This window comes from Humibacter ginsengisoli, assembly GCF_054780095.1.
On record NZ_BAAGWZ010000002.1, the window covers coordinates 457,201 to 514,871 of the forward strand.

The 57,671-nt window shown below is 66.6% G+C and carries 52 protein-coding genes and 1 tRNA gene (2 of these 53 only partly in view); 18 read left to right on the forward strand and 35 right to left on the reverse strand.

Annotated features, from left to right (window positions below):
- The 3 genes from ACYVI5_RS04430 to ACYVI5_RS04440 form a co-directional block, all read left to right on the forward strand.
- Positions 1-1,549, forward strand: partial view of a transglycosylase domain-containing protein gene (locus ACYVI5_RS04430; RefSeq protein WP_460579156.1) — the 3' portion only. The gene continues 803 nt to the left of window position 1, outside the view; only the last 1,549 of its 2,352 coding nucleotides appear in the window; its start codon lies beyond the left edge, outside the window; its stop codon occupies positions 1,547-1,549.
- A gap of 70 nt (positions 1,550-1,619) precedes the next feature.
- Positions 1,620-3,932 carry a transglycosylase domain-containing protein gene (locus tag ACYVI5_RS04435; RefSeq protein WP_460579157.1) on the forward strand — a complete coding sequence of 771 codons (2,313 nt, stop codon included), beginning with the start codon at positions 1,620-1,622 and terminating at the stop codon, positions 3,930-3,932.
- 78 nt (positions 3,933-4,010) lie between these two features.
- A tRNA-Pro gene (locus tag ACYVI5_RS04440) sits at positions 4,011-4,087 on the forward strand.
- An 83-nt stretch (positions 4,088-4,170) separates the two neighbouring features.
- On the opposite strand, the gene ACYVI5_RS04445 is transcribed toward ACYVI5_RS04440, so the two are convergent.
- The gene (locus ACYVI5_RS04445; protein ID WP_460579221.1) at positions 4,171-4,626 is read right to left on the reverse strand and encodes a 3'-5' exonuclease; all 456 of its coding nucleotides are present in this window, start codon (positions 4,624-4,626) and stop codon (positions 4,171-4,173) included.
- On the reverse strand, positions 4,526-6,787 hold the full coding sequence (locus ACYVI5_RS04450) for a UvrD-helicase domain-containing protein (protein ID WP_460579158.1): 2,262 nt from the start codon (positions 6,785-6,787) through the stop codon (positions 4,526-4,528). Before ACYVI5_RS04450 ends, ACYVI5_RS04445 begins: the two co-directional genes overlap by 101 nt.
- Before the next feature lie 195 nt (positions 6,788-6,982).
- Here ACYVI5_RS04450 and ACYVI5_RS04455 point away from each other — a divergent pair, with 195 nt between their 5' ends.
- Positions 6,983-7,819 (forward strand): TylF/MycF/NovP-related O-methyltransferase, encoded by an 837-nt coding sequence (locus ACYVI5_RS04455; protein ID WP_460579159.1) that lies wholly within the window; start codon positions 6,983-6,985, stop codon positions 7,817-7,819.
- Between the two features lie 45 nt (positions 7,820-7,864).
- Here ACYVI5_RS04455 and ACYVI5_RS04460 read toward each other — a convergent pair whose 3' ends face one another.
- The 12 genes from ACYVI5_RS04460 to ACYVI5_RS04515 all read right to left on the reverse strand — a co-directional run bounded on the left by ACYVI5_RS04460 (position 7,865) and on the right by ACYVI5_RS04515 (position 21,740).
- Positions 7,865-8,878, reverse strand: coding sequence for an LLM class flavin-dependent oxidoreductase (locus ACYVI5_RS04460; RefSeq protein WP_460579160.1), 1,014 nt, complete (start codon positions 8,876-8,878; stop codon positions 7,865-7,867).
- A gap of 24 nt (positions 8,879-8,902) precedes the next feature.
- Complete coding sequence (locus ACYVI5_RS04465) at positions 8,903-9,307, reverse strand: RidA family protein (protein ID WP_460579161.1); 405 nt, start codon at positions 9,305-9,307, stop codon at positions 8,903-8,905.
- A 44-nt stretch (positions 9,308-9,351) separates the two neighbouring features.
- Positions 9,352-10,032, reverse strand: a complete 681-nt coding sequence (locus ACYVI5_RS04470; protein ID WP_460530629.1) for a thymidine kinase — start codon at positions 10,030-10,032, stop codon at positions 9,352-9,354.
- A 27-nt stretch (positions 10,033-10,059) separates the two neighbouring features.
- On the reverse strand, positions 10,060-10,713 hold the full coding sequence (locus ACYVI5_RS04475) for a response regulator (RefSeq protein WP_460530626.1): 654 nt from the start codon (positions 10,711-10,713) through the stop codon (positions 10,060-10,062).
- A complete protein-coding gene (locus ACYVI5_RS04480; protein ID WP_460579162.1) occupies positions 10,700-11,860 on the reverse strand; it encodes a hypothetical protein in 1,161 nt (386 codons plus the stop codon). The genes ACYVI5_RS04475 and ACYVI5_RS04480 overlap by 14 nt, the downstream gene beginning before the upstream one ends.
- A complete protein-coding gene (locus ACYVI5_RS04485; RefSeq protein ID WP_460579163.1) occupies positions 11,860-13,062 on the reverse strand; it encodes a sensor histidine kinase in 1,203 nt (400 codons plus the stop codon). The genes ACYVI5_RS04480 and ACYVI5_RS04485 overlap by 1 nt, the downstream gene beginning before the upstream one ends.
- Before the next feature lie 102 nt (positions 13,063-13,164).
- On the reverse strand, positions 13,165-14,814 hold the full coding sequence (locus ACYVI5_RS04490; protein WP_460579164.1) for an Rv2578c family radical SAM protein: 1,650 nt from the start codon (positions 14,812-14,814) through the stop codon (positions 13,165-13,167).
- Positions 14,815-15,024: 210 nt separating this feature from the next.
- Positions 15,025-16,881, reverse strand: a complete 1,857-nt coding sequence (locus ACYVI5_RS04495; RefSeq protein WP_460579165.1) for an ABC-F family ATP-binding cassette domain-containing protein — start codon at positions 16,879-16,881, stop codon at positions 15,025-15,027.
- Positions 16,882-17,220: 339 nt separating this feature from the next.
- Complete coding sequence (locus ACYVI5_RS04500) at positions 17,221-18,693, reverse strand: malate:quinone oxidoreductase (RefSeq protein WP_460579166.1); 1,473 nt, start codon at positions 18,691-18,693, stop codon at positions 17,221-17,223.
- 153 nt (positions 18,694-18,846) lie between these two features.
- Complete coding sequence (locus ACYVI5_RS04505; protein WP_460579167.1) at positions 18,847-19,692, reverse strand: hypothetical protein; 846 nt, start codon at positions 19,690-19,692, stop codon at positions 18,847-18,849.
- A gap of 47 nt (positions 19,693-19,739) precedes the next feature.
- The gene (locus ACYVI5_RS04510; RefSeq protein WP_460579168.1) at positions 19,740-20,366 is read right to left on the reverse strand and encodes a DUF1684 domain-containing protein; all 627 of its coding nucleotides are present in this window, start codon (positions 20,364-20,366) and stop codon (positions 19,740-19,742) included.
- A 9-nt stretch (positions 20,367-20,375) separates the two neighbouring features.
- A complete protein-coding gene (locus tag ACYVI5_RS04515) occupies positions 20,376-21,740 on the reverse strand; it encodes a hypothetical protein (RefSeq protein WP_460579169.1) in 1,365 nt (454 codons plus the stop codon).
- A gap of 276 nt (positions 21,741-22,016) precedes the next feature.
- On the opposite strand from ACYVI5_RS04515, the gene ACYVI5_RS04520 reads away from it, so the two are divergent.
- Positions 22,017-23,360, forward strand: coding sequence for an APC family permease (locus ACYVI5_RS04520; protein WP_460579170.1), 1,344 nt, complete (start codon positions 22,017-22,019; stop codon positions 23,358-23,360).
- A 7-nt stretch (positions 23,361-23,367) separates the two neighbouring features.
- Here ACYVI5_RS04520 and ACYVI5_RS04525 read toward each other — a convergent pair whose 3' ends face one another.
- On the reverse strand, positions 23,368-24,432 hold the full coding sequence (locus ACYVI5_RS04525) for an aspartate-semialdehyde dehydrogenase (RefSeq protein WP_460579171.1): 1,065 nt from the start codon (positions 24,430-24,432) through the stop codon (positions 23,368-23,370).
- A gap of 161 nt (positions 24,433-24,593) precedes the next feature.
- Here ACYVI5_RS04525 and ACYVI5_RS04530 point away from each other — a divergent pair, with 161 nt between their 5' ends.
- The 3 genes from ACYVI5_RS04530 (at position 24,594) to ACYVI5_RS04540 (ending at position 26,641) form a co-directional block, all read left to right on the forward strand.
- A complete protein-coding gene (locus tag ACYVI5_RS04530) occupies positions 24,594-25,277 on the forward strand; it encodes a FadR/GntR family transcriptional regulator (protein WP_460530599.1) in 684 nt (227 codons plus the stop codon).
- A 64-nt stretch (positions 25,278-25,341) separates the two neighbouring features.
- Positions 25,342-25,695: an L-rhamnose mutarotase gene (locus tag ACYVI5_RS04535; RefSeq protein WP_460579172.1), complete on the forward strand. Its 354-nt coding sequence runs from the start codon at positions 25,342-25,344 to the stop codon at positions 25,693-25,695.
- Position 25,696: 1 nt separating this feature from the next.
- Positions 25,697-26,641, forward strand: a complete 945-nt coding sequence (locus ACYVI5_RS04540; RefSeq protein WP_460579173.1) for an amidohydrolase family protein — start codon at positions 25,697-25,699, stop codon at positions 26,639-26,641.
- 125 nt (positions 26,642-26,766) lie between these two features.
- On the opposite strand, the gene ACYVI5_RS04545 is transcribed toward ACYVI5_RS04540, so the two are convergent.
- The 3 genes from ACYVI5_RS04545 to ACYVI5_RS04555 all read right to left on the reverse strand — a co-directional run bounded on the left by ACYVI5_RS04545 (position 26,767) and on the right by ACYVI5_RS04555 (position 30,130).
- The gene (locus ACYVI5_RS04545; protein WP_460579174.1) at positions 26,767-27,498 is read right to left on the reverse strand and encodes a DUF559 domain-containing protein; all 732 of its coding nucleotides are present in this window, start codon (positions 27,496-27,498) and stop codon (positions 26,767-26,769) included.
- 383 nt (positions 27,499-27,881) lie between these two features.
- Positions 27,882-28,832, reverse strand: a complete 951-nt coding sequence (locus ACYVI5_RS04550; RefSeq protein ID WP_460579175.1) for an aldo/keto reductase — start codon at positions 28,830-28,832, stop codon at positions 27,882-27,884.
- Positions 28,829-30,130 carry an L-fuconate dehydratase gene (locus tag ACYVI5_RS04555; protein ID WP_460579176.1) on the reverse strand — a complete coding sequence of 434 codons (1,302 nt, stop codon included), beginning with the start codon at positions 30,128-30,130 and terminating at the stop codon, positions 28,829-28,831. The genes ACYVI5_RS04550 and ACYVI5_RS04555 overlap by 4 nt, the downstream gene beginning before the upstream one ends.
- 185 nt (positions 30,131-30,315) lie before the next feature.
- Here ACYVI5_RS04555 and ACYVI5_RS04560 point away from each other — a divergent pair, with 185 nt between their 5' ends.
- The 3 genes from ACYVI5_RS04560 to ACYVI5_RS04570 all read left to right on the forward strand — a co-directional run bounded on the left by ACYVI5_RS04560 (position 30,316) and on the right by ACYVI5_RS04570 (position 33,932).
- Positions 30,316-31,065 carry an SDR family NAD(P)-dependent oxidoreductase gene (locus ACYVI5_RS04560; protein WP_460579177.1) on the forward strand — a complete coding sequence of 250 codons (750 nt, stop codon included), beginning with the start codon at positions 30,316-30,318 and terminating at the stop codon, positions 31,063-31,065.
- A gap of 224 nt (positions 31,066-31,289) precedes the next feature.
- Positions 31,290-32,798, forward strand: a complete 1,509-nt coding sequence (locus ACYVI5_RS04565) for a site-specific DNA-methyltransferase (protein WP_460579178.1) — start codon at positions 31,290-31,292, stop codon at positions 32,796-32,798.
- A 237-nt stretch (positions 32,799-33,035) separates the two neighbouring features.
- A complete protein-coding gene (locus tag ACYVI5_RS04570) occupies positions 33,036-33,932 on the forward strand; it encodes an SGNH/GDSL hydrolase family protein (RefSeq protein WP_460579179.1) in 897 nt (298 codons plus the stop codon).
- A gap of 155 nt (positions 33,933-34,087) precedes the next feature.
- Here the strand turns inward: ACYVI5_RS04570 and ACYVI5_RS04575 are convergent, their stop codons facing one another.
- The 4 genes from ACYVI5_RS04575 to ACYVI5_RS04590 all read right to left on the reverse strand — a co-directional run bounded on the left by ACYVI5_RS04575 (position 34,088) and on the right by ACYVI5_RS04590 (position 38,319).
- Positions 34,088-35,404, reverse strand: coding sequence for an aspartate kinase (locus ACYVI5_RS04575; protein ID WP_460579180.1), 1,317 nt, complete (start codon positions 35,402-35,404; stop codon positions 34,088-34,090).
- 83 nt (positions 35,405-35,487) lie between these two features.
- Complete coding sequence (locus ACYVI5_RS04580; RefSeq protein WP_460579181.1) at positions 35,488-36,813, reverse strand: MFS transporter; 1,326 nt, start codon at positions 36,811-36,813, stop codon at positions 35,488-35,490.
- A complete protein-coding gene (locus ACYVI5_RS04585) occupies positions 36,810-37,307 on the reverse strand; it encodes a MarR family winged helix-turn-helix transcriptional regulator (RefSeq protein ID WP_460579182.1) in 498 nt (165 codons plus the stop codon). Before ACYVI5_RS04585 ends, ACYVI5_RS04580 begins: the two co-directional genes overlap by 4 nt.
- A gap of 142 nt (positions 37,308-37,449) precedes the next feature.
- A complete protein-coding gene (locus ACYVI5_RS04590) occupies positions 37,450-38,319 on the reverse strand; it encodes a sigma-70 family RNA polymerase sigma factor family protein (protein ID WP_460579183.1) in 870 nt (289 codons plus the stop codon).
- A gap of 98 nt (positions 38,320-38,417) precedes the next feature.
- Between ACYVI5_RS04590 and ACYVI5_RS04595 the strand changes: the two genes are divergently transcribed.
- Complete coding sequence (locus ACYVI5_RS04595) at positions 38,418-38,936, forward strand: carboxymuconolactone decarboxylase family protein (RefSeq protein WP_460579184.1); 519 nt, start codon at positions 38,418-38,420, stop codon at positions 38,934-38,936.
- A 76-nt stretch (positions 38,937-39,012) separates the two neighbouring features.
- Here ACYVI5_RS04595 and ACYVI5_RS04600 read toward each other — a convergent pair whose 3' ends face one another.
- The 6 genes from ACYVI5_RS04600 to ACYVI5_RS04625 all read right to left on the reverse strand — a co-directional run bounded on the left by ACYVI5_RS04600 (position 39,013) and on the right by ACYVI5_RS04625 (position 46,218).
- Positions 39,013-40,035 (reverse strand): arabinan endo-1,5-alpha-L-arabinosidase, encoded by a 1,023-nt coding sequence (locus ACYVI5_RS04600; protein ID WP_460579185.1) that lies wholly within the window; start codon positions 40,033-40,035, stop codon positions 39,013-39,015.
- Between the two features lie 48 nt (positions 40,036-40,083).
- Entirely contained in the window at positions 40,084-41,583 is a 1,500-nt protein-coding gene (gene arfA / locus ACYVI5_RS04605; protein WP_460579186.1) for an alpha-N-arabinofuranosidase, read from the reverse strand.
- Between the two features lie 29 nt (positions 41,584-41,612).
- On the reverse strand, positions 41,613-42,557 hold the full coding sequence (locus ACYVI5_RS04610) for a carbohydrate ABC transporter permease (protein WP_460579187.1): 945 nt from the start codon (positions 42,555-42,557) through the stop codon (positions 41,613-41,615).
- Entirely contained in the window at positions 42,554-43,486 is a 933-nt protein-coding gene (locus ACYVI5_RS04615) for a carbohydrate ABC transporter permease (protein WP_460579188.1), read from the reverse strand. Before ACYVI5_RS04615 ends, ACYVI5_RS04610 begins: the two co-directional genes overlap by 4 nt.
- 75 nt (positions 43,487-43,561) lie before the next feature.
- Entirely contained in the window at positions 43,562-44,893 is a 1,332-nt protein-coding gene (locus ACYVI5_RS04620) for an ABC transporter substrate-binding protein (protein ID WP_460579189.1), read from the reverse strand.
- Between the two features lie 308 nt (positions 44,894-45,201).
- Positions 45,202-46,218, reverse strand: coding sequence for a LacI family DNA-binding transcriptional regulator (locus ACYVI5_RS04625; protein ID WP_460579190.1), 1,017 nt, complete (start codon positions 46,216-46,218; stop codon positions 45,202-45,204).
- A gap of 89 nt (positions 46,219-46,307) precedes the next feature.
- Here ACYVI5_RS04625 and ACYVI5_RS04630 point away from each other — a divergent pair, with 89 nt between their 5' ends.
- Positions 46,308-46,718, forward strand: coding sequence for a nitroreductase family deazaflavin-dependent oxidoreductase (locus tag ACYVI5_RS04630; protein WP_460579191.1), 411 nt, complete (start codon positions 46,308-46,310; stop codon positions 46,716-46,718).
- Positions 46,719-46,738: 20 nt separating this feature from the next.
- On the opposite strand, the gene ACYVI5_RS04635 is transcribed toward ACYVI5_RS04630, so the two are convergent.
- Both ACYVI5_RS04635 and ACYVI5_RS04640 read right to left on the reverse strand, forming a co-directional pair.
- A complete protein-coding gene (locus tag ACYVI5_RS04635) occupies positions 46,739-47,950 on the reverse strand; it encodes an enolase-like domain-containing protein (RefSeq protein ID WP_460579192.1) in 1,212 nt (403 codons plus the stop codon).
- 69 nt (positions 47,951-48,019) lie between these two features.
- A complete protein-coding gene (locus tag ACYVI5_RS04640) occupies positions 48,020-48,673 on the reverse strand; it encodes a nucleoside/nucleotide kinase family protein (protein ID WP_460579193.1) in 654 nt (217 codons plus the stop codon).
- Between the two features lie 155 nt (positions 48,674-48,828).
- Between ACYVI5_RS04640 and ACYVI5_RS04645 the strand changes: the two genes are divergently transcribed.
- A complete protein-coding gene (locus tag ACYVI5_RS04645) occupies positions 48,829-49,008 on the forward strand; it encodes a hypothetical protein (RefSeq protein ID WP_460579194.1) in 180 nt (59 codons plus the stop codon).
- A gap of 68 nt (positions 49,009-49,076) precedes the next feature.
- Here ACYVI5_RS04645 and ACYVI5_RS04650 read toward each other — a convergent pair whose 3' ends face one another.
- The 3 genes from ACYVI5_RS04650 to ACYVI5_RS04660 form a co-directional block, all read right to left on the reverse strand.
- Positions 49,077-49,484 carry a (deoxy)nucleoside triphosphate pyrophosphohydrolase gene (locus ACYVI5_RS04650; RefSeq protein WP_460579195.1) on the reverse strand — a complete coding sequence of 136 codons (408 nt, stop codon included), beginning with the start codon at positions 49,482-49,484 and terminating at the stop codon, positions 49,077-49,079.
- 41 nt (positions 49,485-49,525) lie between these two features.
- Complete coding sequence (locus ACYVI5_RS04655; RefSeq protein ID WP_460579196.1) at positions 49,526-50,395, reverse strand: HNH endonuclease; 870 nt, start codon at positions 50,393-50,395, stop codon at positions 49,526-49,528.
- Between the two features lie 243 nt (positions 50,396-50,638).
- On the reverse strand, positions 50,639-51,844 hold the full coding sequence (locus ACYVI5_RS04660; protein WP_460537890.1) for a Fic family protein: 1,206 nt from the start codon (positions 51,842-51,844) through the stop codon (positions 50,639-50,641).
- 470 nt (positions 51,845-52,314) lie between these two features.
- Between ACYVI5_RS04660 and ACYVI5_RS04665 the strand changes: the two genes are divergently transcribed.
- From ACYVI5_RS04665 to ACYVI5_RS04680, 4 genes are all read left to right on the forward strand, one after another.
- Positions 52,315-53,154 carry a DUF4352 domain-containing protein gene (locus ACYVI5_RS04665; protein ID WP_460579197.1) on the forward strand — a complete coding sequence of 280 codons (840 nt, stop codon included), beginning with the start codon at positions 52,315-52,317 and terminating at the stop codon, positions 53,152-53,154.
- A 175-nt stretch (positions 53,155-53,329) separates the two neighbouring features.
- Positions 53,330-53,698, forward strand: coding sequence for a GntR family transcriptional regulator (locus tag ACYVI5_RS04670; protein WP_460579198.1), 369 nt, complete (start codon positions 53,330-53,332; stop codon positions 53,696-53,698).
- 153 nt (positions 53,699-53,851) lie between these two features.
- Positions 53,852-55,924, forward strand: coding sequence for a hypothetical protein (locus ACYVI5_RS04675; RefSeq protein ID WP_460579199.1), 2,073 nt, complete (start codon positions 53,852-53,854; stop codon positions 55,922-55,924).
- A gap of 26 nt (positions 55,925-55,950) precedes the next feature.
- Complete coding sequence (locus tag ACYVI5_RS04680; RefSeq protein WP_460537886.1) at positions 55,951-56,160, forward strand: KTSC domain-containing protein; 210 nt, start codon at positions 55,951-55,953, stop codon at positions 56,158-56,160.
- A 56-nt stretch (positions 56,161-56,216) separates the two neighbouring features.
- Here the strand turns inward: ACYVI5_RS04680 and ACYVI5_RS04685 are convergent, their stop codons facing one another.
- Both ACYVI5_RS04685 and ACYVI5_RS04690 read right to left on the reverse strand, forming a co-directional pair.
- A complete protein-coding gene (locus tag ACYVI5_RS04685) occupies positions 56,217-57,278 on the reverse strand; it encodes an ABC transporter permease (RefSeq protein WP_460579200.1) in 1,062 nt (353 codons plus the stop codon).
- On the reverse strand, positions 57,275-57,671 hold the end of the coding sequence (locus ACYVI5_RS04690; protein ID WP_460579201.1) for a sugar ABC transporter ATP-binding protein. 1,184 nt of this gene lie beyond the right edge of the window; only the last 397 of its 1,581 coding nucleotides appear in the window; its start codon lies off the right edge, out of view; the stop codon is at positions 57,275-57,277. Before ACYVI5_RS04690 ends, ACYVI5_RS04685 begins: the two co-directional genes overlap by 4 nt.

Here is a 57,671-nt window from a genome sequence, read left to right on the forward strand (position 1 = left end):
GAACAACGCGACGAACAAGTTCAAGCTGACGCTCGCCAGGCGTAACTATGTGCTGCAGCGGATGCTCGTGCATCACTCGATCACGAAGGACCAGTACGACAAGGCGGTCGCCACGCCCATTACGCCGAAGATCACCCCGAAGCAATCCGGATGCCAGTCCGCGGTCGCGTACAACGCCGGCTTCTTCTGCGACTACGTCAAAGACGTCATGCTGCAGAACCCGGCCTTCGGCAAGACTGCGGACCAGCGCCAGCTGCGCTTCCAGCGCGGTGGCATGAAGGTGTACACGACGCTGAACCTCGACCTGCAAGCCACGGCGCAGAGCGCACTCAGCAAGTATGTGCCGTCGACGAATCCTGTGGTGGACATCGGTGGCGCGAACGTCTCCGTCGAGGTCGGCACGGGGCGCATCGTGACCATGGTCGAGAACAAGCAGTTCGACAACTCGGGCACTGCGGCGCCGGGGAGCACCGCCATCAACTACAACACCGACCACGCATACGGCGGATCGGATGGGTTCGCTACCGGATCGTCGTTCAAGGCGTTCGACCTCGCCGACTGGTTCGAGACGGGGCATACCGCCTATGAGAGCGTCAACGCGCACTACTCCGGCTACGCGTTCCCGTTCAGTTCCTTCTCGTGCAACGGCCAGCCGATGAGCGGTGGCTCGTATCCGGTCAGCAACGACTCCTCGTCGGAGGGCGGCACCATGAGTGTGCTGCAGGCGACCGAGGAGTCGGTCAACACCGCGTTCATGCAGATGGCCACCGAGACCGACCTCTGCGGGATCGCCGATGCGGCGAAAGCGCTCGGCGTGCACGTCGCCAACCCTGCTCTCCCGTTCCAGATCGTTCCCTCGATGGTGATCGGCACCAATTACATCGCCCCGTTGACCATGGCCACCGCGTACGCAGGCATCGCCAACAACGGCAAGTTCTGCACCAACGTCGCCATCGACAAGGTGGTCACGAACGACGGCTCGAGCATGACTGTTCCGAAGTCGACGTGCACGCAGGCGATTCCTCCGACCGTGGCCGCTGCGCTGGCGTGGACGCTCGAGCACGTGATCACCGCCGGAACGGCCACCTCGGCGAACCCGCACGACGGCACGCCGATCCTCGCGAAGACCGGCACGACCGACGAGTACCAGCAGAACTGGCTCGTGACGTCGAGCTCGAAGGTGGCGAACGCGATCTGGGTGGGACAGATCTCGGGCCACCATGACCTCCGCGCCTACGACTACAACGGCACGGAGCTCGCGTACTCGAAGTTCTACGCGGACCGCCTGATCCTGACGGCTCTGGATGCCGCATACGGCGGGTCCGAGTTTGCCACGCCCCCCAGCTCGCTGCTGTACGGATCGTCGAAGAGCTCGACGCAGTCTGGTAATGGCAGCAGCGGGAACACTGGCGGCAACAGCGGCGGAAACAACGGTGGCAGCAGCGGCGGAAGCAACGGTGGCTCCTCGACGAATAGCCCCGTTCCGGCGCCGACGACCTCACCGCTACCGGTGCCGACCAGCAGCGGCCTCCCGTCGTCCGGCGGATAGATGGCTGAACCCACGCAACCTCCGGAGGGTCCCCATGACGAAGTGGAACCGCGCGCGTAGCCTCGAAAAGGTGACATCACGTGCCGGAGCCTGGGGAGCCCTCGCAGGGTTCATCGCAATGAGTGCCGTCGCCGGAGTTCTCGTGGTCAGCGCGGTGACGCCCGCCGTCGCCGTGGCATCCTTGGCGATCAGTGACGGCACGGGCATGTTCGACGGACTGCCCGACTACCTCGCCCCACAGCCGCTGGATCAGACGACAACCTTCTACGCGACGAAGGGCGGCCAATACGTGCCGATCGCCACGTTCTACGCGCAGAACCGTGAGGACGTCGCCTGGGACGCGATCTCCCAGTCCGTGAAAGACGCGGCCGTCGCCACCGAAGACCCCCGGTTCTACAGCGAGGGCGGCATCGACGTCTTCGGCACCGTACGGGGGGCGCTCTCGACCGCGAGCGGCAAGGACGTTCAGGGCGGATCATCCATCACCCAGCAATACGTGAAGAACATCCTCGTGCAGCGCTGCGAGCAGAACGACGCCGTCGACCCGGATGCCTCCCCCAAGGTGCAGAAGCAGCAGCAGAACAAGTTCGAGGCCTGCTACACCGACGCCACCGGCGTGACCGTGCAGCGCAAGGTGCAGGAGATCCGGTACGCGATCGGCCTCGACAAGAGGTACAGCAAGGACCAGATCCTGCTCAGCTACCTGAACATCGTGGGTTTTGGGGGCCGTGTCTACGGCATCCAGGCGGCCGCCCAGTACTACTTCGGAACGGATGCCAAGAGCCTGACCCTGCCGCAGGCCGCGACCCTGATCGCCATCCTCAACAACCCGAACTACCTTCGCATCGACGACGGGTCGACATCGTCCGACAACGTGGCGGCCAAGGGTTTCCCCGCCACTACTGAGCGACGCAACTACGTGCTGCAGCGGATGCTCGTGAATCACAAGATCTCCGACGCCGAGTACAAGCAGGCGGTCGCCACGAAGATCCAGCCGCACATCACGCCGAAGCTGTCCGGATGCTCGAGCGCTGTCAGCGTCGATGCCGGCTTCTTCTGCGACTACGTGCAGCGCATCATGCTGACGGACCCGGTGTTCGGAAAGACCGCAGAACAGCGGCAGGCGCTCTTTCAGCAAGGCGGGCTCAAGGTGTACACGACCCTCAACCTCGACCTGCAGAACAACGCACAGGCGGCGCTGAGCAACTACATCCCGCCGACGTACGGCAACCTGGATCTCGGCGGGGCGAATGTGGCAATGGAGGTCGGAACGGGCCGAGTGGTCGAGATGGTGTCGAACAAGCAGTTCGACGACAGCGGTAACGCGCCGCCCGGCACAACCTCCGTGAACTATGCGACCGACTACGCGTACGGCGGATCGGACGGTTTCCAGGTGGGTTCGTCGTTCAAGGCATATGACCTGGTCGCTTGGCTGGAGGCAGGGCACTCACTGTACGAAACCGTGAACGCGAATGTGCACTCGTTCCCGGAGTCTCAGTTCGCGACATGTGGTGACGGGTTCGGCAACGTCGTGTGGCCCGTTGCAAACGATGAGTCATCCGAAGGCGGTTACATGTCCGTCCTTCAGGCGACCGAAGCATCCGTGAACACTGCATTCGCGATGATGGCGACCAAGCTCAACCTCTGCGACATCTCGAACGCGGCGCAGGCACTCGGAGTGCATCCCGCCAATCCGGCGCCTCACTCCGAAGGCGGCAACCCTTGGATCATCAACCCGCCGATGGTGATCGGAAGCGGTAACTACATCGCTCCGCTTGCGCAGGCGCAGGCCTACGCGGGGATCGCGAACGGCGGAAAGACGTGCACCCCGATCGCGATCGACAAGGCGGTGGATGCCAACGGAAAAGCCATAGCGGTGCCGAAGACCACGTGCACGCAGGCGATTCCGGAGAACGTCGCCGCGACGGTCACCTGGGCGCTGCAGCACGTGATGACGGCGGGAACGGCGACGGGGGCTAACCCGAACGACGGTGTTCCGATCATGGGCAAGACCGGAACGACGGACTACGCGCACGAGAACTGGCTCGTGACCTCTACCTCGAAGGTTGCGCAGGCCACCTGGATCGGACTGATCTCGGGTGCCACCGACATGCACTACGTGTACTTCAAGGGCATCCAGGGCAACAACGTGAAGTTCAACGTGGTGAAGCAGGTCGACACCGCGCTCGACAGCGTCTACGGCGGAAGCGCGTTCCCTGCACCCGACAACAGCCTCATCTATGGCAACCGTTCGAAGCCGCCGGCGACGAGTAGTCCGAATCCGGGCACAGGCGGCAACGGCGGCAACTCGGGTGGCGGCAACGGTGCGAACCCGCCGGCACCGGCACCGGGACCGGGAAAGCCCGGTAAGGGCCACGGATGACGCGTACTCGGCGGCTACCCTCTCGTCGTGAAGCGCCCCTGCCAACGTGTATCCTTATGGAGGCCTTTGACGGGCCATCGGGGTGTGGCGCAGCTTGGTAGCGCGCTTCGTTCGGGACGAAGAGGCCGCAGGTTCAAATCCTGTCACCCCGACCAATTGATAAGGGGCGGCCCTGCGGGCTGTCCCTTATCTGTTTGCCCGGGTCTTGGGCACCTGCAGAGCAGGTGGGTGCCGATGGCTACTTCTTGGACCGAATCTTTCCGTCGCATGCCGGGAAACGATTGCAGGCAAGGAACGTTCCATATCGGCCGTTGCGCTCGACCATAAGGCCTTTGCTGCACTTTGGGCACACCATGGCGGCCGGAGTCGCCTTGCTTCCGGTCGATGACTCATCGAGCGCACCCTGCTGGATGAGTTCGGTGACGAACTCGGATTCGCGGCCGCTGCGCGCAATCAGCAGCACGGTCCTGCGAGCACGGGTAAGTGCGACGTAGAAGAGCCGTCGTTCTTCAGCGTAGGGGAACGGGTCGGCATCGGGCATGGCGAGTCGCAGCAGTGAGTCGTCCTCCTTGATGCTCGGGAATCCACCGCGGTCAAGACCGACGACGATGACATGGTCGGCCTCCAGACCCTTGGACGCGTGGATGGTCTGGAAGGAGACATCGAGCCGGTTGTACCGCAGTGGCGGTAGCAGTTCGGCCGCGTTTCGATATCGTCCAAGCACCCTGACGCTTTCGCGCGCCTGGCGAGAGAGATGCGTGGATCTCATTGATTCGGCGTGTGATAGCGGAGGTGACCCCGGCATTCGTCTCGGTGCGGACCAGGGTGATCGGGTTCGGCAGCGAAGTGGACGATCGCACCGTCTTGCGGAGCTGTGCTGGATTCTTCATGACGAAGTCCCCGGCGATTGTAGAGAGCTCCTGCGAGTTGCGGAAAGTGCGCTCGAGGCGGAGGAGGCTGCCCCGACCGAATGTCACCTCGAAACGCGTCATCGCTGTGATGTCGGCACCGGCGAAACGATAGATGGACTGCCAGTCATCGCCGACCGCGAACAGGTGACGGTCCGGCGCCTCGACCAGCGCGTTCACCATTCGAGCGCGAGCACGGCTCGCGTCCTGGAACTCGTCTACGAGCACGACGCGATATGGGGACTTCCATCGGCCGGACTCGATGGCATCTATCGCGTCATTCAACATGTCGTCGAAGTCGAGCTCGCCGGCGGCCTTCAGGCGGCGGTCCCACTCAGCGCGGATCAAGCCGAACAGATCGAGGAAGGTCGACTCGCGCCAATTCGGGACGCCGGCACGGTTCCGCCGAAGGCGCGAGCGGAGCGCGGTGTCACCGAGCTGGTTGCTCTTGGCGTGCGTGAGAAAGGTGCGGAAGAGGGTCAGCATCTCCCGGTCCGACAAAAGGGGCTCGCCATTCCCCGGCCGATTCGGATCGAAATCCGGGATGATGCCGTGGGCTCGGAGCTGCGCATCGAGGGAATCGAACAGGGTACCGTCATCGAGCTGACTTGCCGATGTCTCGATGAGCTTCGTGCCGTGTTCGGCGTGCAGCGCCTTCTTCCATGCACGGGACTCCAAATATCCGTCGAAGCTCGGCGGTACGTTCTCGCCGTCCACGAACGCCCAGTGTTCGTGCCAAACGCCTGCCTCCGGGTAATAGAAGTCCGGACGGTATTGCGAATGCTGCGCATCTGCGACGTCCACCTCGTATGGGTACTCGTAGAGGACATCGATGCCGCTCTGAATGAGCCAGTTCGCGACCGCCCGCTCCCCGGCACTCTTCACAACGTCGCCGTCGAGAGTGCGGAAGCCGATGCGCCGAGTGTCGCGGTCATAACTGTCCGGGTCGAGCTCGGACTCAACGTTGAGCGGTGTGCCGAGGACGTTCTGCATTACCCACCACTTCGCCGCGAAATTGCGTGAGGATGCCTTGAGGTCGGCGACGACCCTTGCCAGCAGACCGAGACCGTCGTCGGCTTCAAGGCCCGCACCAAGGCGAGGCTTCTTGCCTGTGGCTTCACCGATCACGCGGAGTCCGAAAGCGTGAAACGTCTGGGCTCGAACGCCATCCGCCGGGATGCCGGCTGCCCTGAGCCTGGTGGCAAGGCGCTCGGCCATCTCGCGCGCGGCGGCGCTGTTGAATGCCAGGAGCAGGATTTCCTCCGGCTTGGCGATGCGTTGCCGCACCGTCCATCCCGCCTTCGCCACGATCGTGGAGGTCTTGCCCGACCCAGCGGATGCGACGAGCAGTACGCGGTTGTCGAAGCAGATAACCGCACGCGCCTGCTCTTCGGTGAGGGGTGTCCCCTCGATGGAATCGAAAAACGTCCTTTCACTCTTGAGTTGTGCCTCAATCAGCGACTCGTTCTGTGTGCGCACTCGATCACGAACAGTCGTCGAGGAACGCACGGCATCCCATGCGGCCGGATCGGCAACGTCTATCAACACAGCCTGTGCCGGGCCAGACAACGAAGAAGGAATCGCGGCGTTTCGAAGCCCCTCCCACGTGGCGATCGACTCTTCGGTGAACCAGCGATGCGCGACCCACGCGGCGCCGAGTGCCGACTGGAATTCCTCCCACCACTCGCGAATCCGCACATTCGCGACTGAAGCGTCGTGCTCGGCCGTGACTTGTTCGACCGCGGACTGAAACTCCCGAACCGTCTTCGAGGACAGCCCTCGCAACGGCGCGACCCCGGCGACGCTCAATGTCCACCATGTTCCCGATCGCTCTATACGGATGGACGAGCGTTCGACGGCAGGAAGCGTTCGCACATTCCCGCTGCTCTCGACACTGACCTCGTAGCCGGTTAGAGCTATCTCTCCTTTGCTCGCCTGGCCGAGCATACGAGCCCAGAGTGATGGCCGCCATGGACCCCCGACGTCGTTCGCCACACTCATCCCCCGTTCGTCCTACGCATGAAGCTACCGGTCCCTGGCGACGTTCGGGCTGGATGCTCGAACGGCGAAGACACACTGATTTGCGTTGGCAACGGGTAGTCGCACCTCATGGGTGTGTGCTTTGCTGGCGATGTGTCCCGAATGCATCGCATCAACGAGACCATCGGCCGGATGACCGGCTTTCAGCTCCGCAGGGTCTCGCGGCAGCCATCCCGCGCGGAGCCGGCCGCCAGTTCGGGGCGCGCCACGGATCGGAACGACCCGAAGGGCGGCTCCGAACCGAAGATCCCGAATGATTTCGACGACGAGATGGCATCCATCATCCGTGCCGTCACGCCGTTCACGATGACGAACGTCGACAAGCTGCACGCACTGATCACGGCAACACGGTACGTGGCGCAGCACGACATACCCGGCGACGTCGTCGAGTGCGGAGTCTGGCGCGGGGGAAGCATGCACGCAGTGGCCCGCGCCCTTGCCGCGTGCGGCGACACCAGTCGCGAGCTGTATCTCTACGACACGTTCGAGGGGATGACCGAACCCACCGAGAAGGATGTCCGCTGGGATGGCGTGCATCCGGCGCACTGGCTGAAGCACTCGGAGCACAACAAGCGCAACAGCGCGATCTGGGCATACGCATCGCTGGATGAGGTGAAGGCCGGGTTCGAGAACGTGCCGTATCCGAAGGAGCGGCTTCATTTCGTGCAGGGACCCGTCGAGCAGACCGTTCCGGGCATCCTTCCCGAGCGCATCGCCCTCCTGCGGCTGGACACCGACTGGCACAGCTCGACCGCGCACGAGCTCGCTCACATGTACGACCGGCTTGTGCCGGGCGGCGTGCTCCTGCTCGACGACTACGCGCACTGGCAGGGCGCCAGGGAGGCGGTCGACGAGTGGCTGGAACGCACGGGAGAGAAGCTGTTGCTCGTGCGCATGGGAGGCGGCCGCATCGCGGTCAAGCCGGGACTCGAGTCCTGAGCGCGGACTCGTCGCCGATCGGGCTCGGACGCTAGGCCCACCGACTCAGGCGAAGAGTTCCGCGACGAGCTCGAGGGAGTGCACGCGGGCATCCGATTCGGCGGCTCCCGACGCGATCATCAGCTCGTCGGCGCCCGTCGAGGCGAGCAGCGAGGCGAGCCGGTCGCGCGCCACCTCGGGTGTGCCATACGCCTGCCTGGAGTTCCGGTCGGCGATGAAATCCAGTTCGAGCTGGCTGAACTGGTAGGTGGCAGCCTCCTCCACCGAGACGGGCTCGGGCTTCTGACCTCGCCGCATCTGCAGGAACGAGATCGCAGCCGGCAGCGACTGCCTGCGCACCTCGTCCGGATCCTCGTTCGCCAGCACGGTCACGGCGATCATCGCGTGCGGCTTCTCCAGTGTCGCGCTAGGCGTGAACCGCTCGCGATACAGCTTCAGCGCCTCCTCGGTGTGCTCCCCCGCGAAGTGATGCGCGAAGGCGAACGGGAGCCCCAGGGCGGCCGCGACCTGGGCGCTGTATCCGCTGGAGCCGAGCAGCCAGATCTCGGGCAGGTCGCCGAGGCCGGGAACGGCGCGGATGCCGGCGAGCGGGTCATCCGGCGCGAAACCTCCGGTGAAGAAGCCGAGCAGATCCAGGAGCTGCTGCGGAAAGTCCTCGGCACCCAGAGCATCCGCGCTGCGCCGAAGAGCCGCCGCAGTCGCCTGATCCGTGCCCGGTGCGCGGCCGATGCCGAGATCGATGCGGTCGCCGTACAGGGCTCGCAGCGTGCCGAACTGCTCCGCCACGACGAGTGGAGCGTGGTTCGGCAGCATGACTCCCCCGCTGCCCACGCGGATGCGGTCGGTGCGCGCGGCGATTCCCGCGATCAGCACGGCCGGCGCGCTCGACGCGACCGCCGGCATCCCATGGTGTTCCGCGACCCAGAACCGGTGGAACCCGAGCCTCTCGGCCGCTTGCGCGAGACGGATGCTGCCGGCGACGGCATCCGCATTGCCCGCGCCCGCCTCGCGGCTGGCCAGGTCGAGGACGTTCAGGGGAACCTTGCGGAGTTCGGTCACCTTCAGTTCAACCGCCAGGTGACGTCAGGATTCCCGGCAGACCGCGGCAACGCCGCTGATCTCGATGAGCGCACGGGGAACGCCGAGCCCGGCCACCTTGGCCGCCGTCACCAAAGGTGGCGCGCCGTCTCGGGCGAGCCTGCCGGCTATCGCGCCGTACGCGGCCCTCACGTCCGCACGTTCGTCGAACAGAATGTTCCACTGGACGACGTCGTCGAGCGTCGCGCCGGCCGCCTCGAGCGCGACGACCGCATTCTCCAACGCACGCACCGACTGGTCGGCGATGTCGTCGGAGACAATCGCACCCGTCTCGTCCACGCCGTTCTGGCCGCCCAGATACACGGTCGTCGAGCCCGGAGGCACGATCGCGACATGGCTGAAGGCGGGAGAGCGCATGAGACCGTCGGGCTGAAGGAGTGTGATCGACATGAGAGCCATCTTGTCGAACCCCTCCGACACCGACGACCGGGCCATCAGGTGAAGTCCGGATCCGGCTCACTCGCATAGGCGACCGCGGAGCCACCCAGAGGCCAACGACGGCGGCCGTTGTTCAGAACACCGCCGCTCTCCTGCAGGTAGCAGGCACCGCAGAGCGACTCGTAGACCACGTCGTCGCCGTCCTCGATCGCGACCTGATCGCCGTCGAACACGAAGACCCCGTTGATCGTGCGGGCGTTGAAGATGGCCTTGCGTCCGCACCGGCAGATCGTCTTCAGCTCCTCCAGGCTGTGCGCCACCTCGAGCAACCGGCGGCTGCCGGGGAATGCGACCGTCTGAAAGTCGGTGCGGATGCCATATGCCAGCACCGGAATATCCTCCAGGATCGCGATCCGCAGCAGGTCATCCACCTGGGCTTCCGTGAGAAACTGCGCCTCATCCACGAGAAGGCAGCTGACGTCGCGACCGAAGCGTGAGACGGTTCGCTCGCGCAACACCTGGAACCGGTGGTAGAGGTCGGCCTGCGGGTCGATGGTGAAGTCGGCATCCCGCGTCACACCGAGGCGGGAGACGATGGCCGCGTCGCCCTTCGTGTCGATCGCCGGCTTCGCGAGCAGTACGCGGTGGCCGCGCTCCTCGTAGTTGTATGCCGCCTGCAGCAGCGCCGTGCTCTTGCCGCTGTTCATCGCCCCGAACCGGAAGTACAGTTTCGCCACCCCGATATCGTATGGCGCACCGTTATTTCAGGTCAGGTAGCCGTCCTCGGCGGCGCGGCGGATCAGGTCGGAGCGCGTGCTCGTCGGCCTGCCGACCCGTTGATACTTCTCTCGCACGCGCCGCAGATACGTCTTCGCCGTCTCGAACTGCACGTTCATCGCGCCCGCGACCTGCGAGGTGGAGTGGCCCTCCACGTAGAGCAGGAGCGCCCACCGCTCGCCGTCGCTCAGCTTCGGCTTCGTGAGCGGCAAGGCGGTCGACGCAACGTGCGTGGGTTCGGCGGCATCGGCATCCGTGAGTCCCATCACCGCCTTCGCGGTCGTCATCACCTCGCGCACCGGCTGCGCCTTGGAGAGGAACGCCAACGCGCCGGCTCCGAGGCAGCGTTCGCGTTCCTCAGGGGTGTCGAGCGCGGTCAACACGATGACGGATGCTCCGGCCGCGCGGCAGGTGCGCACCCGCGCCTCGATGGAGACCTTCTCGGTGAGGTTGAGGTCCATCAGCACGAGGTCGGTGGGGAACGCGGCGGAGTGCACGAGTTCCACCCAGGTAGGGGCGGCGACGACGAGCTCGAACAGTGGCTCGTGCTCGCGGATCCAGTTCGAGAGGCTGTCGAGCAGCAATTCGTGGTCGTCGAGGATGCCTACCCGCACCGGGGTGCGGCCCTCACGCGGGGACAAAACCGAACCTCATGATCATCGTGGAGCCGTTTCTCGAGATGGCGGCATCGCCGCTCAGCGAACGCAGCACGCTGACGAACGGCCGGGCCGTGCGCCGCACGAATCGCCAGTCTGCCGCAATGCGCATCGAGAGTTCGAATCGCGCGCTCTCGGAGCTTTCGACGGTGGGATTGCGCTGCACGGTGATGGCCGCACCTGCCGGGTCGAGGGCACCGATGCGCACCGACTCCACCAGGAACGCGCTGAACGCGGCACGTGCGTGCGGCGGCATATGCGGCAGCAGCCGTTCGGGATCGCGCACGGCGTGCCCGTCGATCCGGGTGTCTGCCAGAAGGCCGTCGACCCAGGTCACGCGCAGTTGCTCGAGCGCGTGTTCCCGCAGCCCCGCCGACACAGCCGTCGCGGTGTCGATGTCGACCTGCGTGATGCTTCCGCGGTCGGAGATGGATGCCAGCAGCGGCAGCGTCGACTGCCGCAACTCATCGAGTTGTGCGCGGCGAAGGGCATCCTGTTCGAGCATGCGGAACTCGGGCTCCAGGGCGCGCATGCCGCGTTCGGACGACGCCGTCCATTCTGAGCTGAACCTCGCGATGACGGCGCCGATCGTAGCGGCGACAGAGGCCAGCACGAGCACGGGCGTGGCCGCGACGACGGCGTACACATATGGTGTGTTCACGATGGAGAGGGAGGTGTGCTGCGCGGCGGCCAGCAGTCCGACGACGAGCGCACCGAACACGCCGAAGACGATGATCTCCCACGGTGGTCGCATCCAGAGCAATCCGAAGACGATCAGCGCGACGCCGATCTGTCCCCAGTCGTCTTGCACGAGCCGGTTGTGGCCCCACGTCGACAGTGCGGACAGCACGGCGGCGCCCACGGCCGCTCCGACGATGACGGCCGCGCCTCCGGCGCTGAGGCGCCCGACAGAGGGATGCACGGCGATCGACAGCGCGGTTCCGGCCGCGATGAGCAGGCACAGTGCCGCAACCGCGAGCGCGGGCGCGACGATCTCGTTCCGGTTCAGGATGCTCTGCACCACTGCGTATCCCATAGACATCCCACCCAGCAACGGCGCGAGTCCCCACGCCGCCATCGCACCGATCGGATCGAGTCGGTTCGGTGCGCGGTCGAGGATCACCTCGTGCATCAGACGACATCCTCCGAACGAATGAGCGGAACCACCATCAGCACGGACGTGCCAGCGCCCGGCTTCGAGAACACCGACACGGACCCGCCGACGCGTTCGACCCGCTCGATGACCGAGTGCATCAGGCCCATCCGGTCGTTGCCCTCTGCGGTGAGCGTGCCGACATCGAAGCCGCGGCCGGCATCCACGACGACGAGGGAGACGGCGCCGCCGGATGCCGAGAGCATCACGTCCGCCGCTGACTGCCCGGAGTGCTTCAGCACGTTCACCAGGCATTGGCGGGCGGCAAGCCCGACGGCGCGGCGAGCATCCGGCGTCAGCGACGTGTACGGGCCGAAGTCTCCGGAGACGTCCACGACGAGGCCGGCGTCGCGGGCCTGGGCGATCGCCTGCGCCAGTTCCGTTGCGCGCCAGTCCCGTTCATCCGTCACCGCGAGAGCCTGCACGCGTTGCGTCTCGTCGGTCCAGTGACGGATGTCCGACTGCAGCCGTTCACGGAACGCCTCCGGCACCGGGCCGGGAGCGGCGGTCGCGATGGCGGCCAGTTCGCTGAGGGTGGTGTCGTGCAGTTCGGCGCGCAACTCGGCCACGAGCGCTCGGCGGAGCTCGTCGGCGTGCTGCTGGCGGAGCATCCGCATGATCAGCGTGTGTGCGCCGCGGTGGGCGCTGCGAGTCACCCCGTGGAACAGCAACAGCGCCATGAAGAGCACGTAGGTGGCCAGCGAGATCGAGTCGAAGCGGAACTGCCGGTGCGCCACCGTCGCGGCCGCGAACACGGCAAGGTCGCCGACCGCGTACGCGACGGTCGCCCAGAGAACCCCGATGCGGGCATCCGACCCGGATCCGCCGATCAGCATCAACGCCACAAGGGGCAACGCCACCACGAAGAGGTTTGTGTCGGTGTAGGTGACGGTCTGCTCGAGCAGCGCGAAGGTGTACGCGAACGTGGATGCCACGCCGACGGCGATGTAGGCGACCATCGCGGTCAGGCTCGGCTTCACCATCACCACGACCATGAGCGCTGCCATCGGCAACAGTGAGCCGGTCGCCCACCAGCGCACGTCGACATCGAGGAACAGACCTGGAGCCAGCACGGATGCCGTCGCTGAGGCAAGGCAGATGAGCGCAGCAACCTGCGTCGACCGGGCGACAGCGAGGTTGCCAGCTTCGCGCGCCACCTGGGCCGGAACCCCGAGAGACATCGTGAGGATTATGACACGACGATGCACCCACTTGTACCCCAGTTCTGTACCCCGGTGGAGAGCGGCTTCGCGAGTGCGTGTTTCGGGGAGAACGACGTTCGCTCAGAACAGCGTCAGACGTTCTTCCGGCGCGACCGGCTTCGGTGCGCCCGGAGCATTCGCTGCGGGTGACGCCTCGAACCGCACGCCGCTTTGCAGGCGCGCTGCGTCAGCAAAGCCTGCGTCGTCCCGGGCCCTTCTCCGGCGCACCCGATCGCCGTTCTCGTCGCGCACGGTGTTCAGCGCCGCCGACCGCACGCCTCCGGTGACCGGATCCTCCTCGCCGCGCTGGAGGCCGTGCGCGGCGATGAGCGGTTTGATCCGTGCGGCGAGCCACTTGCGGTACTCCACCGGCGCGTACGCCTTCGATCCGTACATAGCCCGGTACTTGTCGACGAGCTCCGGGTGCTCCCGCTCCAGCCACATCATGAACCATTCCTTCACGCCCGGCCTGAGGTGCAACGCCGTGTACAGAACCGAGGTCGCGCCCGCATCCGCTGCCGCGGAGAGCGCCGAGTCGAGATGCGCCCGGGAGTCGGTGAGGTACGGGAGGATCGGCATCATGAACACCGAGCAGTCCAGGCCGTGTTCACGCACGGCCCGCACGGTCTCGAGCCTGGCCTTCGTGCTCGGTGTTCCCGGTTCGACCGACTTCTGCAGCTCGTCGTCGTAGACCGCGATCGACATCGCGAGGTCGACGGGAACCCGCGTCGCGGCATCCGCAATCAGATCGAGATCGCGCCGCAGAAGCGTGCCCTTCGTGAGGATGCTGAACGGCGTGCCCGAGTCAGCTAGCGCCTCGATGACGCCCGGCATCAACCGGTAACGTCCCTCCGCCCGCTGGTACGGATCGGTGTTGGTGCCCAACGCGACCGGATGCCTCGCCCAGCTCGGTTTGGTGACCTCACGCCGCAGCACGTCGGCCACGTTCACCTTCACGATGATCTCGCGATCGAAGTCCGTCCCCATGTTGAGCTCGAGGTACCGGTGGGTCGGCCGCGCGAAGCAGTTGTGGCTTACCACGCCGTTCGCCACGAAGTCGCCGGTCTCGGTTGTGAGGTCGACCATGTCGAGCTCGACGCCGAGATCTTCAACGGAGATGACGCTCAGATCGACCGAGGACTTGATGGCAGTACCGGCCATGGCGAGCTTGCTTGCACTGCCTCCGACGCCGAATCCGACCAGGGAGTTGTTGGTCGTCAGGTACGGGCGTTGCGCCCTTCCGCTCATGGCACCGGTGACGTACTTCCAGCCACGTTCGGTGAGAAATCGATGGTCAGCGCTCGCGACGAGCTCGGTGCCGTCCGCGAGAGTTATGCGGTGGGCCCGTTTCCGCGTACCCCATTTCGCCAGAACTCGACTCGGCTCATAACGTCGGTAACGGCCCTCGACGCGTGTGCCCATCACGACGTCACCCACCGTGATCTCACCCAACGGTCGCTGCCTGCCATCGGCCATGAGGATGCTCGTATCGGGCGTCAGGCAGTAGGCACAGGCATGCTGGCAGCCCCGGTACGGGTTGATCGTCCAGCCGAACGGGAGGGCGCCTCCGCCGCCCGGAACCTTGTTCAGTGCAGACTTTGCCAGCACCTCATGGAACGTGACACCTGCGAACTCAGGCGTGCGCACGGAACGCACGAGGTTGTTGAGCTTCGCCAGGCCGGGCAAGGCATCCGTCTGCTCGACCGTGATCTCCTGACCGCTCCACCGCACAGTTTCATTCGAACATATCTTCGACGACTACGCAAGCACAATTACCGGAGCTTCGCCGGAACCTTCCAGGGCTGTCCCGTTTACGGCTACACCTCGTTCAAGTCGCGCAGATGGCCCTCATGAACCCGTTGTAGGGACGATCTGCGCGACTTGAACCGACCGGCGGAGCGGCCGACCGGCGACGGGTCGACTGGCGACCTGCGGCGCCGGTCATCGCGCGGCCGCAACGAGCGGCGTCAGCGCGAGCTCGTCGCCCGACCAACGTCGGCGCAGCCAGCGGTCGTGGCTGGCCACGACCACCGCGCCGGGGTAGCCGCCGAGGGCATCCTCCAGTTCCCCCGCGAGGGCGAGCGACAGGTGGTTCGTCGGCTCGTCGAGCAGGAACACGTGCGGCGGCTTCGCGATGATCAGCGCCAGCGCGAATCGGCGCTGCTGGCCGACGGACAGCGACCCGACGGGTCGGTCGAGATCGCGCGGGGCGATCAGGCCGAGCGAGGTGAGCGGCAGCTGTTCCGACCGGCGTTCCCCCAGCGCCTTCGCGTAGAGGGCACGGGGTGTGGCCGCCGGGTCGGCGAACCGCACGTCCTGCTCGAGCAGCCCGACCCGAAGGCCCTTGCGGCGGGTGACCACCCCCGAGTCCGGGGAGATGGTGCCGGCGAGCAGGCCGAGAAGTGTGGACTTTCCAGCGCCGTTGGGCCCTGTGACGAGAAGCCGGGCGTCGGGTTCGGCACGCAGACGCTCGACGTGCAGGCGGTGGTGCACGCGAGCATCCGTGACCTGGATCAGCGTGCCTGCGGCGTCGTCGAGCCCGTGCGAACCGCTCGGGATGCCCGCGAACGCGAGCACCGCGGGCGGCTTGCGCACCTGGTTGCGTTCGAGTTCGTCCACCCGGCCCTGAGCGTTGCGCACGCGCCTGGCGATCTGGGCATCCACCCGCGCGCCCTTGAACACACCGATGAACTTGTCATTGTCGCGCGGCGCGCGCGCCGCGTGCGTGGAGCGGGCCGTGACAGCTGCAGCATGCCGCAGCCGGTTCAGCTCGTCCTGCTCGTCGCGGTACTGCCGCTCCCAGCGCTCGCGCTCGGCCGCCTTGTGCTCGAGGTAGGCGCTGAACACGCCCTCGCCCGTGGCCGGCCTGCCGAAAACCGTCGCCCCGTTTCCGGATGCCTGCACCGACCCGCGACCCGATGGCCCGGATCCGGCTCGCCCGGCGTCGTCGTTCCGCGCGGCGACACTCGTACGCGAAGGGTCGAGATCGACGAGCGCCGTCGCGACGGCGTCGAGGAACACGCGATCGTGACTCGCGAACAGCACCGGACCGCTCCATTCGGTCACCTGTCGCTGCAGGAACTCCACGGCGTCGTCGTCCAGGTGATTGGTGGGCTCGTCGAGCAGCAGGGCATCGGGCCGGCTCAGCAGCAGCGCCGCCAGCGCGAACCTGCTGCGCTGACCACCGGACACCTCGCCCACCGTGCGGTGCAGCGGAATGCCCTGCACGCCGAGCCCCGCGAGCACGCGGTCGCGGCGCGCTTCGATGCTCCAGACATCCGCTCGCTCGGCCGCGGCGAGCGCCGCGTCGTATCGCACGGCTGCCCGTTCCAGCGACTCCGGATCGGATGCCTCGCCCATCGCAACGCCCGCCGTATCGAGTTCGCGCTCCACGGCGCGCACCTCCGCGAGGGCGTGCTCGATGAGGGAGTCAAGCGTCTCATGCGGAGCGAACCGCACCTCCTGCCAGAGCAAGCCGGTGCGCGACGGGCGTGCCACGGCTCCCCGGTCGGGCGCCTCGGCCCCTGCGAGCACTCGCAGCAGCGTGGACTTGCCCACGCCGTTCTCGCCGATCAGCCCTACGCGAGAGCCGGGCGGAACGGTGAGTGAGACATCCGTGAGCACGGTGCGGATGCCGTAGCTCACCGAGACGCCGTCGGCGCGGATGTAGTCGGCGACCGTGGCGGGCGCCGAGATCGAGTCGACTGCGGGCTCTGCGGGGCCGACGCCGTTCGACGTCGCAGCAACATCTGCGGGCGCCGCATCGAAGGGGGGAAGGAATGAGGAACGTACTGGCATGGAACCGCCTCTCCGGGCTTGAGCCCTGGAGCCGGCACGACCACGAACGGCCGTGCCGGCCCGAATCGGTTCGCTCGAAGGCCGCCGACAACGGTCGGCGCGAGCGGAAGGATCCCGCCGGGCGTTGGCCCCCGAGGTCAGAATCGGCCGGGCGACCCCATGAAGCGCGCGCGAAGCACGACCGTCACGGTGACGGATGACCGTTCTTCGCCGGGTGCGCTGCGGTGCGACATCGATGTGTCGCGGATCCGCAGGGGTCGAGCCTCATGCGCGGGACGAAGGGTGGTCACTTCTTCATAGCTCGCGAGACGTTACCAGCGCGTCGGAGCTAATGCAACCTCAGTCGTCGAGGCCGAGCACCTTCGAGGTCTCGGCGATCACCTGTGCGGCCTTCTCCGGCTGGTCGTTCAGTGTGGTGCCCATGGTCGGAATGAGTTGCTTGAGCTTCGGCTCCCACTGCGTCCACTGCTGCGGGAAGCACCGCTTCAAGAGGTCGAGCATGATCGGCACGGCCGTCGAGGCGCCTGGCGATGCGCCGAGCAGGCCGGCGATCGAACCATCGGATGCCGCGACCACTTCGGTTCCGAACTGCAGCACGCCGCCGCGCTTGGCCTCCTTCTTCATGACCTGTACGCGCTGACCGGCGGTGATCAGCTCCCAGTCCTCGCTTTTCGCGGTCGGCATGAACTCCTGCAGGGCGCGCAGCTTCTTCGCCCGCGTCGCCAGCAGCTCGGAGACGAGGTACTTGACGAGCGCGAAGTTGTCTCGCGCGACGGCGAGCATGGGCCCGAGGTTGCCTCCGCGGACGGACCCGGGGAGATCCCACCACGAACCCTTCTTGAGGAACTTCGGGCTGAAGCCCGCGTACGGGCCGAACATCAGCGACGCCTCGCCGTTCACGACCCGGGTGTCCAGATGCGGAACCGACATCGGCGGCGCGCCGACGGCCGCCTTGCCGTACACCTTCGCGTGGTGCTGCGCGACAAGCTTGGGATTGGTGGTGCGGAAGAACTTGCCGCTGATCGGGAACCCGCCGAAGCCCTTGATCTCCTTGATTCCGGATGACTGGAGCAGGTGCAGTGCGCCGCCGCCGGCTCCCACGAACACGAACCGGGCATCCACCGTGTGCGGGGTGTTGCCGACGAGGTGCCGCACGTTCAGCCGCCAGTTGCCGTCCCTGGTGCGACGGATGCTCTTCACCCGGCAGTTGAGCCACAGCTCGCCACCGCGCTCCACGAGCCCGTCGAACAGGGCGGTCGTGAGCGCGCCGAAGTCCACATCCGTTCCGGCGGTCATGCGGGTCGCCGCAATCGGCTCACGGCTGCGGCCCTTGATGAGCAGCGGTGTCCACTCGCGGATGACCCTGTGGTCTTCGGAGTACTCCATGCCGCGGAACAGCGGCTGGTCTTTGAGCGCTGCGTAGCGCTTGCGGAGGTACTTCACGTTCTCGCCCCCGCGCACGAACGTCATGTGCGGCGTCGAGCTGATGAACGAGGTGGGCAGTTCACCCTTCTGCGCGAGCGACGACCAGAACTGCCGGCTGAGCTGGAACTGCTCGTTGATGCTGATCGCCTTCGCCGGGTCGACCGTGCCGTCTTTCGCCTCGGGCATGTAGTTGAGCTCGCACATCGCGGCGTGCCCGGTTCCCGCGTTGTTCCACGGGTTCGAGCTCTCCTGTGCCACCTCGCCGAGAACCTCGTAGACGCGGATCTTCCAGTCAGGCTGCAGCCGCTGGATCATGGTGCCGAGGGTCGCGCTCATGATGCCCCCGCCGATGAGAACGACGTCTAGCGGGGCCCGGGAATCACTCACTCGAACAATTCTATGGTGTTGGCGGTCGTCCCCCTGCCGGGCCCGCGAGCGGTTCGAGGCCGCACGCCATTGAATCGGCAGACGGTTACTCCATGATCTGCAAGAGTCGCCAAGCGCGAACTAAGTCGGTACTCGTAGCCACGACGAGGAGCGTCACATGATCAGTCGTGCGCGCTCACGCAGTCGATCCGCGCTCACTGCGAGACGGGCTGATTTGGAGGTCAGGAAGTACCCCCATAACCACAGCCCGAACGGGATACCCATGACGACCGCTCGAATCGAGGGCTCCCCGGAAACCGCCCAAACAATCGCGGTCGCAAAGAACGCGCCTCCCGCAAGCATCAGACCCGTACCGAAAACCCGATACAGCGAGCTTCGATATTCGATGCTATCGGCTATGCCGAGGGCATCTTCAGCGGACAGGACGTCAGTGAGCTTCTGCGGAAAGTCCGCTCCGGCGCCAATAGTGCCCGCGTCGAGGGTGAACTCGCGCGGCGGGAGCATGACCTTTGCCTTGCGAGCTCTACCGAAACGCCACCAGGCAATGCTCATGCACGCTCCTGCGGCGAGTCCAACGATTGTGATGGCGGTGGAGATTTCAGGCGGATAGCCATTGGCGTTGCGGTTCGGCGCACTTACCACTTGGAATAGCGAGGCGAAGAATACGCAACCGAAAGCGGCCCAGGCGAACACCGATCGCGATGCCAGACGGAGCGGGTTCTTTGTGGCGCCAGGATCACCACGAAGCGCAAGTATCATCATGTACCCGAGCATGACGATAAGAACAATCAGACTGTACGCGGTCTGAGCGATGAGAATGTCGACCGCGATCAGATCGTTCATTACTGAGAGGTCGAAACGGCCCAGATAGTACAACGCGATCAAGGGGCCGAAGAGCACCATGGGCAGAATCAAGAGAGTCACTGCCGCCATGCAGATCCCGGTAGCGAGAAAAAGCGGTGTGGATAAAACTGCGCCCGATCGAAGTCGATAAGCCATGGCACCTCCGTCTCCGGGTCATGGTCACACGACCCACTGACGAGCGCTCAGCTGCGATACCGCTCCCCCACCGGGATCTCGACCGGCACGGTGTTCCCGAGCGGGGCGAGCGGGCACGCCCACGCCGGGTCGTACGCGCAGCTCGGGTTGTACGCGAAGTTGAAGTCCAGTATGAGCGTTCCGGGGTTCGATCCAGGGCCGAGGTCAGCGCCCTTGATGGTGTCGAGCAGGTATCGGCCACCGCCGTAAGTGCCGTCGGGCCGTCCTGCTGAGGCATCCTTCACCGGAAGGAACAGCCCGCCGCCGTACGAACGCAGCCGCCAGACATCCAGCGAGCCGACGTCGGGCAGTCGCACGACTCCGATGCGCTCGAAGGGAACAATGCCGTCGGTTCCGGTCTCGACGTCCAGGTCCGCCCGTTCGGCCTGCTCGATCGTCAGCTCGAACCGCCACTCCGGGTCGTACGACGCAACCGGCAGCCCCGCAAAGGATGCCCGATCCTCCGGGAGCAGCGGTGTCGACGGATGCGTCGCAAAGAGCGCGTCTCGCTCCACCACCCATGCGGCGTGGGCGGCCGACGCGTCCTCTTCGGCGAGATCACGCACCAGCTCGTACAGCGCGAACACGCGCCGACGCCAATCGGCGACGTCGACTGCTGTCTGGATGGTCGTCACCCGGTCAGCTTAAGAGACGCTCTCCATTGGGGCGTCTACCGATTGGAATCCCGACGATGTCTCCGCAGTCGAGGATGCAACGTCGTGCGGCGTTGGCTCGCTCGCCACATTCTCAGCGAATTTCGGAGACGGCGGCACATATGCCTTGAGACGTTGGCCGATGTTCTCATAGAAATCATCGACCGCATGAAGCACCGAATCAATGAAGGAATTGCGACCAAGACCCCTGGCGGTACCAGCGGACGACAACTGAGCGACTCTGAACCGCACGAGCTCCTTTTTCGGATCCGATACGAGCTTCGCAGGGTCTTCGCGAGCAATCGAGAGCAGTTCTGCAGATCCCTCGCGAGCCCGTGCGGCGAAACATTCAACTCGCGTGGCCGGCGGCGCATCTTTAAGTTGGCGGAGCAACCAATTGACGCGGGTTTGCGGTTTGCCCGAGGTGGGGGCGGCAAGCTCGATGGAGCATACAATCTGTCCGGACTTCAGGTTGGCCCGCACCTGAATCGGCGAGACGACATTGGGAACTCGGATAGAAGCTGACATCGAGCCCTCGTCTACCAGCTGCGCCACGAGCGCGTTCGTGCGCAACTGAGGTTCACGTGTTTGAGATCGCGGCCGGTCTGCCGAAACTTGAACTCCAAGCCGCCTACCCAACATGAGACAGACGTAAGCGATCAATGCATCGAACCTTGTGGCGACATCCGTAACGCCCTTGTCGGAACGGCGAAGCGTTCCCGTTGCGATCGCCGTACGCACTGGCACCCAATTCGGACCCATATCGTGGAAGGAAAGGGCGCCGGACCTAGGATGCTCAAGGTATCGGATCAGCTCTCCGAGGATCCATGCTTGATCTGGATCGGAGACACCTTGGAACTGGCGTTGAAGTACAGCCTGCGTCAGTACCTCACTCCACGACCAATGATGCAACGCAACCTTGGTCAACTTCCGCTTATCTACGGCAGTCGGATGCACGCCCGCCTGCGGTGGGATCTGGTTCGAGATAGTGATTACTGCATCGAATCCATTCTGACGCGCGACATCGATGTAGCTCTCGATCTGTTCGATCCGTAGGTCGTTGTCACCAGTCTTGACTTCAACAAGGGCCACCCAGGAGCGTTTCCCCCATGACGTGCGGATAAGTCCGTCCGGGATCACCTTCCTGTCACCGAGAAGGAACGGCACTTCAATGAAGGTCTCGAGGGAAGTTCCGGTAGCACCCAGAGGGGCGACGAGACGGCGCCCGAATTCGCTGACCGACCCCATTACTGCCAACAGTGCCGAAGTCGCCCGGCGCTCCTGTTCCTCCGCACCATTAATGCCGGAAGTTGGAATCAACCGAGCGATCTGCCAAGCATCTTCATTGACACTCATCACCGAGACCTCTCACGTATCGAAAAATGGAAGTAGAGCATGTATCGACTGGGCCGGGAAGCGTCCACGCTCTCACCGAACGTATCCCGTCCAACATGAACTCTTGAAGGCAGACGGACGGAATAACTCCAGTTCCGCCCCCGGACTGGGGCAGTGCCGGCTCGAATCGGCCGCCCGGCCCTGCGAGCACCAGGATTCGGACATCTTCCGACAAGATGCGGTCATCGGCCCCCGATACGTGCCTTTCGTGTCGGATGTGCACTCGACACTGATGCCATGGCCGACGATCGACACCACGGAATCGGGCGCGCCCAGGGCACGGCCCTATACGTGGCGGCCGTGCTCGGAACCGGCATCCTGCTGCTTCCAGCGCTCGCCGCCCGTGCGGCAGGACCGGGAGCGATCCTCGCCGTCGGGGCACTGGCCGTCGTCTCCATTCCGCTCGCGTCGACGTTCGCGGGGCTGTCGACCAGACATCCGGATGCCGGCGGTGTCGCCACGTTCGCCCGCCGCGCGTTCGGTCCGACCGCCGCGCGCATCGTCGGCTACTGGTTCTACTTCGGAACACCGATCGGCGCACCTGTCGCCGCGATCATGACCGCACAGTACGTGGTGGCGATCATCGGCGGCGACCGCGGAACGGTCATCCTGGTCGCGGCCGCCCTCGTGATCGTGCCGATCGCCATCACCGTGTTCGGGGTGCGCTTCGCGGGCTGGGCGCAATTGCTGCTCAGCGCGGCACTGATGGCGATCCTCGTGCTTGCACTGGCCGCCGCCGCACCGCACGTGCACCCGGCGAACTTCACGCCGTTCCTCCCGCACGGCCTGGGCGGCGTGGGCATCGCGGTGAGCCTCTACATCTGGGCGTTCGCGGGGTGGGAGGCCGTCGCGGGCATCGCCGGCGAGTTCTCCCGGCCGCGGCGCGACATCCCGCGGGCGACAGCGCTGGCGCTCGCGATCGTCTCGGTCGCGTACATCGCGATCCAGGCCGTGGTGGTGGGCGTGCTCGGCCCGAAGGTCGGCCAGTCGGATGCCCCGCTGCTCGACCTCGTGACCGTCGGACTCGGCCGCGGCTGGGGCGTGGTCGTCGCGTGCGTGGCCGTGATCGTCGTGGTCGGCGTCTTCAATGCGTACTTCGCCGCGTTCAGCAAGCTCGGCGCAGCCATGGGACGAGACGGCGATCTGCCTGCCTGGTTCGGCCGAGGCGCGGAACGGGGCGGCATCGCGCGCCGCGGTCTGCTGCTGAGCGCCGCGCTCATGGCGCTCTACTTCGCCGTCGTCGCGTGGTTGCCCGACCTGCAGCCGGTGATCCTCGTGCACACGAGCATCGGCGCGGCGATCTACGGCATCGGCGTCGCGAGCGCCCTCGTTCTGTTACCCCGCCGCAGCATGGGCTGGTGGATGTCCGTGCTCTCCTGCGTGCTGGTGCTCGGCCTGCTCGTTCTCGAGGGTGCCAACCTGGTGTATCCGCTCGTCATCGCGGGAGCAGCGGTCGTGGTCGGAGCCGTCACGCGGTCTCGTCGAGGACGTCGGCCGGCCGAGTCCGCGGGCATTGAGATGAGCGCCGCGGCCGATGCGGCAGCGTCGGCCGCCGCGGGAAGTGCTGCGCCTGAGGAGTGAGCAGCGCTCAGACCGTGGCCGTCGCCCGCAGATTCGCTGCCACGAGTTCGGCGATCTGCACCGCGTTCAGGGCTGCGCCCTTGCGCAGGTTGTCGTTCGAGACGAAGAGCGCGAGGCCACGCCCCTCCGGAGCACCCGGATCCTGGCGGATGCGGCCCACATAGCTCGGGTCGTTGCCTGCGGCTCCGAGGGGAGTCGGAACATCCTCGAGGGCGACGCCGGGAGCATCCTTCAGCAGCTCGGTCGCGCGCTCGGGGCTTATCTGTCGAGCGAACTCGGCGTTGATCGACAGCGAGTGGCCGGTGAACACGGGAACGCGCACGCAGGTGCCGCTCACCAGCAGGTCGGGCAGCCCGAGGATCTTGCGGCTCTCGTTGCGCAGCTTCTTCTCCTCGTCGGTCTCGTTCAGACCGTCGTCGACGATCGAGCCGGCGAGCGGGATGACGTCGAATGCGATGGGCCGCACGTACTTCACGGGCTCCGGCAGCTCGACGGCCGAGCCGTCGTGCACGAGCTCGAGCAGCTTGCCGGATGCCACCGCCGCTTCGGCCTGCTCCGCCAGTTCCTGCGCCCCCGCGAGGCCCGATCCGCTCACCGCCTGGTAGGTGCTGACGATGAGCCGCTGCAGTCCGGCCTCTGCGTCAAGCACCTTGAGCACGGGCATCGCGGCCATGGTCGTGCAGTTCGGGTTGGCGATGATGCCCTTGTGCGCCTCGGCGATGGCCTCCGGGTTCACCTCGCTGACCACGAGGGGCACTTCGGGATCCATGCGCCATGCGCTGGAGTTGTCTATGACCACCGCGCCGGCCGCGGCGAACTTCGGCGCATACGCCCGGCTGCCCGTCGCCCCGGCCGAGAACAGTGCGATGTCAACACCGGCCGGATCCGCCGTCTCGACGTCTTCGACCACGATCTGATCGCCCTTGAACTCCAGGGTGCGTCCGGCAGAGCGGCTGGTCGCGAACAGGCGCAGCGTCTCTACCGGAAAGTCGCGCTCGGCGAGGATGCGGCGCATCACGGTGCCGACCTGTCCGGTGGCGCCGACGATGCCTACGGTGAATCCGTTGCCCATGGGAGTTCCTTGCCAGTCAGTGCGGCAGGCGCAACGACGCCGGCCGTCGCCGTTGATGTGGGTAGGCCTTCTATTGTGACAGACCCTCCTGCGCGGAACGCGCCTCTCAAGGGAGGTGAGACATCCGATGTCTTATCCGCTCGCACGGTACGATCGCGCGTATGGCCGTCACCGACGAGGCGATCCTCAAGATCAAGGAGATGATCACGAGCGGGCGACTGAACCCGGGCGATCGTCTTCCTCCCGAGAAGGAGCTCAGTGAGAGCCTGGGGCTCTCCCGCTCCTCGTTGCGCGAGGCGGTGAAGGCGCTCGAGGTGATCCGGGTTCTGGATGTGCGCCGCGGCGACGGTACCTACGTCACGAGCCTGGAACCCCGGCTGCTGCTGGAGGCGCTCTCGTTCGTCGTCGACCTGCACGACGACCGTTCGGTGATCGAGATCTTCGGGGTGCGGCGCATCCTGGAGCCGGCCGCGGCGGCCCTCGCAGCGAGACGGATGTCCGGCGAACAGCTGGATGCCGTCGATCGCCTTCTCGAGGCCACGACCGGCGACGAGGACGTCGAGGCGCTGATCCAGCACGACCTGGAGTTCCACAGGGCGATCAGCGAGGCGTGCGGCAACGACTATCTCGCCCAGTTGATCGAGTCGATCTCGAGCCACACGGTCCGCGCCCGCATCTGGCGTGGGCTCACCCAGCAGGGCGCGACGGAGCGCACGATCGCGGAGCACCGCGCCATCCTGGCCGCGCTACGAGACCACGACGCGGAGCTCGCCTCCGCCCGATCGCTCACCCACGTCGCCGGCATCGAGGACTGGTTGCGAGCGGCCCTGGGTGCGACAGCCTGAGCAACCGCTGCATCCACCACGCGCCAGACGAAGTACCGAGTCACGACAAGGAGGATCACGACAGATGAGGATCGCACTCCACTCCACGCTCCACCCCGGAGCCGTCGACGACTACCTCCGCGAGCACGCCCGCGTGCCCGACGACCTGCGCGCACTGTTCGATCGGGCAGGCATCCGCGACTGGACGATCTGGCGCTCCGGCGACCGGCTGTTCCACCTCGTCGAGTGCGACGACTTCGATCACGCGATGCGGGTCATCCATGCCGACGACGCCGACCGCCGATGGCAGGAACACATCGGACGATTCGTCGAAGGATTCCTCGGCCCCGACGGCGCCGAGGGCTACGTGCCGTTGACGAAAGTGTGGCGTCTCGAGGAGCAGCGCGCCGAGCCCGTGATCGACATGGGCCTCGACTGACGTGGCAGGCGGCGGCGCAGCCCTCGTCGACGCGCACGTTCACGTCTGGGATCCGGCACGGCTCACGTATCCGTGGCTGGAAGGGGTGCTCGAGCGCGCCTTCCTCCCTGCCGATATCGACCGGGCCGCCGGTTCGGTCACGCGGCACGTCTTCGTGCAGGCCGGATGCCTGCCCGCGCAGGCCCTCGACGAGGTGCGCTGGGTGCTCGGCATGGCGGATGCCTGGCCCGAGCTGGCCGCGATCGTCGCCGATGCAGACCTCCGCGGGGGACGCGCGCTCGAGTCCCATCTGGACGAGCTGCTCACGCTCGACACAGGCGGAAGCGCGGGGCCGCGGCCAGGCGCCGGCGGGAGCGCGGCAGGCCGCCGGATCCGTGTCGCAGGCATCCGTCACCTCCTGCAGGGCGAGCCCGACGACCTGCTCGCCGACCCCGCGGCCCGCTCCGCACTGCTCGGCGGTCTCCGGGCTCTCGCTGCTCGCGGCCTCACGTTCGACGTCTGCGTGCGGCATCGCCAGTTGAACACCGTGATCGAGTTACTCGAGCAGGTGCCAGAGCTGCCCACCGTGCTCGACCACCTCGGCAAGCCACCCGTCGACGAGGGGATCGAGAGCGAGGCCGGTCGCGCCTGGGCGGAGGCGATCACCCGTTTGGCGCGGCTGCCTCTGGCGCACGTGAAGCTGAGCGGGCTGGCGGCGGAGTCATCCGGAACCGCGGCGCTCGACGCCCACGCCGAGGCCATCCTCGTGCACGCCCTGCGGGCGTTCGGTCCCGACCGCACCATGATCGGCAGCGACTGGCCGGTCAGCGCGCTCACCGGCGCGGGCGGCTCGTTCGAGAGCTGGCGCGAGCGCGTCCGCCGTGCCGCCACCGCCGCGGGCGTCGGGCCAGGGGGCGTCGCATCCATCGAACACGGCACGGCCGCCCGGTTCTACGGCCTCTGTTGAGGTCCATCGCTCGCACCACCGAATTCCTCCGAGAGAGAAGATTCTGAGATCGAGAAGTCAAGAATGGCGGAGTCTGGTTCAGGTGAACGCAATAATCGACTTCTCGATGAGTCCGTGGCCGTTGCTCATCCCAAAGCAGCGCGTACCATCCGCACAATGTTGGTCGGATCCGCGATGTCGTCGTCCGTAGCCCGGATGACGCGCCAACCCGCCTCTTCGAGGAGCGCGACCCGGCGCAGATCCTTACGCCAGCGCTTCTTGTCCTTCCGATGTTCGTCGCCCTCGTACTCGATGGCGACCCTTTGCTGCGGATAGCTGAGGTCGGGGTGAAGAACGACATCTCCTGCCACAGGCACCGGATGCCCGATCGCCGGCTCCGGAAGTCCGGCCGCCACGATGGCAAGGCGCAGCATCGACTCTCTCGGGGAATCCACCCCAGAGCGGAGGAGAGGCAACGCCCAGGCGAGAGCGGCGGCGCCGCGTCGTGATCCGTGCCGCCGCACCGCCTCTGCCAGCTGTTCGCGGGAGCACAGCGGAGGAGAACGGAACCCTCCAGGAAGCCGGAGCCCGGATATCAGGTAGTCGCCCGCCGCGACCAGGTACTCACGCGAAACCATCGGCGCCAGATGGCACCAGGTCTGGGCCGGCGACACCACGGGGAGCTCTTCGACGAAGAACAACACGGCATCCGGAACGACGTGCCCCACGACGCCGCGCGTGCGAACTCGCGTACCGCGTACGGATGCGACGTGGAGGGCCGTCGACGACCGACAGTGGCTGGGTACCGGAATGCCCAGGAGCCGCGCCGCCGTGACATGCGAGAAGAGTTGTCCACTCCGCAGCCTGGGCGCATACATTCGGCAACGCTCCGTTATGCCCGTCGCTACGACGCCAACGCTGCGAACGCCGTGGAATGGGGTAGTCAGGAGGGAGCTACGCAGCTTACTCGGCGTGAGCTGATGAAACTCGGTCTCGTTCACACGGAAAACGAAACCAGTCAGATGAGGCGGTAGTGGCTTCGGCGATCGCATGGTTCGAGTGTCCCCGCCGTCGGACGTTCGCCGTGCCGATTCTCCACAGGTACCGTCATGTCGGGCCCGCGCTTCGAGAAGGCAAAAGATGCAGGAACCAGGTCGGAGGACTGCAATTTTTGACTTCTCGTTCGCGGGACGCGCGGGAGCCGGACACGCGGAGCACGATACGCGGGAGCAGGACGCCGCACGCCACCAGCACCGCGGCGTCACTCCGGGATGAAGCCTGCCGCGGCGAGCGCGCCCCACAATTCGTCCGGGATCGGCGCGGCCATGCGCTGGAGGTTCTCGCGCACGGCATCCGGGTTCGCGGTGCCCACCACCACCGACGCCACGATGGGGTCGCGCAGCGGGAACTGCAGCGCCGCGGCCGGCAGTTCCACCTCGTACTCCGCACAGGTCCGGGCGATCGCCCGAGCCCGTTCGATGAGCTCCGCGGGTGCGGACGAGTAGTTGTACGTGGCATCCGCCGCCGGCGTGCTGCTGGCGAGCAGCCCGGAGTTGTAGACGGCCGCGGCGACGACGCGCACACCACGATCGCGGCACACCGGGAACAGCTCGTCGAGCGCCGGCTGCTCCAGCAGCGTGTACCGTCCGGCGATCATGACCAGGTCGAGGTCACCCTCACGCACCGCCCGGGCGGCCACCGCGGCATCGTTCACCCCGATGCCGATCTGGCGCACGAGGCCCTCGTCGCGCAGCTTCGCCAGGGCGGGCAGCCCCTCGCGCAGTCCGCGATCGAGGTCGTAGACGTCCGGATCGTGCAGATACAGGATGTCGACCCGGTCGAGCCCGAGACGTTCCAGCGACTCCTCGAGGCTGCGACGGATGCCCGCTTCGCTCGGATCGAACCGCCGCACCTTCTCGTCCGGCACGTCGAACTGATGGGCGAGGTCGCGTCCGCCCGAGAAGTGCGGGTTGGGCTCGAGCAACCGCCCGACCTTGGTCGAGAGCATGTACTCGTCCCGCGGCTTCTCCCGCAGGAACGCGCCGAGCCGGCGTTCGCTGAGACCCAGCCCGTAGTGCGGTGCGGTGTCGAAGTAGCGGATTCCGCCGTTCCACGCGGCATCCAGGGCATCCTGCGCCCGCTCGTCGGAGACCTCGCGGTAGAGGTTGCCGATGGACGCCGCCCCGAAGCCGAGCGGGGAAAGGTCGCTCACTCTTCGGCGTCCGCTCGGGCCGCGAGCCACTCGAACTCGTCGAGCGATGCGGGGAGCATCTCGGTGCCGGCGCCGGGCGCGGCCGGGGTGAGGTACCGCCCGTTCTCGATCACGACGGGGGTCGCGAAGTGCTCGTGCAAGTGGTCGACGTACTCGATCATGCGGCCATCCATCGTGCCGGTCACCGCGACGAAGTCGAACATCGACAGGTGCTGCACCGCCTCGCACAGTCCGACTCCCCCGGCGTGCGGGCACACCGGAACGCCGAACTTCGCGGCCAGAAGCAGGTTAGCGATGTTCTCGTTCACGCCTCCGACGCGGGTGGCGTCGATCTGCATGACCTGCATGCCGCCGGCTTGAAGCAGCTGCTTGAAGACGACCCGGTTCTGCACGTGCTCGCCGGTAGCGACCCGGATCGGGGCGACGCCCCGCGAGATGGCGGCGTGCCCGAGGATGTCGTCGGGGCTGGTCGGCTCCTCGATCCAGGTCGGGTGGAACTCGGCGAGCGCCTTCACCCAGTCGATCGCCTCCTGCACGCCCCACCGCTGGTTGGCATCCATCGCGATCGGATAGACCGGCCCGAGCACCTCGCGAGCGATCCGGAACCGGCGGATGTCGTCGGCCAGGTCGGCGCCGACCTTCAGCTTCACCTGCCCGAACCCCGCGTCCACCGCCTCGCGACACAGCCGCGCGAGCTTCTCGTCGGAGTAGCCCAGCCATCCGGGGGTCGTCGTGTACGCCGGGTATCCCTCTGTCAGCAGCCGTTCGATGCGTTCCTCGCGGCCCGGCTCGGCGGACTTCAGGATGCGCAGCGCCTCTTCCGGGGTGATCGCGTCGGTGAGGTAGCGGAAGTCGATGAGCGAGACGAGCTCCTCCGAGCTCAGCCTCGACAGGTGCAGCCACAGCGGTTCACCCGCGCGCTTCGAGCGCAGATCCCACAGTGCGTTCACGATGGCGCCGATCGCCATGTGCATGACGCCCTTCTCGGGTCCGAGCCAGCGCAGCTGCGAGTCGTGCACGAGCAGGCGGGATGCCGCGCCCATGTCCGCGAGCAGCTCCTCGGCGTTGCGTCCGACGAGGTGGTCGGCCAGCGCGTCGAGCGCCGCCACCTGCACGTCGTTGCCCCGCCCGATCGTGAAGACGAACGCGTGGCCCTCCAGCCCGTCCGGGGCATCCGTACGGATCGTGACGTACGCCGCGGAGTAGTCCGGGTCGGGGTTCATCGCGTCCGAACCGTCCAGTGACAGCGACGTCGGGAACCGCACGTCCCTGGTGTCGACGGCGACGATCGTGCTCATGGTGTTCCCTCTCCGAACGCACCGAAAGTGTCGGGCATCCGCCGCAAGCCTAAACATCGGATGTTTGCCTCGTCAACCGGGGAACGATGTGCCACAATCGTTGCGAACGCCGCCACCGCACGCCCACACCTCGGATGTTCGCCGCCACCGCGGTTGCGCGGATTCCCCGCGCAGGAAGGACCGCCATGACCGACTTCACCGGACTCGTCGCCATCGTCACGGGAGGTGCCTCCGGCATCGGTGCTGCGATCGCCCGCCGGCTGCGCGCGGACGGGGCCCGGGTGGCCGCGTTCGACCTGAGCCCGGATGCCGTCGACGCCGACCTCGCCGTGCGGGTGGACGTCAGCGACGACGCCACGGTCGTAGCCGGTGTGCAGCGTGTCATCGACGAGTTCGGCCGCCTCGACATCGTGGTGAACAACGCCGGCATCGGCGCTCAGGGCGACGTCGCCGCGAACCCGGATGCCGAGTGGCAGCGCGTCTTCGACATCAATGTCATCGGCATGGCGCGGGTCTCGCGCGCAGCGCTCCCGCACCTGCGGAAGTCACCGGCCGCCGCGATCGTGAACACGGCGTCCATCGCCGCTACGGCGGGCCTCCCGCAGCGCGCCCTGTATTCCGCGTCGAAGGGCGCCGTGCTGTCGCTGACCCGCGCGATGGCCGCCGATCACCTGGCCGAGGGCATCCGCGTGAACGCTGTCAGCCCGGGAACCGCCGACACCCCGTGGGTGGCCCGGCTGCTCGAGATGGCGCCCGATCCCGCCGCCGAGCGCAAGGCGCTCGAGGCGCGGCAGCCTCACGGCCGCCTGGTCGCAGCCGACGAGATCGCGGATGCCGTCGCCTACCTGGCGAGCCCCGCGGCCGGCTCGACGACCGGCACGGCGATCGAGGTCGACGGAGGGATGTCCGGCCTTCGCCTGCGCCCGCGCGCCTGAGCGCAAACGCCGAGAGCGCGCGCCCTTCCCCGCGAGAGTGCCCGCCCTTCCCCCGAGGGTGCGCGCCCTTCGCCGCGAGAGTGCGCATTCTTCCCGCCAAGGTGCGCGTCCGTCACTGCGACGGTGCGCCTTCGTGCGCGCCAAGCTGCCGGTTCGTTCACGGCGCTCTCGAACGCGTGGATAGTGTTGTGAACAGCCGAGCCAATGGGATCTGAGGGAGCATCGTGGACGAGTGGGATGCTCGGCCCGCCAGCCGGCTCACCGACAACGTCGCAGCGATCGCACGTCTGTTCCCGCACGTGATCACCGAGGTGGCCGGCGAGGCGGGCGAGCCGCGGATGTCGGTCGACTTCGATCTGCTCCAGCAGGAGCTCTCGGGCGAGGTAGCCCAGGGCTCGGGTGAGCGGTACGGGCTGGAGTGGCCTGGCAAGCGGGCCGCCGCACTCGAGGCGACGACGCTGCCGAGCGCGCAGCTCCGCGAGGCGGAAGACGAGTCGGTGGATCGGGCATCCACCCGGAACGTCTTCATCGCCGGCGACAACCTCGAGGCGCTGAAGCTGCTGCGTCAGACGCACGCCGGGTCGGTGAAGCTGATCTACATCGACCCGCCGTACAACACGCGCAACGACTTCGTCTACAACGACGACTTCGGGCCGTCACACGCCGAGTGGCTCAGCATGATGTATCCGCGGCTGATTCTCGCCCGGGACCTGCTCACCGACGACGGCGTCGGGTTCGTGAGCATCGACGGCAACGAGGTCGCCCAGCTGAAGCTGCTGCTGGCCGAGGTGTTCGGCGCGCGCAACGTGGTGGCCACGATCGTGTGGGTGAGCAATCTCAAGGGGCGGCAGATCTCAGGCGGGGGGCCGGCCGGCACGCACGAGTACATCCTCTGCTTCGCTCGGAACGCGGATGCCGTCGCACGGTTCCGCGGGTCTGCATCCGACCTGCACGCGCTGATGCCCGCCGTCTACCGGCGCACCGCTTACCCGCCGAAGTACGACGCGAAGGGCCCCTACGTCACGAAGAACGAGCTCTACAACACCAACTCGCGGTTCAACGAGCGCACCGCACCCACGATGGTGTTCCGCATCCACTACCACCCCGGAACCGGCGAGGTGCGCGTCACCGACATCGACGACGACACCGAGTTCGAGGGATTCGTCACCGCTCTGCCGCACCCCAATCATCGGGCCGGTCTTCACTGGCACGCATGGCGCTGGAGTCGCGCCCGGGTACTGGCCGACCACGACGAACTCGAGTTCGACGTGAGTGGCGGCATCCTGCGCATCCGCACGAAGGTGCGCGACGTGGACGGCATGACGCTGAAAGACGTGGTGATGGGCCCGAGCACCATGTCGGGCCAGCGCGACCTCGACGACCTGGGAATGCACCACCTGTTCGACTCCCCGAAGCCCGTCGCGCTGCTGCGCACCCTGATCGCGGTGACCACGAGCGGCGACGACCTCGTGCTCGACTTCTTCGCCGGCTCCGGCACGACCGCGCAGGCTGTCATGGAGCAGAACGCCGACGACGGCGCGCGTCGCCGGTTCGCGCTCGTGCAGCTGGATGAGCGCACCTCGCCCCGATCCGAGGCGGCCGCCGCGGGTTTCGCCACCATCGCCGACGTGACGGCGGAACGGATGCGCCGCGCAGGCAAGCGCCTCCGCTCGCGCTCCGCGGGCGGGCACGTCGACACCGGGTTCCGCGTGTTCCGCCTCGAGCCGCGCTGAGCCGCGCCAGGCATCCGCAGCCGCGCCGGGCATCCGCAGCCCCCGCCAGGCATCCGCAGCCCCCGCCAGGCATCCGCGGCCGCCGCCAGGCATCCGCGGCCCCCGCCAGGCATCCGCCGCCCGCGCCAGGCATCCGCCGCCGCCAGGCATCCGCCGCCCACGCCCGAACCGCGACCATTGACGAGGCGTCCAGCAACCGCCCACCCGCCTCCGGGACGCCCGCACTACCCTCGCAGGATGCGTAAGCGAACCCGAACGGCACATGCACGCGCCGTCGCGCTCGTCGCCGCAACTCTGACAGCACTGGTCCTCGCCGGATGCTCGCAGTCGGGCTCCGGAGACCCTGACCAGTCCGGCGCGCCCACGGCTCCGACGAGCAGCACGCCGACTCCCGCCCCGACCTCCACGATGCGCAAGGGAACGGCATCCGACCCGCTGCGCTACGCCGCGCTGGGCGACTCATACTCGGCGGGCATGGGCGGCGGCGACGCGAGCGGCCGGTGCCGGCGCAGCCCGCACGGATTCCCGGAGCAGCTCGCGAAATCGAAGACGATCGTGCTCTCCCGGTTCGTCGCCTGCTCCGGCGCGACGACTTCGGACGTGCTCGATCACCAGATCGACGCGCTCGACCCGCAGATCGACCTGGTCACGATCACGATCGGCGGCAACGACCTCGACGTCAGCGTGCTGCCGTCGGCGTGCGGCCGCGGCGAGACAGACATCTGCAAGACCGCGGTGGCCGCGTCGGTCGCGCTGCTGCACACTCTGGCGCCGAAGCTCGAGAAGACCTACCAGGCGATCGCGAAGGCGGCGCCGCACGCGCGCATCCTCGTCGCCGACTATCCCCTGTTCTACGACCTGCCCGCCATCAACGAGAGCACGCTGGGATCCGAGGAACTGTCGGCCGCCATCGCCGTCGACACGGCCGTGGCGTCACTCGACGCGACCATTGCGAAGGCGGTGGCGAAGCAGCGGGCTGCTGGCACGGACATCCGCTTCGTCGATGTGCAGTTCCGCGGCCACGGCGTCAACGCGAAGAACCCGTGGTTCGTGCTGAAGGGCATCGACGCCTACCACCCCACGCTCGACGGCTACACCCAGTACGCGAAGACGCTCTCGGCCCTCACGCACTGAGCGCGCCTCCACATGCGGTCGCGCCACGCGAAAACAGGCAGGAAGACGCTTACCTCGTGAGAACAGGCAGATTCTGCCTGTCCTCGCGTGCTTTGCCTGTCGAGTAGCGCTTGATGGATGCCCGAAAGCGGCCGCTTGCGACCGCCCGGTGCCTGCTACCGCCCGGTGCCCGCGTAGACGACGGCCTCGGTGTCGGAGTCGAGCCCGAACGCCGTGTGCACCACTCGCGCCGCCTCTGCCACCGTGTCGGCGCGGGTGACGACCGAGATGCGGATCTCGCTGGTCGAGATCATCTCGATGTTGATTCCTGCCGTGTACAACGCCTCGAACAGCTTCGCGGAGACGCCGGCGTTCGACCGCATGCCCGCCCCGACCAGGGCGAGCTTTCCGATCTGGTCGTCGTACTGCAGCGACTGGAATCCCACGTCCTGCTGCTCGGCGCGCAGCGCTTGCAGCACCTTCTGCCCGTCGCCCTTCGGCAGAGTGAACGAGATGTCGGTGAGACTCGTGGCCGCCGCCGACACGTTCTGCACGATCATGTCGATGTTGGCGTTCGTCTTGGCCACCACCTTGAAGATGTAGGCGGCCTTGCCCGGAACGTCCGGAACCCCGACGACCGTGATCTTGGCTTCGCTCAGGTCGGTGGCCACGCCGGCGATGATCGGCTCTTCCACTGTGCTGCCTCTCTTCTGGACCTTCTGCTGTAGCGCCGCGAGCTTTTCGGCGTAGTCCCTGGATGCCTCGTTCAGCACGTAGGTGCCCTCGCCGTTGTTGAACGACGAGCGTACGTGCAGCGTCACTCCGTGCCTACGGGCGTATTCCACTGCGCGTATATGCAGCACTTTGGCGCCCGCCGCGGCCAGTTCGAGCATCTCCTCGCTCGTGATGTGATCGATCTTGCGAGCGAGCGGCACCACGCGCGGGTCGGACGTGAAGACACCGTCGACGTCCGTGTAGATCTCGCAGACGGATGCGTCCAGCGCAGCCGCCAGCGCCACCGCCGTGGTGTCCGATCCCCCGCGTCCGAGCGTCGTGATGTCCCTCGACTCGCGGCTGAAGCCTTGGAATCCGGCGACGATGACGATCGCACCCTCGTCCAGTGCCTCACGGATGCGCCCCGGCGTGACGTCGACGATGCGGGCGGCGCCGTGGCGGGCATCCGTGATCATGCCGGCCTGGCTGCCGGTGAAGGAGCGGGCGTCGTAGCCCATCGACTTGATCGCCATCGCGAGCAACGCCATCGAGATGCGCTCGCCCGCAGTGAGGAGCATGTCGAGCTCGCGCGGCTCGGGCATCGGCGTCACCTCGTGCGCGAGGTCGATCAGCTCGTCTGTCGTGTCGCCCATGGCGCTGACCGCGACGACCACCTCGTTGCCGGCCTTACGCGTCTCGACGATGCGCTTGGCGACCCGTTTGATGCTCTCGGGGTCGGCGACGGACGAGCCGCCGTACTTCTGCACGATCAAGGCCACGAAAGACTCCTGAAGGGTGGGATGCGCCGGCCGAGGGGGTGCGAAACGGCGGATGCCGGCGTCTCGGCGCTGGTATCCCAATTCTACGGGCGCCCGGAGTCGGCCTCTGCGCGTGTTACGGGAGTGCCTCGACGGCGCAGCGGATGCCTGGGGCGACTGGCATCTTCCGGTCTCGCCGGTTCATCTGCCCGCCACCTGCGCAGGCTCGGTATCGCCGCCGCGATCACGCCGGCCCCGACGGCGCAGGCGAGTCCTCCCGTCACGGCCGAGATCGCGCCCGACGTCGCGGAGGCCACCATCCCGGCTCGCAGATCGCCCAGGCTGGGGCCGCCCGCACCGACGAGGAAGTCGAGGGAGTTCATGCGGCCGCGGAGGGCATCCGGAGTCGAGCGCTGCACGATGGTGCCGCGGCTCACGACCGTGCCGGTGTCCGCGGCGCCGGCGATCACCAGGCCGAGGAGTGCGAGGGGCAGCCATCCGCTCAGCCCGAACAGCGCGATGCCGGCGCCCCAGATCGCGCAGCACACCACCATCACGACGCCCTGCCTCGGTTGCCGGGTGATGCGGCCCGAGAGCACGCCGGCGAGGATGCCGCCCAGCCCGATCGCGGGCAGCATGAACCCGAGAGTGACCGGCGATCCGCCGAATCGTTCGGCGTTGATCACCGGGAACAGGGCCGTGGGAATGGCCAGCACCGTCGCGTTGAGGTCGGCGACGAACGCGCCGACCAGCACGGGCGTGCGCACGAGGTAACGAACGGCGCCGAGGATGCCGCGCTCCGATGTGCCGGCGTCGCGCTGCGGCTCGCCGACGGCCTTCGGCAAGCTCACGATGCCCCAGAGGGCAGCGATGAAGGTGGCGGCATCGACGACGAGGCAGATGCCGACGCCGAGATTGTCGACGAGGAAGCCCGCCACGAACGGCCCTGCAAGCATCGCGAACTGCGAAGAGAGTCGCATGAGCGCCAGGCCCGCTCCGAGCCGTTCGCCGTCGAGCAGCCGCGGTGCGAACGTCTGGCTCGAAGGAACCGAGATGGATGCGAGCCCCGCGCCGATCGCCATGAAGACGTAGACGATGGGCACGTTGGCGACGCCGGCGATCACGAGCACGGCCAGCGTGGCGGACGACGCCATCTGCGCGAGCCGCATGCTGAGCAGGAGCGTACGGCGGTTCATCCGGTCGGCGAGGGTACCGCCGAGCAGGCCGCAGACCGCCAAAGGCACGGCGCGCACGACGCCCGTCAGGCCGACCAGCGCGGCGGAGTGCGAGAGCTCCCACACGTAGTAGAGCAGGGCGAACGCGCTCAGCTGGCTGCCGAAGCTCGACACCGTGGTGCCGATCCAGAACGCGCGGAACGCCGGGATCTCCCGCAGCGGACGGATGTCGACCAGGTGATCCCGGAGCGTCATACCAGGTTCCGCAGCAGGCGGTCGGCGAAGGACTCCCGGTCGAGAGCGGCGCCCATCGCGGCGCCCAGCTCTTCGAGGTCGACGCCGGCCTCCTGTGCCACCTCCCGCACGGCCGCCTCCGTCGCGTACCACTCCCGCCAGAAGACCGAGGCGACCTCCTTGCCGCGCGGGGTGAGCGAGACGACTCGGCTGCGGGCATCCGTTCCGGGCTCCGACTCGACGAGGCCCGCCTTGCGCATCGCCGAAACGGACTGGCTCATGGCCGAGTGCGTGACGCCGCACCGTTCTGCAAGGTCACGGATGCTCATGGCTCGGTCGTCGAGGAACATCACGGCCATGCTGAACCGCGGTCGCACCCCCTCGATGCCCATGCGCTCGTACGCCTCGGCGATGCCGTCTTCCATGCGCTGCCTGACCACTTTGATCGGGCGCCAGGTGCTCGGCAGTTCCGAGACGCGTTGCGGACGCGGCTCTTCCTGATTCGTCGATGTCACAGCGCTAATATAACAGTCCTGTCATATCGCCAGGATCCAGAACCTCGTCTGGGCACTGGATGCCCGGCGCGCCCGCGTTCGTCCGATCCCCGGTGACTCGCTTCCGCTGGGGACGGAGACGCCGACACCCGGCGCCAGGCGATCACGCCGGCAACCGGATGCCCGCGAGCCGCTCCCCCGAGTACCCGTCGATCCCGAGCACCCGGCTCCCCTCCACCCGGAACGCCATCAGCGACACCGGCCGCCCCTCGACGGACACGAGCACGCCCGGCAGTCCGTCGATGAGCACGGGCTGAAGCACGGCTCGCGGGTTGGCGAACATCATGGCGCGCGAGGCGATCTGCTGGTTGCCACGCACGATCGTCGTCGCCGAGACGCCGTCGTCGACCCGCAGCACGGCATCCGGGGCGAGAACGGCGACCAGACTGTCGAAGTCGCCATCGCGTGCAGCCGCGAAGAACGCATCGACGAGGCGGCGGCCGCGGGAGTCGCTCGGGGCATCCGACGAGCTGTCGTCGGCGCGCACCCGCCGTCTCGCGCGGCTGGCCAGCTGCCGCACGGCCTCCGGCGAGCGCTCCAGCAGCTCGCCGATCTGCTCGAACGGCACGTCGAACGTGTCGTGCAGCACGAACGCGACCCGTTCCGCAGGGCTCAGCCTGTCGAGCACGAGCAGCAGCGCGGTCTCCACAGCGTCCGACAGCTGAGCGGATGCCTCCGGGTCACCTGCCGCACGCACCGGCTCGACGACCGGATCGGGCAGCGCCTCCTCGTACTCGGTCTCGCCGCGGGTCGCCCGCGACCGCAGCATGTTCAGGCAGACGCGCGAGGCTGCGGTGGTGAGCCAGCCGCCGAGGTTGTCGATGTCGTCACCGCCGGTGCGGGACAGCCGCAGCCAGGTCTCCTGCACCGCGTCGTCGGCCTCGGCGTCTGAGCCGAGCATGCGGAAGGCGAGGTGATGCAGGCGTGCGCGGTGCCCCTCGAAGTGCGCGGCCAAGAAGTCCTGGTCGGTCATGTCACGTTTCCTTCCGGTCGCGGGTCAATCATGGCGTCCCCGTTATGACCACCGGAACCCCGGCGGTGTGACATCGAAAGACGAAACAGGAGCAGACCATGACCGACACCACGCAGCTGCAGCAGACCACCCTCGCTTCTGACGCCGACGCGATCGTGCCGGTGCGGGCACGCATGCCGCACCCGGCATTCCTGTTGGAGGGCGGCATGGATGCGCTCACCGCGATGAACAAGGTCGCGGCATCCACTGACATCCCGGAGATGATCCTGCACCTGGTGACGCTGCGGGCGAGCCAGATCAACGGATGCTCGTGGTGCACCGTCGAGCACACGCGCGAGTTGCGCGAGGTGGACGGCACCTCCGAGGAGCGCATCGCCGCCGTCGCGTCCTGGCGCGAGGCGCCGTACTTCACCGCTCGTGAGCGCGCGGCACTCGCGTTCACGGAGGCGGTGACGCGGGTCGCGGACAAGACGGATGCGGTGCCGGACGAGCTCTGGAACGAGGTCTCTGCGGTGTTCAGCAAGCGCGAGATCGCGGCGCTGCTGTTCTCGATCGGCACCATCAACGTGTGGAACCGCATCAACGCGGCGATCCGCCAGCCCGCCGGGAGCCGCTGACGAATGCGGTCCGCGGGTTGAGCTCGTCGAAACGCTTACTCGGTTTCGACGAGCTCAACCGGCACGTGAAGCCCGCTCAGTTCAACGTCGGCCAGCCGTCGGCGCCCCAGCCGAGTTTCGCGAGGGCCAGCGTCGGTGCGCCGTTGTTGTTCGCGTCGTAGTAGTGCCAGGCGAGGTATCCGTTCGAATACGACTCGCCGCCCGGTCCGATCTCGCTGCCGCTGGACGACAGCAGCGGTGTGCCGCCGTTGTCGAGCATCGGCGTTCCGCTCTTGTCCACGTAAGGACCGGTCACCGAGTCGGATCGACCGACCGCCATGTTGTACGTGCTGTTCACGCCGCGGCAGCAGAAGTCCCGCGAGACGATCAGGTAGTACTTGCCGTCGTGCGGAATGATCGTCGCGCCCTCGATCGCGTTCGGCGGCGACTGCCGGTCGGCGATACGCAGCGGCACCGCGTCATCCGCCCGCTTGCCACTCGGCCACTGCAGCTTCACCATGCGGATGCCGCTCCAGAACGATCCGAACGCCATCCACGGTGTGCCGTCTTTGTCCTGAACGACGGCCGGGTCGATCGCGTTGTAGTCGTCGGAGGTCGACGACGTGACCACAGGTCCTTGGTCCACCCACTTGTAGTTCGGGCTGTTCGGGTCGAGCGTGGTGTTGGTCGCCAGTGCGATCACCGAGTTGTTCGATCCGAAGCTGGATGCCGCGTAGTACAGGTAGTACGTTCCGTCGTGCTGGTAGATCTCCGGCGCCCACAGGTTGTCGACCTTCGGCACCGCCTGGGTGATCCACGCCGGCTTGGTCTGCCAGACCGTGCCGATGTCCGTCCAGGTGTGCCCCTGGTTGGTCGACTCCTTGATGCGGATGTTGCCGTCGTTGATCGACCCGTCGCCCGTGTAGTACACGAACCACGGCTGACCGTGCTGGCCGGCGACGAGCGCCGGATCGTGCACATCCAGGTCTCCGCTGACCGGCACCCGATGGGCGCCGGCCGGATGCGCAGTCGCGGGCACGGCGGTCATGCCGAGCACGGCTCCGCCCAGGGCGATCGCCGCCGCTGCGGCCAGCAGAGCGGTGGTGCGTTTCCGTAACATCGTTGTCCTTCCACTTTCCCCTCGGCAGGCGGATGCCTGCCGCCGCGGTCACCCGAGAGCGACCGCCGACCATGACACCGGCGGTAGAGTCACGGTGAGCTCTCCGTCGGCGATCGTCGCGCCCTCGAGCGCCTTCAGCCCGACCCGGTTCTGGTCGTGCAGCGTGTTCTTCGCGTATACGTCGTCGTCGTGCAGCGTCACAGCCTCGGTCACGCGCGTCGCGCTCAGCGAACGAACGTCGATGGTCACGGTCGTGCTGTCGGTGCGGCTGCGATTGACGAGGAACACCGCGGAGGCGTCGTCGTCTACCGTCGCGACGGCATCCACCAGCGGGGCATCGCCATACACGGCCGTCGAATAGGTGCCCGCCTCGATGCGCGGCACGAGCACCTCGCCGCGCGCGAGCCGGCTCGTCACCGAGAACGGGAAGAACGTGGTCTGCCGCCAGGCGTCCCCGCCCGGCTCGGTCATGATCGGGGCGATCACGTTCACCAGCTGTGCGAGCGAGGCGGATGCCACACGGTCGTGGTTCTTCAGCAGCGTGATGAGCAGGTTGCCGAGCACGACGGCATCCGCGACGGAGTAGACATCCTCGAGCTGACGAGGCGCGTAGCGCCACTCGTCGTTGACCTCGTCGGATTCGCGGTGCTCATCGAGGTACCAGATGTTCCACTCGTCGAACGACAGCTTGATCTTCTTCTTGCTGCGCAGCTTGTTTCCGACATGGTCGGCCGTGGCCACGACGGTGTCGATGAAGTACTGCATGTCGATCGACGACGCCAGGTAGGAGTCGAGGTCACCGCCGCGCTCCTGGTAGTAGGCGTGACACGAGATGTAGTCGACGTGCTCGTAGGCGTGCTCGAGCACGGTGCGCTCCCAGTCGCCGAACGTCGGCATCGATGACCCCGACGATCCGCACACCACGAGCTCGAGGTCTTTGTCGGCCATCTTCATGGCGGCAGCGGTGCGTGCGGCGAGCTTGCCGTAGTCATCTGCCGACATGTAGCCGGTCTGCCAGGGGCCGTCCATCTCGTTGCCGAGACACCACATGCGGATGTTGTGGGGCTCGGTGGTGCCGTTCGCGATGCGCTGGTCGCTGAGCGCCGTGCCCGAGGGGTGGTTGCTGTACTCGAGCAGGTCGAGGGCCGCCTGGATGCCACGGGTTCCGAGATTCACCGCCATCATCAGTTCCGAGTTCGTCAGTTTGAGCCAGCGGGCGAACTCGTCCACGCCCACCTGGTTCGTCTCGAGCGAGTGCCAGGCGAGGTCGCGGCGCACGGGGCGCTTCTCCCGCGGCCCGACCGAGTCCTCCCAGCGGAACCCCGACACGAAGTTGCCGCCCGGGTACCTGATCGTCGTTGAACCCAGCTCCTTCACGAGCTCGACCACGTCGAGACGGAATCCGTCTTCGTTCGCGCTCGGGTGCCCCGGCTCGTAGATGCCGTCGTACACGCAGCGGCCGAGGTGCTCGACGAACGATCCGAAGATGCGACGGTTGATGGGTGCGACCACCGCTGAGCGGTCGATCGAGATGCGGGCGTCGAGCATGGATGTCCTTTGGGATGAAGAGAGCGGTGTTACTTGACGCTTCCGAGCGAGAGCCCGCCCTGCCAATACTTCTGCAGCGACAGGAACGACACGATGAGCGGGATGATCGAGATGAGCGCGCCGGTGATCACAAGGTTCCAAAGCGACTGGCCACCCGTATTGACCTGCGCCTGCGCCTGCAGCGCACCGAGGCCCACTGTCACCGGATAGAGGTTCGGGTTCGAGATCATGACCAACGGCAGGTAGTAGTTGTTCCACGTGCCGACGATGCCGAGGAGTAGCACCGTGACGACCGCCGGCCGCATCAGCGGCAGCGCGACGCGCGCGAAGATGCGTAGCTCCCCCGCGCCGTCGACCCGCGCGGCGTCGATCATCTCCAGCGGGATCGCCTCGTCGGTGAACACCTTCATGAGGTAGACGCCGAACGGGTTGAGCATCGAGGGCAGCACGACCGACCAGATCGTGTTCGTCAGGTGCACGCCGCTCATCATGATGAAGAGCGGGATGGCCAGAACCGTTCCCGGGATCATCACGGACCCGAGCACGATGGCGAAGAAGATCCGCCGTCCCCTGAAGGCGTACATCGACAGCCCGTAGCCGCCAAGCACGGACACCACCGTTGCGCCGACGCCGCCGAGGATCGCGTAGATGAACGAGTTGCCCAGCCACTGCGCGTACTGCCCGTTGGAGTAAGTGAAGAGCGCGTTGATGTTGGTGAAGAGATCGAAGGATCCACCGAACCACAGGGGGCTCGTCTTTCCGTCGAACAGGGTGGCCTGGCTCTTCGAGCTGGCCACGATGAGCCACCAGAACGGCAGCGCGAAGTAGACCATGAACGCGACGAGCGCGACGTGCACGATGACGCGCGGCCTACGGCGGGCGCCGCGATCGCCGCGCTGGAACCTGGCCCTCTGCGGTGCAAGCTTCACCGCTCTCTCCGTCTGGGCCTCGGCGATGGGCGCCACAGTGGTCATTTGAGCAATCCGTTCTTGCCGCGGGTCGCGAACATGAAGAGGTACGACCCGATGAAGACCACGACGCCGAGCGCGAAGGCGAGCGCGGAGCCGTAGTTGAACTGTTGGTAGCCGAACGACACGGTGTACGCGTAGATGTTCGGGGTGTAGTGCGAGGTGATCGAGCCGTTCGACATGCCGCGCAGCATCTGCGGCTCGTTGAAGAACTGCAGTGTGCCGATCAGCGCGAACACGAGCACGAGCATGAGCGACGAGGTGAGCATCGGTATCTTGATGCGCACGGCGACCTGGAACGCATTGGCCCCGTCCACGCGCGCCGCCTCGTAGATGGACGGGTCCACCGCCTGCAGCGCCGCGTACAGGATGATCATGTAATAGCCCGACCACTGCCACGAGACGATATTGGTCAGCGACCAGAACACCGTGTTGTCGGCGAAGAAGCTGGGGGCATGCAGCCCGAACCAGCCGAAGATCTCCTGCGCCGGCCCGAAGCTCGGACTGTAGAGGAAGCCCCACATGAGTGCGCCGATCACGACCGGAACGGCGTACGGCATGAAGATCATCAGCCGGGAGAACTTGCCGAACCGCGAGCTGAGAGCATCCAGAAGCAGCGCCGCGATCAAGGCGATGACCATCTGCAGCGGGATCATCACGACCGAGAACAGCACGACCCGCCACACGCCGTCGAGGAACAGCGGATCGGTGAAGGCCTTCGCGTAGTTCGCGAGGCCGACCCAGCTCGTTCCGCCGACCTGAGTCGTGTTCTGCAGGCTCAGGATGAACGCGTAGACGAGCGGGATGATGAGAAAGAGGGCGAGCAGCACGGCGAACGGCGCCGTGAACAACCAGCCCCATCGAGCGCGCCGGGCGGCGACGGGGTCGCGTCGCACCTTCGGGCGGCGCAGCGCGGGCGCAGCGGTCTGGGTCATGTTCGAGTCCTTTACGATCGGATGCCGCCTGCCCGGTCGCGCATTGTGTCGCGCGACCGGGCGAGGCGCGTCAGGTCACTGGCTGACCGTGTATCCCTGCTGCTTGGCGTACGAGGTGACCTTGGACTGCAAGGTGGACAGCGCCGCCGCCGAGGTGGTCTTGCCCTTGTTCAGCGCTTCGAGCACGTCGCCTTGCTGGTCGAACACGTAGTTCTGGAACGGACTCCACTGGTAGCCCTTGTAGTCGGTCGCGGCCTTGAGGAAGACATCCTGGTTGATCTGCTGTCCGCCGAAGAACGAGTACTGCTTCTGGGTGAAGTAGTCCGACTGCAGGATGGGCTTCCAGAGCGGGAACAGCGCGGCCTGCTCGATGCCGATCTTCCACGCCGCTTGGGTGCCGAAGATGTCGCGGGCGACCTCGGTTGCCGCCTTCGGGTCGCTGGCCTGCTTGCTCACCGCGAACGCCGAACCGCCGATGTTGACCTGGGTGGGGTTGGCGGCATCCCACTGTGGGATCGGCGCAGCCTTCCACACCGCGTTCTTGTCCGCGCCGGTGAAGCCCTGCAGGTAGCCGGGCAGCCAGGCCGCCGCGATCACCGCCGCGTATGTCCCGTTGACCAGGTGCGTGTTGTAGTCGGTGGTAGAGGCGTCTTCGGTTCCGACGAGCTTCTTCTGCACGAGGTCGTCCCAGTAGCTGAGCACCTTGTTGCTGGCGGCGTCGTTGAGGTTCACCTTGATGTTCGCCTTGCCGCTGAGCTGGAAGGGTGCCGATCCGGCCTGGGCGAACAGCGCGCTCTGGTAGGCGCCGCCGTTGCCCGGGAAGTCGGTGATCAGCGTCTTGCCGCCCGAGGCGGTCTTGATGATCTGCGCGTCGGCCTCGAACTCGTCCCAGGTGGTCGGCGCCTTCGTGATGCCGTACTTCTCGAAGATGTCCTGGCGGTACAGCATGCCGACCGGGCCGCCGTCGACCGGGATGGCATAGTTCGCGCCGTCTTTCGAGACGTCGTCCCATGCACCGGTCGAGTAGTTGTTCTTGACGGTGTCGGCACCGTACTTGCTGAGGTTGATGATGGAGCCGTCCGCGATGTAGTTCGGTACGACATCCGACTCGAGCATCACCACGTCGGGAGCGCCGGAGCCGGCCTTCGACGCGGTGGTGAACTTGTTGTACTCGTCAGCGCCGGCTCCCGCGTTGGTCCAGCAGATCTGAACGTCTTTGTGCGTCTTGTTGAACAGGTCGACAACCGGCTTGAACTTCGGATACCAGGCCCACATCGTGACCTGCTTGGCGTTCGAGTGCACGATCGTGTTCTGGCAGCTCGACGACGCATTGCCCGCGCCCGAGCATCCGGTGAGCGCAACGGCAGCAAGCGCCGCCACCAAGCCCACTCCAAGGAGCTTCTTCATTGGATTCCCTTTCGAGGTGTTGACACCTTTGTCCGCGTCCCGCAGCGCCGATCGATCGGGTGCCGGTTGCGAGATGGATGCGTTCTACAACGTTGTATATAACGTTGTAGAAGGTATCTTGCGGGTGCTCGGCCGGTCGTGTCAAACGCGCCAGATCACGATCTGGCAACGGGCACCCGCGCTCCCGGCGTGCACAGTCCCGTCCACCTCAGGCGCGGAACGGCCGCAGTTTTCGCCGACCCCCACGCCGAATCTCACATCGAGGATGGCGCGCCCGGGGCATCAGCCCAACCGTCACCGACTGGTGCTCAGCCCCCGGTGGATTCCCTGGTCACGACCCGAAACGGAACGTCCACTTCCTGTGCAGGAGGCACGGTCTTGCCGTGCTTCTCGATGCGGTCGAGCAGGATCTCGATGGCGCGGCGCGCGATCTCGTCCTTGCCGGGATCGATCGTCGAGAGGGTCGGAATCGAGTACCGCGTCTCGTCCACATCGTCGAAACCGATCACTGCGACGTCGTCGGGAACGCGGATGCCCGCCTCCTGCATCACGCGCACCGCGCCGAGCGCGAGGGTGTCGTTGAACGCCACGATGGAGTCGAAGTCGACGCCCTTCGCGAGGAACGCCCGCATCGCCTCGGCACCGTCCTTGCGATGCCATGTTCCGACGTTGACGATGAGATCGTCGTCGACCTCGAGGCCAGCGGCCTCCATGGCCCGCCGGTATCCCGCAAGTCGCAAGCCCGCGGAACCGATGACCTCGCCCGGGTGCGCGCCGAGCGCCATCACGCGCCGTTTTCCGAGCGAGAGAATGTGCTCGGTCGCGGCCCGAACACCCTCCGTGTTCTGCATGGTCACGTGGTCGCGGGGGCCGTTGAAGATGCGCTCGCCGAGTAGCACGAGCGGCGTCTCGATGGAGTCGATCACGTCGACATCGGTCTGCTCCAGCGCAAGAACGCTGTACAGGATGCCGTCGACCATCGCCGTGCGCGGCTTCTGCAGCACGGCGAGCTCGCTTTCGCGGTCGTCGGCGAACTGCTCGATCAGAACCGACATGTCGTGCTCTGCCGCCACGCGCATCACCGAGTCGGCAAGCTCGGCGAAGTAGGCGTTGCGCAGCTCGGGGATGACGAGACTGATCATGCCCGTGCGCCCGGAGCGAAGGCTTCGCGCCGAGGGATTGGGCCGGTAGCCGAGCTGCTCGATGGCATCCTCAACCCGCTGTTTCGTCTCAGGGCGAATGTGCGGATAGTCGTTGATCACGTTCGACACGGTCTTGATCGACACGCCAGCGAGCCGGGCGACATCGTGCATCGTGGCCGGCATTGTCGTGGTCTCCTCGTCTCGCGCGACGCGCAGAACGCCGCCGTTGCAAGGTTAGTGCGCGGCATGTGCAGGGGGCGCATGCTGGACGCATGACCGAGGAGAAGCGACGTCCGGCCGCGCAGCGCGGGTTCGAACCCATCGCACGCGCACTGGCCGGCCGAGGTTGGTTCCCGCTCTGGGCGATCGTGCATCACCGCGGACGACGAAGCGGCACCGAGTACGCGACGCCGATCGCCGTCGTGCCCACGCGCGACAAGTCGCTCATCCTCATCGGCCTGCCATGGGGTACGACGACCAACTGGGCGCGCAATGTCGTCGCAGCCGATGGCGCGGTCGTCACGTGGAAGGGTCGCGACCAGCGAACGACCGAGCCACGCATCGTGGATGCGGTGGAGGCATCCGCCCTGGCGAAGCCGCTGTTCCGGTTCGTGCTTCGACGGATGCCCGGTGCGATCGTCCTGCGCCGCGGCACGGGGGGAACGAGCATCCCTCCGACATGACCCACCTCAGGCGCCGCTGATCAGCGCGTGGGCAGCAACTCGACGCGCTCGACCTTCGATGCGTCGAGTTCGATGCCGAAGCCCGGCTCCGTCGGCAGAGCGAACGCGCCGGAGACGGGAGCCGGGGCATCGGCCTCGAAGTGATGCCGGAACGGCATGTGCCGCAGCAGGTACTCCGCCTTGGGGCACACCTCGGGCGACTGGGACGCGATGACGTGCAGCGCGGCGTGTACGCCGTGCCCGTGCGGGATCAGCGCGACGCCGAAGGTCTCGGCGAGCGCGGCCATCCTGGTCAGCTCCGTCACGCCGCCGCACCACTCCGGGTCGGCCTGCAACACCTGGATCGACCCGTCGCGAAGGAGGTCGAGCACCTCCTGACGGTCGTACACGTGCTCGCCGGTGGCCAGCGGGATGCTCGTCGACCGCCGCAGCTCGGCGAACGCTGCGTGCCTGTTCGGCAGCAGAGCCTCCTCGAGCCAGTCCGGACGGTACTGCTCGGCGCGTTGAGCCCAGGTGCGGGCGAACGGCAGATCCCAGCCGTGATACGCGTCGAACATGATCGGCTCGTCGTCGCCGACGGCCTCGCGCACCTGCCGCACGAGGTCGACGCTGGCGGCGAGCCCGCTGGGACCACTGGCCGGCCCGTGTTCGAAGAACCACTTCTGGCCGGCGAACCCCTCAGCTTGCACGGCTTTGGCGCGGTTCGCGATCGTCGCCGCGTCGAGCGGGGTGCCGAGCATGCTCGCATAGGCGGGGATGCTCCGCCGCGACCCTCCCCCGAGCAGCTGCCACACCGGCGCGTCGAGCACGCGCCCGCGCAGGTCCCACAGCGCGTTGTCGATCGCTGAGATTGCCGCCTTGTGCAGACCATGCCTGCTGTGCCGGTCGATGCGTTCGAGCTGGTCCCAGATCGTGGAGGATGCCAGCGCATCCTGCCCGATCAGCAGGTCGCGGTACACGTCGAGCACGACGCGGCCCGGCAGCTCATCGACCGGCCCGTAGAACCCGAACGCACCATCGTCGGCCACGATGCGCAGGTAGCAGAGCGAGATGGTGCGCGGCTCACGCGCATCCGCTGCCGCGATACGCAGCGGCTCGCGGGCGTCGTCGTACAGATCGATGGCCTGCACCTGCCGCTGGCGGTCGCCTTCGGGATGCGCGCCCTCGGAGTACCGCGGATTCGGCCCGGTGATCCTGTGCACCTCGACGTCGACGATCCGCAGGTTTCGCATGGGGCCTCCTCTGGCACAGGACGGATGCTCCGAGGCTAGGGGCTGGGCCGCATCAGCGGGCGACTTCGGTCAGTGCGGCACGATGAGGTCGGCACGATCGCGGCAGGCGGCGATGCGTCGCGCGTTCGCCTCGTCGACGCGCTCGACCCAGGCACGGGCATCCGCTGCGCTCTTGCCGAACTGTTCGTGCCGGGCGATCAACCGCGGCAGTCGCACGTCGTCCGGCGTCTCGATGAACCACGCTTCGGTGAGCAGAGAGCGGATGCTCCGCCATGGCTCCTCGAGATCGAGCAGGTAGTTGCCCTCCACGATCACGAAGCGCACCGCCGGCTCGACCGCGATGCTGCCCGCGATGGGCTGTTCGAGGTCGCGTTCGAACGCCGGCGCGTAGACCGTGTGGTCGAGCTCGTCGAGGATGCGTCGCAGCAACCCGAGGAGTCCGTGGCCGTCGAACGTGTCGATCGCACCCTTACGGTCGAGACGCTCGAGCCGGATGAGTGCGGCATCGGCGAGGTGGAATCCATCCATCGGGAGCACCGCGACCTTATGCGCACGTCCGCGACGCGTCGCCTCTTGTGCGAGCGCGTCCGCGAGCGTCGACTTGCCCGCACCGGGCGCGCCGACGATGCCGAGAAGTACGCGCCCCGCGGATGCCTGCGGGTCGGCGAGTGCGAGCATCCGGTCGACGAGATCGCCGGCTTCCGTGAGGTCGAGGCCGGTCATCGGCGCAGAGGGATCTCGGATGCGACGGGTGCGGAAAGCATGACGGCCACAGTATGCCGCATCGCAGCGTCGGCCCTTTGGCGTACGGTACGAGCATGCGCAGACGACAACGCTAGCCCCACCCAGGGGCCGGCCATCGCTGAGAGGACTTCGTGATGAAGGCCGTGCTGTGCAATTCGCTGTTCCGTGTGTTCGGGCATCACATCTGCTGCGGACGCATTCCCGAGTGGACCACCCGCGTCGGCCAGGAATGGAAGACGTACGACGAGGCGCCGTGGAACCTGTACAACGTGATCTGGCGCGTTCAGAACTGGATCCGCGGCGGCATGGACTGAGCGGCGGGCGTCCGGGATCCGCTCGGCCCACGATGCGGCCGGTGGAGCGGTTCCGTAAGCCGGAGAGGTCATCCGGCCACGGCGCCCCGAGGCCACGCACCATCGGCAAGCAGCGCCACGGCTGCCTGATCCGGCTCGGGCCACTCCACCTCGTGCAGTTCGTCGCGGCGGAACCACCGGATGCCGTCATGATCTGTGCTCGAGGAGGGCTGGGCATCCGTCAACGTCGCCCAATAGCAGGCGAGTTCAACGAGCCGCCCATTCATGGGCGTGGTTCCGCGATGCAGCAGATCGCCGACACGGATGCCCACGCCGAGCTCTTCTCGGATCTCCCGCTCGAGCGCCTGCTGCGCCGATTCCCCGGGCTCGACCTTGCCACCGGGGAACTCCCACAGCCCACCGGCCTCGCGATCGGCGTTGCGTCGGCACGCGAGGACGCGGTCGCCGTTGGTGATGACCGCAGCGACGACGGACACGACCACAGGCCTCGCTCCGACTTCACGAGGAGATCGGCACATCAGCGTAGAGAGAACTGCTCAAATCTTTCGGCGAGACGCTCCGGTGAAGGTCGCTCACTCCGCCGAGTTGGGACGTGGATCGTCCGACCGTGCATGTCCTGGAGACCGTGGCGAAGCATGGGCCCGTCGATCTCGTTGAGAAGATCATCGTTGATACGCACTTCGTAATCCGCGGTGATCCCCATTAGGTTTCTGTCATATGCCGCATGGTGGATCTTGCACATCGCGAGACCATTCGTCACTTCGGCAACGCCAAGCTCCGCAGAGTCCGGAATGATGTGCGCAGCGTCTAAGAGCTCCGCGTGCCGAAGATCACAGACAGTGCACGCGCCGGCGTATGCATGGAGCACATGCGCCCGAAAAATCGGTTGATGCAGTCGTTGCTGCACGAGAGAAGCCGCGTAGCGTTTTTGGATTGGCGTGTAACTCGCCGGGTCACCAAGCGCGATGAAGGCCTCATCAAGAGGGAAGCGTACAACTCTCGCAACCGGATCGTTCTCCGCGATAGTGATTGGATAGTAGGGGACGTAATACCCCTGGCTCACTGCACGAAAATAGACGATCGGGTCTTGATTCTCATACGCCCGAACCAGCTTGATGTTATCGCCGCCATCACCGGCCCGATAGTCGTATGTCACCCATCCATCGTCGGCCTCGTAGTCGCGATACTTATTCGACTTCCAGCCGGACATGATGGATAGCGTCGATGAAAAGTCTGCCGGGTTTCGGATACCGCGCCCTTGGTCCAAGAGCGGGATCCGCTCTCCGTGGTACGTATACGAGCGCAGAATCGAATGACGTATTTCGTAGCCGCCATGTCCGATGAAGACGTCGTCGAGCCAGCGAAACACGTCCTCGCGGATGGCCACCTGCTCTTCCGGACTTCGCACATTCCGATCATGGCCTAGGTTCGGCCGCCACGGTGAATACAGGACCACCGACATGTCTGCGCCCCCGAGTCTCCAGCGGCACCGTCGGCGTCACGCCGCAGCCTCGATCAGCTTGACCTTGACGGACCGCAATGCACATCGCCACCGTCAGTTTCAGCTCGGTGGATAAGGGGCAGAGACCTCTGCGATCGGAGGACTCGCGCGCTCCATAGCCTTGCGCCGCTACACCCGTCCCCGTCGCCCCGCCCGCTCGGCGAATCGGTCGAGCGCATCCGTTATGTCCGCTGCAACCCATACCCGATTGCGCTTCCGCGACTTGCCGAGCGTCAGAATGCCCCGGTTCACGAGGGCATCCAATGCCCGGTACGCGGTTTGATCTGCTATTACCAAGCGGTTTTGAAGCAGACGTACATTCACCACTGGATGTTCGAACAGCAGCCCTGCGACGGCACGCGCCGCCGAGTCGGCCCGAAGCTCGGCGAGCGCGTCGTCGTACCTACTTCGGATGCCGCGGATGTCGTCGAGCAGCAGGTTCCCGTTGCGCACGGCAGTGCCCGCAGCATCCGTGAAGACGGTCACGATCGGCTCGACGTCACCGTGCCGGTAGGCGGTGAGCGCTCCGAAGTACCGCTCGACGTCGTGCAGTAGACCCGCTGAGACCGGCACGGCGACGTTCGTGGTCGTTCCGCGTCGGCGCAGCAGCGCCTGTACCAGAGCGCGACCGGTGCGCCCATTGCCGTCGAGGAAGGGGTGGATCGTCTCGAATTGCGCATGCGCGATCGCTGCCTGTGCGACGACAGGGACGTCCGTGCGCGCGGCGAAAGCCAGCATGTCGTGCATCGCGGCGGGCACCCGCTCGAAATACGGCGGAATAAAGTCCGCACGATGCGGACTTACGGCGTTGCCTCCGATCCAGACCTGCTCCGTTCGGTACGCACCGGTCTTGTCGGGGGAACTGTCTTCGAGCAGCGCCGCCTGCATGGCGATGACGGAGGCGTCGCTGAGGTCGTCGGCGAGTTCGAGAGCTGACGAAAGGGCGCGAACGTTGCGCACGATCAGCGCCGCATTGCCGTCGTTGCGTTCGCCGAGCTCTGATTCCGCGACAGCGCGGGCGCTACTGCTCAGGTTCTCGATCTGCGACGACGACGCAGACTCGCTCCGCAGCAGGATGGATGCGAAGGGCAACATCGTGGTGCCCGCCTGAGCGTCGAAGCGAGACAGCAGAACAGATGCCTCCTCCGCGTCCGCCTGCAGCTGAGGGCTCAGCGTCACCTTCTCGCCCGCAATCGCCGGGGTGACCGCGGCCGCATAGGGCCGTTGCATTTCCGCCCACTGCCGGCCGGAGACTTCAGCACGGCCGAAGCTCGTCCTCCATGCACGATCTTCGTAGCTCAATTGCGGCCACGTGGAGTCTGCTGTCCGTGTCATGCGGCCTCCTACGTTGCGTCAGGAGTGTATCGCGTTACCGACACTTATGCTCCTAAGTCTCGGTAACAATTGTCCCGACTGACACCTACGCACCCGCTCGCGCGAATGTCAGTGGCCCCGGCATCCCGCAATATTCGCCACTCGGCTGGTGCCGCATCACAGCAACGCGGCCGGTTCGGGCCTCACGACACGGCCTTTGCACCATGGGATGCAGTCATGCTCCACACCGTCATCACGGCCACCGACGATCCGGCGCCAGCCGTCGTCGATCGCATCTCCGCCGCGGAGGCCGCACACAGGCAATCGAGCGGGCCACGAAGGCGGCGGCTCGGGCTGGCCAGTTCGCGGCCACTGGGCATCGATCAGTGCGCCTCCGCGTCCGACACGACCACGTGGCAGCCCCTTGTTTGGGGCCCGCGGCCGAGTCCTGAACTGCCTAACATCCAAAAAGGATGAGGAGCTGAACAATAATGAACGACACGAAGAATTCGGGGTTCCGGGCCTGGCCCAAATGGCTACGTCTTCTGTCTGTCATCGCAACCGGAATTGTCGCGCTTGCCATCATGACCGGCGTCGGCGTGGCGACATATCAGACCGTGGTCGCACCGCCCATCGCCAAGATCACCGCTGAAAAGTGCCACAAAGCCTTCACCTCCGGCGCTGCGCGCGAGGATTGCCGCATGGGAGACCTGCGCACCGCAAAGTCCGACGAAAGCACCTATAAGGCGCGACAGAAAAAGCAGGCCATCGCCGATAAGTGCGAATCCGAATACTCCTCCAGCATCGCTGTTATTCAGTGCGAAGACGGTGACACCGACTCGGCGGATGCATCGCAGAAGTCGGCCGACGATGCTGCGGCAGCGGCCCAGAGGAAGGCGACGGAGGGACAGTCGTTCGACAATCCCTATCCGGCAGGCACGCAAGCCCCTATGCAGAGCACCAACCGTCTCGATGGCACGAAGACCAACTACACCGAGTGGATCACCGGATTCGACGGCGACTGGACGGGCTACGACGACTACGAGGCACCCGCCGCCGGCAACAAATACGTGGCGTTCATCGTCAACGTGCGGGCCACGGATGCCGGTGTGGATGCCGGAACCGTCGCGTACGACGCGAGCTTCACCGACTCCAACGGGAGCGTGTACGCGCACGCCACCGCACAGTACGGTGCACCGAATCAGATGCCCCAGGTGACGCTCGGAGCCGGGCAGCAGGCCAGCGGGATCGTCGTGTTCGAGGTGCCGGTATCTGTCGCCGGCGGCGTCGCGACGTTCGGCGACGGGACCGTGTTCGAGGCTCTGCAGTAACGCAACCGTCGGCGCAGCCGAGATTCGCTTCGCTGCGCCGACAGCCTTACCGACACTTAGCGAGATAAGTGTCGGTAACGGCATGGAGAACTCACACTTCTCCTCGACCTCCGCTTCAGCAGCAACCGCGCTTGTACCCGGGTACGTTCGTACCAGCACAAAAGGGAGCTTCGCCATGCTGACCATCGACCCTTCGCTGCCCGTCCCGCTGTATGAGCAGCTGCGCGAGCAGATCATCGCGGAGATCACCAGTGGTGAGCTCGCGCCCGGCGACCGGCTCCCGCCCGTGCGACAGCTCGCGAGCGACCTCGACCTTGCTCCCAATACCGTGGCACGCACATACAAGGAGCTCGAAGCGGCCGGATACCTCGAGACCCGGGGGCGAAACGGCACGACCGTCGCCGAAGACCTCGCCGGCAACGAAACCCATCGTCAAGCTGCAGCGCTCACCAGCGGCTACCTCGAGGCGATGGCCGCGCTCGGTTTCAATCTCGACCGCACCATCGCGTATCTCCAGCGAAACGTCAGCCATTCGCACGATTGAACTCGCGGATTCGCATGAACGGATGTGCGGGTACGACAACGAGTCGAGCCATCGCTGTCAGCCCCGACGGGTAGCGTGGACTATGTAGTCGTCCTCCCTCTCGGCGGGCGATGCGCACCGGGTCCAGTGGCGGAAACGGCGGGAGGCGGCACCGTGACGACAGCGAATTCCGTCGGCAAGCGGGCCAGGCGTCTCGCGGCGCGAGAGGCCATGTCAACGGATGTCAGGCATCCAGAAGCCCCGCACGCGCACCCCGCTCCACACCCGCCGCCCAGCCGTCTCGGCAGCTCGGCACTCACCGCGATCATCACAGCGGATGCCGTCGACGAGCTAGCCCGCGGACTGTACGACGAGCACCGCGCGCAGCCGTGGGTGGTGGTGACAACACCGTTTGAAGCGAGCGATCCGCATCACGACGTCGACTCCCTCGTCGCGCAGGTCGGTTCAGTCGCGCGAGTCTTCACGATCGAGACCGGCGCGCTCACCCACCGGCTCAGCGACCTGCTGCCGCCGAAGCTCGGCGTCTTCGGCGGGGCCGGCCGCTCCTTCCCGGTCGGGTTCTCGCGCGAAACCACGATCGCCGAGAGCATGCTGCGGTTCCCGTCGACGGCCATACGCAAGGGGTCCGAACGACTCACCCCCGATCCGCACGCGACCGAACTACTCGCCACCGACACGCTCGCGCACGCCTACGCGGCCGGACTCTTCGTCGAGACCCAGGCCGCCGAATCCGTGCGCGTCGCAGGCACCGTCACGGGCGTGACCGGGTCCCGCGCCATCGTCGCCCTCGACAGCGGCGAGCTGGCGGCGATCGCGGAGGAGCTCACGTATCCACCCATCCCGCTCAGTTGGGTGGTTGTGCCCGGGCAGCGCGTAACGGGCATCCTCGATCGCGGGTCGCACCGGCTGGGCGTCGAGCTGCCGACGCCCAGCGACGCCGAACTCGCCGAACGCTTCCCGCACCACGGAGTGACGCTCGTGCTCGTGCTCGAGACGGATGCCCGCAGCGCCGGCCTCGCGCTGCATCCGCGCCTGCGCCACAGCGTCACCACCTGGGACATCTCGCACAACCCGATGGACCGCGCCGACGGCCTGCTGTCGCCCGGGGACGTCGTGCCCGCGCGGGTGCAACACCTCTCCGATGGCACCCTCCACCTCTCGCTCTGGGACGTGGACGACGACGAGCCCATCGTGCCGCCGCTCGCCCTCACCGCCGACGGCCCGACGTGGCTCGAGGAGGGCCGGCCGCTTCCTTCTGCCGGTGACCGGGCCGCTCAGGATGCTCCAGCGCGCGAAACTCCGGAAGCCTCCGATTCCGAGAGCACCGACGGCATCGCGGCCGATTCGTTCGATGCCGAGTCTGCCGATGCTGCGGACGATGCCGAGCACCCCGGCGATACGTCTGCCGCGGTTGTAGCGGATGCCGCGCCCGGACGCGCGCCGATCCACGCCGTCCCGGGTCCCGGCCCGCGACAGGCTCCGGCTGCACGCCCGGCCACCCTGCCGGTCCCGACCGGCAAGACTCTCGTGCAAACGCTGACGCAGACGGTCGCGGAGCGGGATGCGAAGATCCACGAACTCGAGCGGCAGCTCCGATCGGCCGGCACCCCGAACGCTGAGGTGATGCGACTGCGGGGCGACCTTCAACGGCTCGAGCTCACCAAGGACGAACTCGCCGCCCATCTCGGTAGTGTCGAGGCGGCTCGCATCTGCCTGACTGACCAGCTCCGCGCCACCCAGAAGCAGCTGCGGGCGGCGCGACGCTCGGCATCGTCTGCGGATGCCCCGACACGGGCATCCCGCCGCAAGCATTGGCCCGACGACGAGTCGTGGCTACGTCACGAGGTGCTCTCCGCGTGGGTCGAGCGAGTGCCGGCATCCGACAAGCAAACGCGTCCCGTCCCCGATTCCCGGCGCTGGATGTTCGGCCCCGACTTCGCGGCTTCGCTCGACAAGCTCGACGACGCACAGTTCGACAAGGTGCTGCGTCGCCTCGTCGACATCATCACAACGCCGCCCGGTACAGCCCACTCCTGGAATGAGCACGCGCTGCGCAGCGGAATCGGCGGCGACGATCCGCCCGTCGTTCGCGGGGATGGCGCACGCTGCGTGCGCGTCGAAGTGGAGCGGAACACCCCCTCCGCGCGGCGACTGCACTACTGGCGGATGCCCGATGGCGGCATCGAATTCAGTCGCGTCGTGCTGCACGACGACATGGCGCCGTAGCGATCCGGCCGGTCTGAGGCAGGCGCATGCAACGCCACCACGTCAGGAGCAGCGTTCTTCGTTCGGTCGGATACGACGAGGATGCCCGCACTCTCGAGATCGAGTTCGCCAGCGGCTCGATCTACCGTTATTTCGAGGTTCCGCCCGTTGTCTTCGTCGGCCTCATGGCAGCGGAAAGCCTCGGCGAGTACTTCAGCCATCACATCCGAGACGAGTACCCCTACGAACGCGAATAAGCCGAGAGCACGACGATGGGCCCCGTATCCGTACCCGGAGCCCATCTGTCGCGTGATCAGCCCTTTCCTCGGCCGAAGTAGCGGGCCCGCACCCGGTCGAGCAGGATCGCGACACCCAGCACTGCGCCCTGCACGACCTGCTGGAAGTAGGGGCTCACGTGCAGTGCGAGCAGACCGTTCGCGATGAGCTCCAGCAGAATGGCGCCCGCTGCGACGCCGAGGATGCGGCCTTCTCCGCCGGTCAGAGACATGCCGCCGACGACGGCTGCCGCGATCGCCGTGAGTTCCCAGCCGGGCCCGACGGAGGGGTCGGCCACGTTCATCCGTCCGATCACCAGGATGCCGACGAGGCCCGAGATGGCCGAGGCCGCGACGTACATCGAGAAGATGCGCCGGCGGGTCGGGATGCCCGCCAGCCGCGCGGCCTCCCGGTTGCCGCCCACGGCGTAGATCTGCCGCCCCGCGTAGGTGCGTTCGAGCACGAACCAGGCGATGAGCACCACCGCGATGAAGAACAGCGCGGGTACGGGCACGCCGAACACGTAGTATCCGCTGATGTCGCTGAACGTCGGATCGATGCCGTTCACCGGGGTTCCGCTCGTGATGGCCAGTGAGAGGCCCTGCGCGATTGTGAACGTGACGAGCGTGATCACGAACGGCGGCACCTTGAGCCGAGTGACCGTCAGGCCGTGCCAGGCTCCGACGAGCGCGCAGATCACGATCGTCATCACGATCGCGACGACGGCGGGCAGATGAAGGTTAACGTTGAGCGTCGCCGCGATGATCCCGGCGAGACCGGCCAGCGCCCCCACCGACAGGTCGATGCCTCCCGTGAGGATCACGAGCGCCTCGGCGACGGAGAGGATGCCGAGCTGCGACAGGTCGCGCCCCATCACCTGCAAGTTGCCAGGCGTGGCATACGTCGGTGCCGCGAATGCGATGATCGCGAACACGACGACGCAGGCGACGCCGACGCCGGCCTCGGGGGATGCGGCGAAACGGTGCAGCAGCGAGGGGTTGGCGCGACCGCTGGGCGCACTTGCGGCCGCCGGTGGCGGGCTCGGAAGCGAGGTCGCGGGACTCGGCGGGGTGGCGGTGGGATTCGGTGCGGCGGTCATGCCGGTTCTCCTAGTGGTGTGAATTCGGATGCCGGAGCCGTGGGCGCCGGGAGGGAGGTGGACGCCGCGGCGGTCATGATCGCCTCTTTCGTGGCGGCGTTCCGCTCGAGCACCGCGACGATGCGCCCGTGGTTCATCACGGCGATGCGATGGCTGATCAGCTGAAGCTCCTCGAGCTCGGAGGATGCCGCGATGACGGTCATCCCCTCGGCGGCGGCCCGATCGATGAGGCCGTAGATCTCGGCCTTCGCGCCGACGTCGACGCCTCGCGTCGGCTCATCCAGAAGCAGCAGCCGGGGGTTGGTGGCGAACGCGCGACCGAAGATCGCACGCTGCTGGTTGCCACCCGACAGGGAGCCGATCGGCTGGTCGACGCTCTGCATGCGCACGTTG

Bases quoted from the DNA above. Each gene is read 5' to 3' on its own strand.
- ACYVI5_RS04465 (WP_460579161.1), bottom strand. From the start codon at position 9,307: ATGTCGATCACACTCCTTCAGCCCGACGGTCTCATGCGCTCTCCCGCC.
- ACYVI5_RS04515 (WP_460579169.1), bottom strand. From the start codon at position 21,740: ATGAGTGTCAATGAAGATGCTTGGCAGATCGCTCGGTTGATTCCAACT.
- ACYVI5_RS04570 (WP_460579179.1), top strand. From the start codon at position 33,036: ATGCGTAAGCGAACCCGAACGGCACATGCACGCGCCGTCGCGCTCGTC.
- ACYVI5_RS04665 (WP_460579197.1), top strand. From the start codon at position 52,315: ATGAACGACACGAAGAATTCGGGGTTCCGGGCCTGGCCCAAATGGCTA.
- ACYVI5_RS04450 (WP_460579158.1), bottom strand. From the start codon at position 6,787: ATGCTCGGCCAGGCGAGCAAAGGAGAGATAGCTCTAACCGGCTACGAG.
- ACYVI5_RS04595 (WP_460579184.1), top strand. From the start codon at position 38,418: ATGACCGACACCACGCAGCTGCAGCAGACCACCCTCGCTTCTGACGCC.
- ACYVI5_RS04660 (WP_460537890.1), bottom strand. From the start codon at position 51,844: ATGACACGGACAGCAGACTCCACGTGGCCGCAATTGAGCTACGAAGAT.
- ACYVI5_RS04600 (WP_460579185.1), bottom strand. From the start codon at position 40,035: ATGTTACGGAAACGCACCACCGCTCTGCTGGCCGCAGCGGCGGCGATC.
- ACYVI5_RS04620 (WP_460579189.1), bottom strand. From the start codon at position 44,893: ATGAAGAAGCTCCTTGGAGTGGGCTTGGTGGCGGCGCTTGCTGCCGTT.
- ACYVI5_RS04455 (WP_460579159.1), top strand. From the start codon at position 6,983: ATGCATCGCATCAACGAGACCATCGGCCGGATGACCGGCTTTCAGCTC.
- ACYVI5_RS04535 (WP_460579172.1), top strand. From the start codon at position 25,342: ATGAGGATCGCACTCCACTCCACGCTCCACCCCGGAGCCGTCGACGAC.
- ACYVI5_RS04670 (WP_460579198.1), top strand. From the start codon at position 53,330: ATGCTGACCATCGACCCTTCGCTGCCCGTCCCGCTGTATGAGCAGCTG.
- ACYVI5_RS04615 (WP_460579188.1), bottom strand. From the start codon at position 43,486: ATGACCCAGACCGCTGCGCCCGCGCTGCGCCGCCCGAAGGTGCGACGC.
- ACYVI5_RS04545 (WP_460579174.1), bottom strand. From the start codon at position 27,498: ATGTATGCGCCCAGGCTGCGGAGTGGACAACTCTTCTCGCATGTCACG.
- ACYVI5_RS04630 (WP_460579191.1), top strand. From the start codon at position 46,308: ATGACCGAGGAGAAGCGACGTCCGGCCGCGCAGCGCGGGTTCGAACCC.
- ACYVI5_RS04645 (WP_460579194.1), top strand. From the start codon at position 48,829: ATGAAGGCCGTGCTGTGCAATTCGCTGTTCCGTGTGTTCGGGCATCAC.
- ACYVI5_RS04525 (WP_460579171.1), bottom strand. From the start codon at position 24,432: ATGGGCAACGGATTCACCGTAGGCATCGTCGGCGCCACCGGACAGGTC.
- ACYVI5_RS04625 (WP_460579190.1), bottom strand. From the start codon at position 46,218: ATGCCGGCCACGATGCACGATGTCGCCCGGCTCGCTGGCGTGTCGATC.
- ACYVI5_RS04610 (WP_460579187.1), bottom strand. From the start codon at position 42,557: ATGACCACTGTGGCGCCCATCGCCGAGGCCCAGACGGAGAGAGCGGTG.
- ACYVI5_RS04530 (WP_460530599.1), top strand. From the start codon at position 24,594: ATGGCCGTCACCGACGAGGCGATCCTCAAGATCAAGGAGATGATCACG.
- ACYVI5_RS04680 (WP_460537886.1), top strand. From the start codon at position 55,951: ATGCAACGCCACCACGTCAGGAGCAGCGTTCTTCGTTCGGTCGGATAC.
- ACYVI5_RS04555 (WP_460579176.1), bottom strand. From the start codon at position 30,130: ATGAGCACGATCGTCGCCGTCGACACCAGGGACGTGCGGTTCCCGACG.
- ACYVI5_RS04580 (WP_460579181.1), bottom strand. From the start codon at position 36,813: ATGACGCTCCGGGATCACCTGGTCGACATCCGTCCGCTGCGGGAGATC.
- ACYVI5_RS04640 (WP_460579193.1), bottom strand. From the start codon at position 48,673: ATGACCGGCCTCGACCTCACGGAAGCCGGCGATCTCGTCGACCGGATG.
- ACYVI5_RS04520 (WP_460579170.1), top strand. From the start codon at position 22,017: ATGGCCGACGATCGACACCACGGAATCGGGCGCGCCCAGGGCACGGCC.
- ACYVI5_RS04485 (WP_460579163.1), bottom strand. From the start codon at position 13,062: ATGTCTCTCGGGGTTCCGGCCCAGGTGGCGCGCGAAGCTGGCAACCTC.
- ACYVI5_RS04480 (WP_460579162.1), bottom strand. From the start codon at position 11,860: ATGCACGAGGTGATCCTCGACCGCGCACCGAACCGACTCGATCCGATC.
- ACYVI5_RS04685 (WP_460579200.1), bottom strand. From the start codon at position 57,278: ATGACCGCCGCACCGAATCCCACCGCCACCCCGCCGAGTCCCGCGACC.
- ACYVI5_RS04635 (WP_460579192.1), bottom strand. From the start codon at position 47,950: ATGCGAAACCTGCGGATCGTCGACGTCGAGGTGCACAGGATCACCGGG.
- ACYVI5_RS04505 (WP_460579167.1), bottom strand. From the start codon at position 19,692: ATGGCTTATCGACTTCGATCGGGCGCAGTTTTATCCACACCGCTTTTT.
- ACYVI5_RS04590 (WP_460579183.1), bottom strand. From the start codon at position 38,319: ATGACCGACCAGGACTTCTTGGCCGCGCACTTCGAGGGGCACCGCGCA.
- ACYVI5_RS04560 (WP_460579177.1), top strand. From the start codon at position 30,316: ATGACCGACTTCACCGGACTCGTCGCCATCGTCACGGGAGGTGCCTCC.
- ACYVI5_RS04495 (WP_460579165.1), bottom strand. From the start codon at position 16,881: ATGCCAGTACGTTCCTCATTCCTTCCCCCCTTCGATGCGGCGCCCGCA.
- arfA (WP_460579186.1), bottom strand. From the start codon at position 41,583: ATGCTCGACGCCCGCATCTCGATCGACCGCTCAGCGGTGGTCGCACCC.